This is a genomic window from Aeromonas sp. FDAARGOS 1410 (assembly GCF_019048745.1).
Lineage (GTDB): Bacteria > Pseudomonadota > Gammaproteobacteria > Enterobacterales > Aeromonadaceae > Aeromonas > Aeromonas jandaei.
This window is the reverse complement of the sequence record NZ_CP077401.1, coordinates 4,109,699-4,155,000: the sequence shown is the minus strand read 5'-3', so window position 1 is coordinate 4,155,000 and position 45,302 is coordinate 4,109,699. Positions and strand designations below refer to the sequence as shown.

Genomic DNA, 45,302 nt, shown 5'->3' with positions numbered 1-45,302 from the left:
TACTCACAGATTTCCGAATGGGGAAACCCACCCAAGATAACTTGGGTATCGTTACATGAATACATAGTGTAACGAGGCGAACCGGGAGAACTGAAACATCTAAGTACCCCGAGGAAAAGAAATCAACCGAGATTCCCTCAGTAGCGGCGAGCGAACGGGGATTAGCCCTTAAGCATCTTGGAAGTTAGTGGAACGGTCCTGGAAAGGCCGGCGATACAGGGTGATAGCCCCGTACACGAAAACAACCTTGATGTGAAATCGAGTAGGGCGGGACACGTGACATCCTGTCTGAATATGGGGGGACCATCCTCCAAGGCTAAATACTCCTGACTGACCGATAGTGAACCAGTACCGTGAGGGAAAGGCGAAAAGAACCCCTGTGAGGGGAGTGAAATAGAACCTGAAACCGTGTACGTACAAGCAGTGGGAGCCCTTCGGGGTGACTGCGTACCTTTTGTATAATGGGTCAGCGACTTACATTTTGTAGCGAGGTTAACCGTATAGGGGAGCCGTAGGGAAACCGAGTCTTAACTGGGCGTCTAGTTGCAAGGTGTAGACCCGAAACCGGGTGATCTAGCCATGGGCAGGTTGAAGGTTGAGTAACATCAACTGGAGGACCGAACCCACTAACGTTGCAAAGTTAGGGGATGACCTGTGGCTGGGGGTGAAAGGCCAATCAAACTCGGAGATAGCTGGTTCTCCCCGAAAGCTATTTAGGTAGCGCCTCGGACGAATACTACTGGGGGTAGAGCACTGTTTGGGCTAGGGGGTCATCCCGACTTACCAACCCCATGCAAACTCCGAATACCAGTAAGTACTATCCGGGAGACACACGGCGGGTGCTAACGTCCGTCGTGAAGAGGGAAACAACCCAGACCGCCGGCTAAGGTCCCAAAGTTCTGGTTAAGTGGGAAACGATGTGGGAAGGCTCAGACAGCTAGGATGTTGGCTTAGAAGCAGCCATCATTTAAAGAAAGCGTAATAGCTCACTAGTCGAGTCGGCCTGCGCGGAAGATGTAACGGGGCTCAAACCAGGCACCGAAGCCGCGGATTTGCACTTAGTGCAAGTGGTAGGGGAGCGTTCTGTAAGTCTGCGAAGGTGTATCGAGAGGTATGCTGGAGATATCAGAAGTGCGAATGCTGACGTAAGTAACGATAAAGGGGGTGAAAAGCCTCCTCGCCGGAAGACCAAGGGTTCCTGTCCAACGTTAATCGGGGCAGGGTGAGTCGACCCCTAAGGTGAGGCCGAAAGGCGTAATCGATGGGAAGCAGGTTAATATTCCTGCACGACTTGTAATTGCGATGGGGGGACGGAGAAGGCTAGGTGGGCCAGGCGACGGTTGTCCTGGTGAAAGTGCGTAGGCGGTACCTTTAGGTAAATCCGGAGGTGCAACGCTGAGACACGAGACGAACGCACTACGGTGCGGAAGCCATTGATGCCCTGCTTCCAGGAAAAGCCTCTAAGCTTCAGATTACAAGTCATCGTACCCCAAACCGACACAGGTGGTCGGGTAGAGAATACCAAGGCGCTTGAGAGAACTCGGGTGAAGGAACTAGGCAAAATAGTACCGTAACTTCGGGAGAAGGTACGCTCTTGTTGGTGAAGTCCCTTGCGGATGGAGCTGGCGGGAGTCGCAGTGACCAGATGGCTGGGACTGTTTATCAAAAACACAGCACTCTGCAAACACGAAAGTGGACGTATAGGGTGTGACACCTGCCCGGTGCCGGAAGGTTAATTGATGGGGTTAGCGCAAGCGAAGCTCTTGATCGAAGCCCCGGTAAACGGCGGCCGTAACTATAACGGTCCTAAGGTAGCGAAATTCCTTGTCGGGTAAGTTCCGACCTGCACGAATGGTGTAACCATGGCCATGCTGTCTCCACCCGAGACTCAGTGAAATCGAATTCGCCGTGAAGATGCGGTGTACCCGCGGCTAGACGGAAAGACCCCGTGAACCTTTACTACAGCTTGGCACTGAACATTGAACCTACATGTGTAGGATAGGTGGGAGGCTTTGAAGGCGTGACGCCAGTTGCGCTGGAGCCGTCCTTGAAATACCACCCTTGTATGTTTGATGTTCTAACGCAGGCCCATGAATCTGGGCCGCGGACAGTGCCTGGTGGGTAGTTTGACTGGGGCGGTCTCCTCCCAAAGAGTAACGGAGGAGCACGAAGGTTGGCTAATCCTGGTCGGACATCAGGAGGTTAGTGCAATGGCATAAGCCAGCTTAACTGCGAGACGGACAGGTCGAGCAGGTACGAAAGTAGGTCATAGTGATCCGGTGGTTCTGAATGGAAGGGCCATCGCTCAACGGATAAAAGGTACTCCGGGGATAACAGGCTGATACCGCCCAAGAGTTCATATCGACGGCGGTGTTTGGCACCTCGATGTCGGCTCATCACATCCTGGGGCTGAAGTCGGTCCCAAGGGTATGGCTGTTCGCCATTTAAAGTGGTACGCGAGCTGGGTTCAGAACGTCGTGAGACAGTTCGGTCCCTATCTGCCGTGGGCGTTGGATGATTGAAGGGAGTTGCTCCTAGTACGAGAGGACCGGAGTGAACGAACCTCTGGTGTTCGGGTTGTCACGCCAGTGGCACTGCCCGGTAGCTAAGTTCGGAATCGATAACCGCTGAAAGCATCTAAGCGGGAAGCGAGCCCTGAGATGAGTCATCCCTGACCCCTTGAGGGTCCTAAAGGGCCGTTGGAGACCACAACGTTGATAGGTGGGGTGTGTAAGCGCGGCGACGTGTTGAGCTAACCCATACTAATTACCCGTGAGGCTTAACCATACAACACCCAAGAAGTGTTCTAAGGCTTGTAGCAAATACGAACGAATTACTTACGTCAGCTTTCTCAGATTGAAGATTTTTGCCTGGCGGCAATAGCGCCGTGGAACCACCTGATCCCATGCCGAACTCAGAAGTGAAACGCGGTAGCGCCGATGGTAGTGTGGCATTCGCCATGCGAGAGTAGGACACTGCCAGGCACCCAATTTCAGAACCCCGCTCATCGAGCGGGGTTTTTTATTGCCTGAAAATCAGCAAATCGCCTGATAATTGCTCCGTTTTATTCCTCTCCCTTTGAATTCCTCGTCTTCCCCGTCGGTTTTACTCATAAAAAACGATCGCAACAGCTTAAAATGGCGCTTTATTTCGTCGGAGATAGCCCATGTTTTGTCCAAAATGCGGCGGTCAAACCCTGCAGAGCGTCAGCCCCAAAGAGTTTTGCTGTGGCTGCGGTTTTCATTTTTTCCAGAATGTGGCGACGGCTGTGATGGTGGCGCTTTGCTGGCAGGATGAGGTGCTGGTTGCGGTAAGAGCAGGCAATCCGGGCAAGGGGTTGCTGGATCTGCCAGGCGGATTTGTCGATCCCGGCGAGTCGCTGGAGGGGGCGCTGGTGCGCGAGTTACAGGAGGAGCTGGGACTCGATGTCAGCGCTCAACCTTTTACCTATCTCGGTTCCTTCCCCAATATTTACCCCTACGATGGCATCACCTATCACACCTGTGACACCTTTTTCGCTATCAAGCTGAGTGAAAAACCGGTCATCCAGCCGGCTGACGATGTGGCCGCCTGTCAGTGGTTGAAGATTAGCGATATCCCCTTGTCCCGCTTTGCTTTCGAGTCGACGCGTACCGCGATGGCGCGGTTGCAGCAATCCCCTTTGCAAGCCTGATCCCTGCTGATGACGATGGGGATTGGCAGCGACCATCCCTGTCTCATCCTTGTCCGCTTTTGTCCCGCAGACGCCATTCGTCAGACGGTGAGTGGTATAGTCTGCAGTGGATCCGGATTCAAGGAGCATATCGTGAAGAAGATAGTTCTCATCTTGCTCGGCATCGCCGTGGCGGCCTTGCTGGCCATAGTGACGTTGATAAGCCTTATCGACCCCAATCAATTCAAACCCCAACTGGCTGAACAGGTGCGCAAGAGCATGGGCCGGGAACTGGTGATGGCGGGGGAGATTGACTGGCGTTTCTGGCCGAGTCTCGGCCTCTCGCTGGAAAAGGTCGCCCTACGCAATCCGGCCGGTTTTGCCGAGCCGGATCTGGTTCGTTTCGAACAGGGCGAGGCCTCGGTGGCCCTGTTGCCGCTGCTCTCACATCGTCTGGAGATTGGCAAGGTGATCCTGAGTGGCGCCCATCTCTTTATCCAGACCAAGGCGGATGGCAGCTCCAATCTGAGCGGACTGATCAAAGATGCCACTGCTGATGCAAGCGAACCGGTCGTCCCCGCCCCCCCTGCGCCAACCGCTGATAGCAAGCCCTGGCAGATCAGCTTGCAGGGTGTCGCGCTCTCCCAAGCCAGTGCGCTGGTACAGGATGATCGCAGCGGCACCTCACTGCGACTGGATCGACTCGATCTCGATATGGGGCAGCTGGCCACCGGTCAGTGGGTACCCGTGACGCTGGCCGCCAAGGGGAGTGCCGACAAGCTCGCTTTCGATGTTAAAGGGCAGACCCAGATCAAGCTGGCGCAGGAGGTGATGGCGAGTGAACTGAAAGATCTGAGCCTCAGCGGCAGCCTGAGTGACCCGTCCCTGCGACTCGACAGTTTCTCTATCAAGGGAGACCGACTGGCTCTGGGTGAGTGGAGTAACCTCACGTTGGTGCTGAAAGGAGCCAAGGGTGAGGGGCAGCAAGCTTCACTGGCTGGCTCGTTGGAAGGCACGCTCAAGGGACGGCTCGATAAAGAGATGAAGCTGGCCGAGCTCTCCGATGTGCTGCTGACGGCAGCGCTGGAAGGTGATGCGCTGCCACGCCCACAGATGAAGCTGAAACTGGCCGGGTTTGCCCGTGCCGAGCTCGACAAGCAGTTGATTACCCTGAGCAAGCTGGTGATGAGTGCCGATGAGGCACTGCTGAGTGGTGATGGAACCGTGCAGCTTGGCGCTGTTCCCGCAATCAGCTTCGATCTCAAGGGGGAGAAGCTGGATCTCGACAAATGGCTCGCCAAATCGCCACCTAACACACCTGCGCAGGCGAAAGAGGACAAACCGGCGACCGGTGTTGCCAACACTGCTGCAAATGGCAATAAAGCGGCAACCGGCAAGAGCGAAGCTCTCTCCGCGGTTGAACCGGATCTGGGCGCGCTCAAAGGGGTGGATCTGGATGGTCGGCTGCAACTCGGCAGCCTGCGTCTGAAAGGGCTGGATCTCGGTGCTGTCGATCTTCAGGTGGCTCTGGCCAAAGGGCTGCTGACGCTCAAACAGTTCAGCGCGACCGTGGCAGGTGGTCAGGTAAACGCGAACGGGGTACTCGACGCGCGCCAGCAACCCGCCACCTACAAGGTGCACAAACAGGTGGCCGGGGTGAACATTCGTCCCTTGTTGCAGACTCTGGCCCAGAGTGATCTGCTGGAGGGCAAGGGCGATCTCGATGTGCAGGTGCAGGGGCGTGGTCTCTCCGCGCTGGCACTGCGCAACGGGATGCAGGGCAAGGTCACCTTGAAGCTGAGCGACGGTGCCCTGCACGGCATCAATCTGCCGGAGATGATCCGCGAGGCACGGGCCACCCTCACCGGCAAGGGGGCCGAGCAGGTGAAGGAGGAGCGCAAGACCGACTTCAGCGCCCTGACCGCCAGCTTCCAGATTGCCGATGGCGTCGCCCGCAGCAACGACATCCAGCTCTTTGCCCCGGCCTTGCGGGTCAAGGGGGAGGGGCAGACTGCGCTGGTGCCGGAGAGCCTCGACTTCCTGTTCCTCACCTCCATCGTCGAGAGCAGCAAGGGGCAGGGGGGCAAGGATGTGGACGAGCTGAAGGAGATCACCATTCCGGTGCGGATCGGCGGCCACTGGCAAGCCCCCAGCTATCAGCTCGATGTGAAGGCACTGCTCAGCAACAACAAGCTGCTGGAGGATAAGGCGCGCAAGGAGGCCGAACGGGGCCTCAAGAAGCTGCTGGGTGACAAGGCCGACAACGAGGCCGTCAAAGGGGTGGCCGACCAGCTGCTCAAGGGGCTGTTCAAATAGATGACGGTTCATATGGGCTTTAGCGGTTGACCGGATGTCAGCGCCATTGAAAAATGGCGCTGACATTTTTTATGGCGCAGTGACCTGCTGTGCCTTGATCCGGAGTCATCTCGAGTTGAACCCATGCGCCTGATCCTGCTGCTCTGCTCCCTGATCTGCTACGGCATGGCTTCTCCCGTGCTGGCCGGGCCATTGGCGGATCGCCTGGCGGGCGAGCTGGTCAGGCAGGTTCCCGAACAGGCGCTGCCTCTTGATGAGGTGCAGCGGCTCGACCGGCGCCTGATTGCTCCCGACTCCCTCTATCCCGCCTGGCAGCGTTATCCGCTGCGCCAGTTGCAAGCCATCTATCGCTATCAGCAGGAGTGCGGGACAGAGAAAGACTTGCCCGCCGAGTGGCTGCCACTGCTGCAGGCGCTTTGTGGCCAAGGGGCTACGCCCTCGACCCGCTGGTTTGCCGCTCACCCCATCTATCCGCTGGGGGGAAGCAGCGCTGCCCGCTGGCTGGCTCGTTATCCGACTGCGGGGCTCAACCATCTGCTCCATGTGCGGGAGCGGCGCGACCTGTTGGGGCAGCTCGGCGATGACAACCTAGACGCCCTGCTGCGGGGCGAGCGCTGGCTGCTGCAATCGGGTCAGCTCTGGCTGCTTGCCGATGGGCAGTGGCGTCGCTATGGCGCCGGGCAGTGGCAACCGCTGGCCGAACGGCTTGGCATGACGCTGGATAGCCGGGTCGATGGCCCCTGTCAGGAGCGGATAGGGGGGATCTGCATCAACGAGCGCCCCACGCTGCATTGGCAGTGGTTGGCGCTGGCCAGCACGTTTGGCTTTATCCTGTTGCTGGGGTGGGCCAGCTGGCAGCGCTGGCGCCTGCTGCGGGAGCGGCGTGTCGCATTGCAGATGCTGACCCACGAGCTGCGCACTCCCATCATGGCGCTCTCCGGCATCAGCGAGGAGCTGCGCCACGATTTCGACCGGCTGCCCCCTTCCGCCCAGCAGAGCGTGGGTCAGCTGCTGGGCAGTGTCGCCCGTCTGCATCAGCTGGCGCAGGCTAGTCGCCACTATCTGGCGGCAGAGACTCTCGAAGATGAGCGGGTTGCGGTCAGTCTCACCGAGTGGCTCACCCTGGCTTGCGAGCGGCATAGTGCCACCTTCTGTCTTGAGCGGGAGATGACTCTGGCGCTCCCCTTCTACTGGCTCGATCTCGCCCTCGACAACCTGCTGCGTAACGCCAGCCAGCATGGCCGCGCGCCGGTTCGGATCTGTGCCAGCTGGCAGGCGGGGCGTTTGATCCTTGCGGTCAGCGATGGCGGCGAGCTGCCAAATTACCGGCTCGCCACCCTGCTACGCCGCGGTGCCCGTGCCGATGGTCTGGGGCTGGGGCTTGCCATCGTGCGCCATCTGCTGCGCCGTCTTGGCGGGCGCCTCACCCTTTCCGGCCCGCCCACCACCTTCACCCTGACGCTGCCCTGCCAACTCTGGAGCGACCCCGAATCATGAAAACCATCCTGCTTGTTGAAGACGAGGCGCTGCTGGCGGAGAACCTGCAACGCTATCTGACCCGTGAAGGGTATCGCTGCCTCTGGTGCGACACCCTGGCAGCGGCGGAGCAGCAGTGGCTGGCGGCGGATCTGGTGCTGCTGGATCGCACCATGCCGGAGGGGGATGCCCTCGACTGGCTGCCCCAGTGGCTGGCGTGCAAGGCACTGCCGGTGATCGTGTTGACCGCCCGGGTGGAGGTGAGCGACCGGGTGGCCGGGCTCGATGCAGGGGCGCGCGACTACCTGACCAAGCCCTTCTCCCATGACGAGCTGCTGGCGCGGATCCGGGCCCAGCTGCGCCAGTTGGGGGATGGTACTCAGGCGGTGGGCGGCTTGCAGCTTCATCCCGCCCGGATGCAGGCGAGCTGGCAGGATGCGGAGGTGAGTTTTACCCCCACCGAGTTTGCCCTGCTCACCCTGCTGGTGCGGATGGCGGGGCGGGTGCTGAGCCGGGAGGAGATCCTCAATCGGGTGTGGGGCTATCAGGCGTTCCCCTCCACCCGCACCGTCGATACCCATATTCTGCAACTGCGCCAGAAGCTGCCCGGGCTGGTCATCGAGACGGTGCGCGGCATCGGCTACCGGCTGGAGGTGCCAGCGTGAAGCGTGCAACGCGGGCTGGACTGCTGTTGGCTCTAAGCGTCGGCCTTCTGAATGCAGGCAGTGTGATTGCAACCGATCGCCTCCTGGAAACCGAACGCGCCGACCCGCTGCAACCGGCTACCTTGGCGCTGTTGCAGGGGGATAACCGGCACGCCTGGCAATCTTTGCAGCAGGCGTGGCCTGCGCTTAACAGCGATGCCGAGCGCCGCAACTGGCAGGGGATGCTGGCTGTGCTGAGTGCCCAGCACTGCGGCAAGGATTTCCCGCTCACTCTGCCTGATGGGGTGAGCGAGCTGCGCCTTGAGCTGATCCAGCGCGATGCGCCGCTGCTGCGGGACTATCGGGTGCAGTTGACCGGGGAGGGGGCCATCGCCGCCGCGGAACTTATCGATCCCGCTGGCCGCAATCGGTTGGCAGGTGCCCAGTGGGAGGCGGAAGGGAGCAAGGGGGTCAGGGTCGTGGGGGCCGATCTGCCTACGCCTATGCCAGCCGGACTCTATCAGCTACGGCTGGCGGTGGCTGGCAAGGAGTGGCAGGTAGTGCTGCCGCTGCCTGCGGTGCAGGATCTGGATTGGCTCTCCCGCTCGCCGCAGACGGTGGCCAATCCCCCCGCCAATCCCGCTTCGTGCACTCCGCTCTGGCTCGATCAGGCTGTGCTGGCCCGCCCGCAATATTCCCTGCTCTGGTGGAACCGCCTGCCTCTCTATGGCAAGGTGGGTTGGCCTGCCACCACGCCCGACAGTTGGCGCACCCTCTCGCTGGTGCAGACCAGCCAGCGCGGTCAGCTGGTGTTGCAGCTGAGTCACAGTCAGGCGGGGCCGGTGGAGTGATGCCGGGGGATTGAGTCGTTGCAGGCAGCGATGGATGGGCTGCCTCAGTCACAGATTGTTTCGCTGGTGCAATGACTGTTACTTTTTGCTGATGTTATTTGCAACAATTGGCCAGGGGATGGCGGTGGCTATCAAACAGGAAATGGCAGAGCAGCCTCTCCGTTTTGGCTCTGGGCTTAATCCTGACATTGCCCTGACAATCTGAGCCTGCCGATCTGCTGCAATGGCGGCTCCCGTTTTTATCAGGAATCACCGACCATGACTTCTTTCCCCGTGCTGGCGAGCCGACTCCACCTGCTGCTGTTGATGCCGCTGCTCTCCCTGCCTGCCGAGGCGCTGACTCTGGCCAACGATCAGTGGCGTATCGAGCTGGATCCCGCCACTCTGGCGGCCGAGGCTATCCTACCCTCGGGCCAGCACCTTGCCATCTCTTCCCCCGGTCCGCGCCAACCGGTCACCACGCTGCAGCAGGAGGGGGAGCGTGCCAGCTGGCTGACCCGTGCCGATGGCGAGGTGCGAGCCTCTGCCCGTCTCGAGGGCAACCGTCTGATCCTCACCCTGAACCGTGCAAGTGCTGGCGAGCTGGTGTGGCCGCGGGTGCCGGCAGGGGCACAGGCGTTGATGCTGCCGATCCACGAGGGCTTTCGCATTCCCGCTACTCATCCCGCGTGGCGCAAGGCGCTGGCGCAAGAGTATCAGGGGATCAATACCACCGAAAATCTCACCCTGCCGCTGGTCGGGCTGGATCACGGCGATCAGCAGCTGGCGATCCTCTTTGCCAACCCCTTCAACAACCGGCTCACCTTTGCGCCCAAGCAAGATGGTATTGCCCTGACGGCGACCCATAGCGTCAATCGCCTCAATCTGACCGCCCCCTATGAGGTGGCGGTGTCGCTGCAACCGGGCAACGACTGGCTGGCGGCGGCCAAGGCCTATCGCAGCTGGCTGCAGGAGCGGGGCGAGCTGGTCTCGCTCGAGAGCAAGCTGGCGGCAGTAAAGGATGGCAAGCGGCTGATTGGTGCCTCTCACCTCTATCTCTGGGGCGAGCGACTGCTGGTGCCTCAGGATGTGAAGAGCTGGCCCGCGCTGCGCCGCCTGATCCCCGCCGACTGGCTCAAGGGGGAGAGTAAGAGTGCTCTGCAAGCGCCCGATCTTGAGCGCAACCGCTATCTGCAAAATCTGGTGCTGACCGGAGTTGAGCAGGCGCTGGCGCTGCGCCATCCGGGTCAGCAACCGGCCGATTTCACTGCCCGGCGAGTGCTGGCGACTAAACAACTGGGGGCTGCGCTCAACGAGCCACAGAGCTGGGGTGATGGCAGCTCAGCCAAGATGATCGCTGCTCTCAAGCAGTCTGGACTACCCAAACTCTGGCTGGGTCTGCCCCAGTGGACCGCCGGTTTTGCTGCGCCAGAGGGGATTGAACTTGCCAAACAGGCGGGCTATCTCATCGCCCCTTACGACTCTTACGATACCGCGCTGCCGGAGGGGAATAGCCAACAGAGCTGGCTCACCGCCCAGATGGGGCAGGATATCTACCTGCGCTGCGGCATCATGCAGGAGAACGGTCGGCGCAAGAGCGGCTTTCAAAATAGCGGCGTCTACACCAATCAGGCCTGTGTGCGCCCGGTGATGGAACAGCGCGTACCCTGGTTGCAGCAGGCGAGCCACTACAACAGCTGGTTCCTCGATGTGGCTGCGACCGGCATGGTGTTTGACGACTTCGACCCGGCCAAGCCGACCAGCCAGGCGCAGGATGCGCAAAACCGGATGGCCGGGATGGCGTGGATTGCCAGGAGTCAGGGGGTGCTGGTGGGCTCCGAGGAGGGCGGCGCGGTTGCCAACCGCACCGCGGCCTTTGCCCACGGCCCCCAGACCAGCGGCTTTGGCTGGCAGGATCCCGATATGCGCCGCAACAAGCGCTCTCCCTACTATCTGGGAGCCTGGTATCCCGACTATCAGCCCGCGTTCTTCTTTCGCCAGAGCCATCTAAAACCTGAGTATCAGGGGCTCTACTTCGATCCGGCGCTGCGGTTGCCGCTGTTCCAGAGCGTCTTTCACGACAGCATAGTGACCACCCATCACTGGACGATGGACAGCCTCAAATTCAGGGAGAGCCGTCAGGTGACCGAACTATTGCAGCAGCTCTACAACGTGCCGCCGCTGCTCAACCTCAGTCTGGATAGTGCCAGCGTGCGCATTCCCTATCTCAAGGGGCTCGATGCCTTCTTCCGCCCGCTGCATGAGCGGCTCTACAACCAGTCCCTCACCGGTTTTCGCTGGCTCGATAAAAGAGGCGTGGTGCAGCAGAGCGAGTTTGCCGATGGCACTCGACTGATTGCCAACTTCGGCCCGGCCACCGAGCTGGCAGGGATCAAACTGGCCGCTCAAAGCGTGCTGGCGCTGCTGCCCGATGGCAGCCAGCAGCAGTTTGTCTCGCAACCGGATGGCGCCCGCTAATCTGGCGTTCTGGCTTTTATTTCATCAGAGGATGATGTGGCAGAACTTTTCATGTATAGATGAACGTTCTGTAAAATATATGAGAGGCAGTTCTGATGATTGAGAGTGAAGTGATTAGAGAGGTAAACCATCCGGCGTGGCCGCTGGTCTGGCAGATCTATGGCGAGAGTTTTCCCCGCTACGAGCAGCGCCAGTCACAGCATCAGCCACAGAAGATGCGGGATCCTCGCTATCACTGCCAAATCTTTTATCAGGACGGCCTGTTGCTCGGTTTCATCTTCTGGTGGGCGTGTGACGAGCAGATCTATATCGAACATCTGGCCATCAATCCGGCGCTGCGCGGCCGCAACTACGGCAGCCGCCTGCTGGCCGAATTTTGCGAGCGGGCAGGCAAAACCGTCATTCTCGAGATCGATCCGCCAGAGGACGAGATTGCCATTCGCCGTCTGCGCTTCTATCAGGGGCTGGGCTTTTGTCTCAACGATTATGCCCATCTCCACCCACCCTATCATCCTGACTATCAAGGTCATGCGCTGCGGGTGTTGAGCTATCCGGGGCTTCTTGAGGAAGAGGCCTATCAGCGTTTCAACAGCATGCTGGTGGAGACGGTGATGGATCAGGCTGAGCAGCCGCAAGAATGCTGATTTTCCGATAAGAGAGGGGCCCGCCTGAAGCAATTCAGGCGGGCCCTTTTTCATTGCCGCTGGCGGGAATTACTCCCCCAGCAGGGTTTGCCAGACGGCGAGCACATGGCTGCGCTCACTCTGCAGCTGATCGTCGCTCACCTTGCGGGAGATCTCCGAGAGGTTGAGGCGATGGCCTAGGTTGCGGATCTCCAGATAGGCTTGCTTCAGCCCCTCCGCCTGCTCCAGGGTCAGCACCCCCGCCATCACGCACTCGTCGAAGATGCGCACGTTATCGGACCAGCGGGTGAGGGCATCGGGCTCGCCGCAGGCGTGGGCCAGCACCAGATACTGGGCGATAAACTCGATATCCACCATGCCGCCGGGTGACTGCTTGAGGTCGAACTCGCCGGCGCCGGCCTTGAGCAGGTGATCCCGCATCTTGTGGCGCATCTCGCGCACCTCGCGGGCCAGGGTCGGCAGGTCGCGTTCCCTGGCCAGCACATCGCGGCGGATGCGGCCAAACTCGGCAACGATGGCGTCATCGCCATAGATGGGGCGGGCCCGCACCAGCGCCTGATGCTCCCAGGTCCACGCTTCGTTTTGCTGATACTGCTCGTAGGCCGACAGCGACGAGACCAGCAGGCCGGAGTCGCCGGAGGGGCGCAGCCGCATGTCGATCTCGTAGAGGATGCCGGACGGGGTGCGGGTGCTGAACAGGTGCAGGATCCGCTGGGCGAGGCGCAGGTAGAACTGGCGGCTGTCGATGGGTTTGCGCCCGTCGGTGTAGCTGTTGGGGTCGCCGCCGTGCAGGAACACCAGATCGAGATCCGAGCCGTAACCGAGCTCGATGCCACCCAGCTTGCCGTAGGCCACTACCGCAAAGCCACGCTGACCGCTCAGCGCCACCTCGGGCGGTACCCCGTAGCGCTCGCTCATCTGGGCCCAGGCCTGATTGACCACCTCCTCGGTGATCGCCTCCGCCAGCCAGGTGAGGTGGTCGCTCACCTTCATCAGCGGCAGGGCGCCGGCGATGTCGGCCGCCACGATGCGCAGCAGCTGCACCTGCTTGAACTGACGCAGCGCCTCCATCTGCTGCTCCACGTCCTCTTCGGGGATGCGCAGCAGGAACTGGCGCAGCTGGGGCTTGTACTGATCGAGCGGGGTGGGGTGGTAGAGGTGCTGAGGATCGAGCAGCTCGTCAAGAAGGATGGGGTAGCGGGCCAGCTGTTCGCTCACCAGATGGCTGGCATCGCACAGCCGTACCAGCTGGCGCAGGGCGCCCGGATTTTCCGCCAACAGCTGCAGATAGGCGCTGCGGGTGAAGATGCGGGTCAGCAACTCGCATACCCGCTCGAACAGGCGGGCGGGTTGCTCGCTGGCCACCACCAGCCGCAGCAGCTCCGGCATCAGCCAGTCCAGCGCGATGCGCCCCTGCGGCCCCACCTGACGGCGTTTGTACTCCTCCTTGAAACGCAGCAGAGCGGCGCAGAGCGGGGCGGGCTCGGCCACTCCCTGCGCGCTCAGCAGTTTTTCCAGCTCGGCGGCATCGAGCTCGGTGCGCCAGAGATCGAGCCAGAGCTGCTCGAGATGGGCGGGAGCCTCCTTCTCTTCCCCCACCACGGCGGCGAACTCCTGATGGACGGCGGCCATCTCCTCATCGAGATGAGCCATAAAGGCACCCCAGTCGGCAAAACCGAGAGCGGCGATCAGCCGCTGGCGATCCCGCTCCTCGGTGGGCAGGGTCTGAGTCTGCTGATCGCCGATCTCCTGCAATATGTTCTCGACCCGACGCAGAAAGCGATAAGCCGCCAGCAGGCGATCGCAATGGGCGGATTCGAGGGCGCCACATTGGGCGATGGCGGCCAGCGCTTCGGGCAGGTGGCGCACCCGCAGCGCCGGTTCACGACCGCCGCGAATAAGTTGCAGCGCCTGGGCGATAAACTCCACTTCACGAATGCCGCCAGCCCCCAGCTTGATGTTGCCCTCCAGCCCCTTGCGGCGCACCTCGGCGGCGATCATCGCCTTCATCTGGCGCAGGCCGTCGATGACGCCAAAGTCGATATAGCGGCGAAACACGAAGGGGCGCAGCATCTCGGCCAGTTCCACTGCGTGCTCGCACTGGGGCCCCAGTACCCGCGCCTTGACCATGGCGTAGCGCTCCCAGTTGCGGCCGTGGTGCTGGTAGTAATCTTCCATGGCGGCAAACGAGATGGCGAGCGGCCCCGCATCGCCAAAGGGGCGCAGCCGCATGTCGACCCGGAACACCTGACCATCCTGGGTGGGCTGGTGGAGGGCGTTGATGATGCGCTGACCCAGCTTGATAAAGAACTGCTGGTTGGCGAGCTCGCGCCGCCCGCCAACCGTGTAGCCGTTTTCGGGGAAGGTGAAGATAAGGTCAATATCCGAGGAGAAGTTGAGCTCGCCACCGCCGAGCTTGCCCATGCCGAGGATCAGCAGCGGTTGCGGGTTGCCATTGCCATCCATCGGGGTGCCCAGCTCGCCGCACTGTTTGGCGTAGAGCCAGTCGCGGGCAGAGCAGATGAGGGCATCAGCCAGTTTGGTCAGGTGGATAAAGCTCTCTTCTACAGTCGCGTGGCCCAGCAGCTCGCGCCAGGCGATCACCAGCATGCGGCTGCGGCGGAACTGGCGCAGGATGCGCTTGAGCGCCTCTTCATCGCTTACCTCGGCGAGCAGGGCTGTGAGGTCACTCTGGTAGGCGGGCCAGCGCTCAGAGCGCTCCAGATCTCCGGAGGCGAGCAGCTCGGTCAGCAACTCCGGCTGTTTGAAGAGAGAGTCGGCGACAAAATCGGAGAGGCCGAGCAGGGTCAGCAGGGTCTGGCGCACCGGCTCGGGCTGGTTGCCATAGTCTGGGGCCAGTTCAGTCAGCCGTTGCCACTGGCGCTGGGCCAGCTCCTGCAGCAGGGGGGAGAAGGCGGAGAAAGAGGGAGAGTGCTGGGCCACGGTTGCCGTCCTTGTGATTAACGAAACTGCCGGATAAAAATCTGGCTGCCAATCTAGCACTGTCAGGTCCCCGCGTCACAGTGCAGGGGCGAGAAGCATGATCCGGCGGGAATTATCGGCAGCCAGTCATTCAGGTGCGCTGGTAGATGGCGGGATCGTAGATCTCCATCAGGCTGCCCGGGTTGGCCGGTGGAGCAAAGCCGAAACCGGCGTAGAGGCCGTGGGCATCAGAGGTGGCGAGGGAGAGGCGGCGCAACCCCTGCAACTCGGGATGGTCGACAATGGCGGCCACCAGCGCCTTGCTGTAGCCCCGGCCGCGATACTCAGGCAGCACGAAGACATCGGCCAGATAGCCAAAGGTAGCCTTGTCGGTGATGACCCGGGCGAAGGCAACCTGCTGACCATCGACATAGCCGCCAACGCAGAGGGAGTGGTTGATGGCCCGCACCACAGTGCTGTGGGGAATACCGCGACACCAGTAGGCTTCTTCAGACAAGAAGCGGTGGATAAGCGGCAGATCGAGCCGCCCCTTGTCGTCACTGATCTCGATGGGTGAGTGCGTCGTGCTCTGCTGCATGTTGGCTCCTTGCCGTGGGTCAGAAATGAGAAAGGCCCCTCGCGGGGCCTTCCAGTCTAACCGGATTGGAGCGGGAAAGTCAGGCGAGCTTGAAGGACTGGATCTGGCCATCCAGCTCCTGGCTGTGCTGCTCCACCAGTACCGAGGCCTCCTGCAGTTCGCGCAGCACCACCACGGAGCCTTCTGCGATCTGCTTGACCTGCTCCAGATTGCCGCGCATCTCCTCGGCTACCGAGCTCTGCTGATCGGAAGCGGCGGCGATGTGGCGGTTCATGTCGGCCACGCCCTGTACCCGCTCCACTATGGTGGCGAGCTGATCGCCCGCCTGGGTCACCTGGGCAACCCCCTTGTCGGCCTGTTGCACGCTCTGGGCCATCAGCTCGCCAGCCTGACGGGCATTGCCCTGCAACTGCTCGATCATCTTCTGGATCTCGACAGTGGCGGCCTGGGCGCGGTTGGCCAGCTCGCGCACCTCGGAGGCCACCACGGCAAAGCCGCGACCCGCTTCACCGGCGCGGGCGGCCTCGATGGCGGCGTTGAGCGCCAGCAGGTTGGTCTGCTCCGAGATGCCGCGAATGGTGTCGACTACCGAGCCGATTCGCTCGACCCCGTGCTCCACCTCGTTGACCACGTTGGCGGAGCGCTGGATGTTGCCGGAGAGGGTGTCGATGGTGTTGACGGTCTCGGCGACGCAGCGGCTCCCCTCTTCGGCCAGCTGGCTGGTCTCGGCAGTGGCCCGGGAGGCCTGATCGGCGTGAGAAGCCACTTCGCGAATGGCGCCGACCATCTGGCTCATGGCGCTGGCCAGCTGCTCAATCTGGGCGAACTCTTCGCTGATCGCCTCATTGGCCTCCTCCATGCAGAGGGTCACCTGGGAGGCGATGTCGTTGAGCTCCTTGCAGGCGGCGCGCTGGCTGCCAAAGACCGCTTTCAGATTCTCCTGCGAGTGGGAGACCGCCTTGGCGATGTCACCGAACTCGTCGCGGGAGCGGAGCAGTACCTTGTGGCTGAGGTCCCGCTTGGCGAAACGCTCCAGCAGATCGACCAGATAGTGTACCTGCTTGACCATCAGGCGGGAGCCGGTCATCAGCAGGATCACGAACAGCAGCCCCATGATGGTGGTCTCCATCAGGCCGCTCCAGAGCAGGCGGTCGGCAATGGCGTTGGCTTTCTCCGGATCCAGCCCCTCGGTGAGCAGGGTGGCCTCCAGATTGTTGGCATCAAACCAGAGTTTGGTCAGTAGCAAAATGGTACTGATCACCATCAGCAACACCACTTTCGGCACCAGCCGAATGTTGCTCATCCGCTTCTCCAGCAGGTTCAACTGCATCGTAAAATCTCCTTTGAAAATCGCTTTTTCCTTTGCCCTCAAGGCTATCGGCATTATCTTCTCTTTTATTAATTTGCACTGTGTTTAAAGTTGGAAAATGTATGCGGCATCACTTAACTCACTTGCGGGCGATGGATTTGCTGATGGCATTTCTGTCGATAGTCTCGGTGTTACTGGTAACAGCCCGCTGGTGGGGCCATCAGACACTGACCCCCCAGACCCTGCAGCTCTTCTATGACCTCGACAGCCTGATCTGCTACTTCTTCATCGCCCACTTTGCCTATGGCTGGCTCAGGGCGCCCGATCGCAAAGCATTCTTCAAGGCCAACTGGATCTATCTGCCGGGCAGTCTGCCGATGGTGGAGCAGTTGCGCTGGGCCCGTCTGCTCCAGCTGTGGCGGGTCTATCAGTTGTTCAAGGAGCACCCGGATCTCTGGGCCATGTTCCGCCGCGAGCGCAACGAGACCACCCTCTCCGGCATCCTGTTCCTCTTCTTCCTGCTGCTGGGGGTGGGCTCCGGCGTTATGTACTGGATTGAGTCGGGCCAGCCCGGCAGCCAGATTGAGACTCCCTACGATGCGTTCTGGTGGACGCTGGTGACCCTCTCCACCGTGGGCTATGGCGATCTGGTACCCAAAACCGAGGAGGGGCGCTTTGTCGCCAGCCTGTTGATCCTGTTCGGGGTTGGCCTGTTTGGTGCCATCAGCGGTTTCATGGCCAGCATCTTTTTGCAGCCGGCCAAGGAGAGCGAGACCGAGAAGTGGCGCCACCATTACAACAACCAGCAGGAGCAGCTGCTGCGCGAGTTGCGGGCGTTGCGCGACGAGGTGCGCGAGCTCAAGAAGAAGTAAGGTTGTCGCACGGGAGCGCAAGTTGCGAGCCAGCTCCCAGCTATCGGTTGTGACAGAGCGGGGGAGGTGCTTTTTCTTTGCTTGTCCTTTAACCTGCTGGCGGCTTAACATTCAACCTCTTGTCCAAACCTGAAAAAGAGAATCGATCAACCATGCGCGCCCTTCTCGGGATTCTTATCTGCTTGTGTGCCCAACAGGCACTGGCCGATACCCGTTATGTTTCAGACAACATCTTTACCTTTATCCACAATGGTCCGGGTACCCAGTACCGGATCCTCGGTAGCGTCAAGGCTGGTGAACCGCTGGAGGTGAAGGCGGTGAACGGCGAGGCCGGTTTCACTCAGGTGGTGGACGGTCGCGGCCGTGATGGATGGATCAAAAGCAGCGAACTGCAGAGCCAGATCAGCCTGCGCGAGCAGCTGCCGCAGGTAGAAAAGGAGCGTGACGAGCTCAAGGCCCGCCTGCAAAACCTCAACGGCGACAACGAGAAACGCTTCGCCGAGAAGGATGGCCAGATCGCTGCCCAGAGCAAGGAGATTGCCGCCCTCAAGGCCCAGCTGGCCAGCCAGGGTGAAGAGATGAACAATCTCAAAGAGCAGAACGATGCCCTGACCCAGAGTTACGACAACCAGGAGCACGACATGCAGATGGACTGGTTCATCCGTGGTGGTGCCATGGTAGGTGCCGGTATCCTGCTTGGCATTCTGTTGCCCATGTTGCCCCGCCGTCGCAGCCGTGGCGATCGCTGGATGAACTGATAGCCTCTGGCTGAATGAATTGATGAGAAGGGTCTCCGTGGCGGCCCTTCTTTTTTTGGCGCATTGGGGACATCCGCTATTGGGCGGGATGCGTGGCTGCTTTGCGACAGGGTGGAGGCAGATCGTATACAAAATGAAGTCAGATGACCCTCATGTTTACTGCAGGCTGGCTTCAAACGGGAGTTAATGGGGTGAATTAGCGATTTTTGTTAAAGAGTGGCAACAAATTCATTTCATATAGGGGGGGATATTGTATACATTGTCGGCGTTTCGGCGGCGCGACCGCCTTTGTCGATATCAGCCTTAGGGCGTACAGGAAGACCCCATATGTTCAAAGCTACTCAAGTGCTTGCCGCTGACTATATCCCCTCTGATCTGGCCGCCCTGCGCGAAGCCATCACCCAGAACTACGTGGTGGATGAAAATGCCTATCTGGCCGAACTGTCGGCCATGCTGCCGGGGGATGGCGCCTCGCTGGAGCAGGTGACCCAGCGTGCCCGTACTCTGGTGACCAAGGTGCGCAAGGAGAGCGGCTCCGGTGACGGTATCGACGCCTTCCTGCAGGAGTACAGCCTGGATACCCAGGAGGGGATCATCCTGATGTGTCTGGCCGAGGCGCTGCTGCGCATTCCCGATGCCGAGACCGCCGACGCCCTGATCAAGGACAAGCTCTCCGGCGCCAACTGGTCATCCCATTTCCGCAAGAGTGATTCCACCCTGGTTAACGCCTCCACCTGGGGGCTGATGCTGACCGGCAAGATCATCAAGCTGGACAAGAAGCTCGACGGCAACCCGGCCAACCTGCTGGGGCGCATGGTCAACAAGCTGGGGGAGCCGGTGGTGCGCTCCGCCATGTACGCCGCCATGAAGATCATGGGCAAGCAGTTCGTGCTGGGGCGCGATATGAAAGAGGCGCTCAAGGCGAGCCGCAAATCCCGCGAGCTGGGTTACACCCACACCTACGACATGCTGGGTGAGTCGGCGCTGACCATGCAGGATGCCGACAAGTATCTGACCGATTATCGCAACGCCATCGAGGCGGTGGGCAACGAGCGCATCAGCGACGGCGGCCCGGCTCCCTCTATCTCCATCAAACTGTCGGCGCTCCATCCGCGCTATGACGTAGCCAACCGCGAGCGGGTGCTCGGCGAGATGTGCGAGCGGCTGGTGGGGCTGGTGCGTCTGGCCCGCGACAAGGATGTGGCCATCAGCATCGATGCCGAAGAGATGGACCGCCTCGAGCTCTCTCTCGATCTGTTCGAGCAGCTCTACCGCTCCGACGCCAACCGTGGCTGGGGCAAGCTCGGCATGGTGGTGCAGGCCTACTCCAAGCGTGCGCTGCCGGTACTCTGCTGGCTGACCGCGCTGGCCCGCGAGCAGGGTGACCTCATTCCGGTGCGACTGGTAAAAGGCGCCTACTGGGACAGCGAACTGAAATATGCCCAGCAGGCGGGCCTGCCCGGCTACCCGCTCTTTACCCGCAAGGCGGGTACCGACATCTCCTACCTCGCCTGCGCCCGCTACCTGCTGAGCGAGCCGACTCGCGGCTTTATCGCTCCCCAGTTCGCCACCCACAACGCCAATACCGTGGTCAGCATTCTGGAGATGGCCGGTGATCGCCAGTTCGAATTCCAGCGCCTGCACGGCATGGGCGAGGAGCTGCACAACGCCGTGCTGAGCGACAATCCCGGTCTGCACTGCCGCATCTACGCGCCGGTCGGCGCCCACAAGGACTTGCTGCCCTATCTGGTGCGCCGCCTGCTGGAGAACGGGGCCAACACCTCCTTCGTTCACAAGCTGGTGGATCCCAACACCCCGGTGGATTCGCTGGCCGAGCACCCGTTGCGCACCCTCAAGCGCTACTCCGGCTTTGCCAACGACCGCATTCCGCAGCCGGTGAACCTGTTCAGCGACCGCAAGAACTCCAGCGGCGTCAACATGAACATCCTCTCCATCCAGCGCCCCTTCTTCGCCCGCTTGAAAGAGCTGGAGAGCAAGCAGTGGCTGGCGGGCCCCATCGTCGATGGCGAGACCCTCAAGCGCAGCGAGGCACGCACCGTGCTGAGCCCGCAGGATGTGAGCCTCACCGTCGGCAAGATCCACTGGGCCGACGAGCAGGCGGTGGAACAGGCGCTGGCATCTGCCCACGCAGCCTTCCCGCGCTGGCGTGAAACCCCGGTGAGCGAGCGTGCTGCCGCGCTGGAGAAGCTGGCGGATCTGCTGGAAGCGAACCGCGAGCAATTCGTCTCCCTCTGTACCCGCGAGGCGGGCAAGCTGCTGCAAGATGGCATCGACGAGGTGCGTGAGGCGGTGGATTTCTGCCGCTACTACGCGGTGCAGGCCCGCAGCCTGATGGGGCAGGCGACCCTGCTGCCCGGTTACACCGGCGAGCAGAACGAGCTGTTCCTGCAGGGGCGCGGCGTCTTTGTCTGCATCAGTCCGTGGAACTTCCCGCTGGCGATCTTCCTCGGCCAAATAGCAGCTGCGCTGGCCACCGGCAACACCGTCATCGCTAAACCGGCGGAGCAGACCGGTCTTATCGCCCATCTGGCGGTGACGCTGGCCCATCAGGCCGGTATTCCGGGCGACGTGCTGCAGCTGCTGCCCGGTGATGGTGCCACCGTCGGTGCCAAGTTAACGGCGGATCCGCGCATCGGCGGCGTCTGCTTCACCGGCTCCACCGAGACCGCCAAGCTGATCAACATCACCCTGGCCCAGCGCGATGGCGCAATTTTGCCGCTTATCGCCGAGACTGGTGGCCAAAACGCCATGATCGTCGACTCCACCGCCCTGCCGGAGCAGGTGGTGCGCGACGTGGTGAGCGCCGCCTTCCAGAGCGCCGGTCAGCGCTGCTCGGCCCTGCGGGTGCTCTACCTGCAGGAGGAGATCGCCGAGCGGGTGCTGGAGATCCTCACCGGCGCCATGCAGGAGCTGAAAGTGGGCAACCCGGCTGAGCACAACACCGACGTCGGCCCGGTGATCGATGCCGATGCCAAGGCCGGTCTCGATGCTCACCTCGCCTACATGGTGCCGCGCGCTCGCCTGATTGCGCAGGCGCCGATGCCGGCCGCGACCATGGAAGGGCACTTTGTCCAGCCGACCGCGCTGGAGATCGGCTCCATCCGCGAGCTGGCCAAGGAGCAGTTCGGCCCCATCCTGCACGTGGTGCGATACGCCACTCGGGATCTGGACAAGGTGATCAGCGATATCAACGGCACCGGCTACGGTCTGACGCTCGGGATCCACAGCCGCAACGAATCCCACGCCGAGGAGCTGGCGAGCCGCATCAACGTCGGCAACGTCTACATCAACCGCAACCAGATCGGCGCCATGGTCGGGGTGCAGCCGTTCGGCGGGCAGGGGCTCTCCGGCACCGGTCCCAAGGCGGGTGGCCCTCACTACCTGAGCCGTTTCGTTACCGAGAAGACCCGCACCATCAACACCACGGCGGTGGGTGGCAACGCCTCCCTGCTGGCGATGGGCGATGCCTGATCGGCGCAGCGAGAGAGCGATTGACAGCAGGCCGCCTTCGGGCGGCCTCTTTGTTGGTGTGCTCCTCTTGCTCGCCGGTTTTGGCCTCGGCGGGACGAAGATCGGAGGCGATTTTGTTGTGGCGGCGGGTCGTCAGTGGCGCTTGCCAGTCGTAAGATGGGGCCCATTCGCGCTATTTTGCCCCTGCTGCAGCCTGCTGTGACCGTGGCGTTGTTTAATCTGACTTAACGAGAGTGTTTATCCGATGTCATTAACTGAACAAGCCCGCTGGTTTGTCGTGGCGGGTGACCATCAAATCCTGCTCGATGAGGCGGGTCAGGTGCCGAGTGGCGAGAAGGCGTGCCTGCCCGCAGCGCTGGTCGGTGCCCGTTTCGAGCGTTTTGATGAGTGGCAGGGGCTGCCCTGCTATCTGCTGGATCTGGGGGCTGAGGCCGACACGACTATGATGGCCCCCCTGCGCCAGTTGATGGTGGCGGGGGATGAAGAGGGCTTTCGTCTCGCGGGCCGCGCCTGGCAGCTCGTTACTTTCCGCCGCACTCACCGTTTCTGCGGCGAGTGCGGCGCCCCCATGACCCCGAAGATGGGGGAGTGGGCGCAGGTCTGCCAGCAGGGGCACAGCGTCTATCCGCGCATCTCCCCCTGCATTATCGTGGCGGTGCGCAAGGGGCCGGAGATCCTGCTGGCGGCCCATCGCCGTCACTATCAGGCGGACGATCCCATGTATACCGTGCTGGCCGGCTTCGTGGAGGCGGGGGAGAATCTCGAGCAGTGCGTGGCACGGGAGGTGTTCGAGGAGAGCGGCGTCCGGGTGCGCAATGTGCGCTATGTGGCGAGCCAGCCCTGGCCCTTCCCCCACAGCCTGATGATGGGCTTTACCGCCGACTACGAGAGCGGCGAGATCAAGGTGCAGGATGACGAACTGGTGGCCGCCGCTTTCTTTGTCGCCGACCGGCTGCCGCGTTTGCCGCCTCACGGCACCATCGCCCGGCGGCTGATCGAGTTGTCACTGGCTGGCGAGGGGTAACGACGCTTATCTTTTCGCCAACTTTTTTGCACTTCTTTTTAAAAACGGGGCGCTCTGGTTTGCGCCCCTTCACATCTTTGCAACCGATCACCCATTTGCCACGTTTTGGGCAGTCCGCTTGACTGGGCAAAGTGGTATTATGGCCGCCATTTTATGCGTGATATGAATTCAGGAACTGGGATGAAAGAGCTGAAGAACGATCGATACCTGCGCGCTTTGCTGCGTCAGGATGTAGACATGACGCCGGTATGGATGATGCGCCAGGCAGGGCGCTATCTGCCGGAATACAAGGCGACTCGCGCCCAGGCGGGGGATTTCATGTCCCTGTGCCGCAATGCCGAGCTGGCCTGTGAAGTCACCCTGCAGCCGCTGCGTCGCTACCCGCTCGATGCCGCCATCCTCTTCTCCGACATCCTGACCGTGCCCGATGCCATGGGGCTGGGTCTCTACTTCGAGCAGGGTGAAGGCCCGCGCTTCGAGCGCCCGATCACCTCCATGGCCGACGTGCAGGCGCTGCCGATCCCGGATCCGGAAGATGAGCTGGGCTACGTGATGAACGCGGTGCGCACCATCCGCCGCGAGCTGAAGGGCGAAGTGCCGCTGATCGGTTTCTCCGGCAGCCCATGGACCCTGGCCACCTACATGGTGGAGGGGGGCAGCTCCAAGGCGTTCACCAAGATCAAGCAGATGATGTACGCAGAGCCGCAAACCCTGCACCTGCTGCTCGACAAGCTGGCCGACAGCGTTATTGCCTACCTCAACGCCCAGATCAAGGCGGGTGCGCAGGCGGTCATGGTGTTCGACACCTGGGGCGGCGTGCTCACACCGCGCGATTACCGCGACTTCTCCCTGCAGTACATGCACAAGATTGTCGATGGCCTGATCCGCGAGCACGACGGTCGCCGCGTGCCGGTCACCCTGTTTACCAAGAACGGTGGTCAGTGGTTGGAGCAGATTGCCGCCACCGGTTGCGATGCGCTGGGTCTGGACTGGACCACCGACATCGCCGACGCCAAGCGTCGGGTCGGCGACAAGGTGGCGCTGCAGGGCAACATGGATCCCTCCATGCTCTACGCCACCCCGGCTCGCATCCGTGAAGAGGTCGCCTCCATTCTGGCCGGTTTCGGTCACGGCAATGGCCACGTCTTCAACCTCGGCCACGGCATCCATCAGGATGTGAACCCGGAACACGCTGGCGTGTTCGTCAACGCGGTACACGAGCTCTCTGCCCAGTACCACGGTCGCTAAGGCCGGGGCGAGCGAAGAAGAGTTTGTTTGATATCCGGGGCCGTCAGGCCCCGTTTTACATTAAAAAATGGCGCTGCGACGACGAGAGCGTGGCGGCCGTGCAGGAGGCAAGATGAGCAGCAAGTCACTGGATTGGGGTATCGATCTTGGCGGTACCAAGTGCGAATGCGTGGTACTGGAAGGGGACGAGGTGCTGCTGCGCCATCGCATTCCCACCGAGCGTGCCGGCGGTTATGAGCACATGATCGGCCAGATCGCCAAGCTGGTAGCAGAGTGCGCCGAGAAGATTGGCCAGCGCCCGGCCGTCATCGGCATGGGCACGCCGGGGGCGCGGGATCCGCAGACCGGCCTGATGAAGAACTGCAACACCACCGAGCTCAATGGCAAGCCGTTCAAGGAAGATCTGGAGCGCCGGCTCGGCGTGCCGGTACTGATTGCCAACGATGCCAACTGCTTCGCGCTGGCAGAAACTCATCTCGGTGCGGTGCGCCAGCACCATCCCGATGCGAAAGTGGTGTTCGGCATCATCATGGGCACCGGGGTCGGCTCCGGCATCGTCATCAACGGCCGCATTCTCAACGGTCATCACGGCATCGCCGGTGAGTGGGGCCACAACGTGCTCTCTCCCGACGGCCCCGAGTGCTACTGTGGCAAGCACGGCTGCGTCGAGACCCTGATCAGCGGTCCGGCGCTGGAGGCCTGGTACGAGGCCAAGGCCAAGCGTCGCCTCTCGCTGGCGCAAATCGCGGCTGCCACCGCCCACGATCATGTGGCCAGGCTCACCATTGACCGTCTGCATCTGCTGTTTGGTCAGGCGCTGGCCAATGTGGTCAATATTCTCGACCCGGATGTTATTGTCATCGGCGGTGGGGTGGGCAACGTGCAGAGCCTCTACAGCGTGGGACGGCAGACTATTTTGCCCTTCCTCTTTAATCCCCGTTTCAGTGCCCCCATTATTGCTCCAGCCTTGGGCGACAGTGCCGGGGTGTTCGGGGCGGCCCTGCTGGCCCGCGGTGAATTCAAGGATGCCCTGCTGTCGTGAGCCGGGCCCAGGCAGCCGGTCGGCTGCTCTTTTCTCTAGCCCATGCGCTAGCAAATCTGTGGTAAGGAACTGGCTGCCAGATGATCAAGATTGCCATCAACGGTTACGGACGGATCGGCCGCAATGTACTGCGAGCCCTCTACGAGAGCGGGCGCGACAAGACCATCAAGATTGTCGCCATCAACGAGCTGGCGGCTCCCGAAGCCATGGTGCACCTGACCCGCTTCGATACCAGCCACGGTCGTTTTCACTATCCGGTGCAGCTGGCTGGCAACAGCATGCTGGTGGGGGAGGATCTTATCTCCCTGTTTGCCGAGCGGGATCCGTCGAACTTGCCGTGGCGGGCGCTGGGGGTGGATGTGGTGCTCGACTGCACCGGGGTATTTGGCTCGCGGGCCGATGCCGAGCTGCATCTGGCAGCGGGGGCGGGCAAGGTATTGTTCTCCCATCCGGCCGAAGCGGATGTGGACGCCACCATCGTCTACGGGGTCAATCATCAGGTGCTGACAGGGCGCGAGCGGATCGTCTCCAACGCCTCCTGTACCACCAACTGCGTGGTGCCGGTGATTGAAACATTGCATCGAGAATTCGAGATAAATTGTGGTACTATTACGACAATTCATTCGGCCATGCACGATCAGCAAGTCATCGATGCCTACCACAGTGACTTGCGCCGAACCCGCGCTGCCAGCCAGTCCATCATTCCGGTGGATACCAAGCTGGCAAAGGGGCTGGAGCGTATCCTGCCCCACTTCGCCGGCAAGTTCGAGGCGATCGCGGTGCGGGTGCCGACCATCAATGTAACAGCGATGGATCTGAGTATTACTGTTCGTAAAAAAGTGACAGTTAGTGACGTAAATCAAGCCCTGCAACGGGCATCCAGAGGTACATTACACGGTATTCTGGATTACACGGAAGAACCGCTGGTCTCCGTAGACTTCAATCATGATGCGCACTCATGCATCATTGATGGTACCCAGACCCGAGTGAGCGATGCCAACCTCGTCAAGATGTTGATGTGGTGCGATAACGAATGGGGCTTCGCAAACCGGATGCTGGATACCACCCGGGCCATGATGGTTGCAGGCTGAGCCTGCCCCGGGCGAAAGGTTACTGTTTTTAACATTACCTGGAAAATATAGAGGACTGAATATGTCTGTTATCAAGATGACTGACCTGGATCTGGCGGGCAAACGCGTTCTGATCCGTGCTGACCTGAACGTGCCGGTAAAAGACGGCAAGGTCACCTCCGATGCACGTATCGTCGCTACCCTGCCGACCATCAAGCTGGCTCTGGAAAAGGGCGCCAAGCTGATGATCACCTCCCACCTGGGTCGTCCGACCGAAGGCGAGTACAACGAAGAGTTCTCTCTGCTGCCGGTTGTCAACTATCTGAAAGACGCTCTGTCCTGCCCGGTTCGCCTGGCCAAGGATTACCTGGATGGCGTAGAAGTCGCTGCCGGTGAGCTGGTTGTGCTGGAAAACTGCCGCTTCAACAAAGGCGAGAAGAAGAACACCGAAGAGCTGGCCAAAAAATACGCCGCCCTGTGTGACGTCTTTGTAATGGACGCGTTCGGTACTGCTCACCGCGCCGAAGGCTCCACCTACGGTGTGGCTCAGTTCGCTCCGGTCGCTTGTGCCGGCCCGCTGCTGGCTGGTGAACTGGAAGCGCTGGGCAAAGCCATGCTGAAGCCCGAGCGCCCGATGGTTGCCATCGTTGGCGGCTCCAAGGTCTCCACCAAGCTGACCGTTCTGGAATCCCTCTCCAAAATCGCTGACCAGCTGGTTGTCGGTGGTGGCATCGCCAACACCTTCATCGCTGCTGCCGGTCACAACGTCGGCAAGTCCCTGTGCGAGCACGACCTGATCGACACAGCCAAGAAACTGGCTGCCGAGACCAACATTCCTGTGACCACCGACGTGGTTGTAGGTGCCGAGTTCTCCGAGTCCACTCCGGCCACCATCAAGTCTGTTAACGATGTGACCGACGGCGACATGATCTTCGACATCGGCCCGGATTCTGCCAAGGCTCTGGCTGACATCATCATGAACGCCAAGACCATCCTGTGGAACGGCCCGGTTGGTGTGTTCGAGTTCGACCAGTTCGCTGAAGGCACCAAGGTTATCGCTGAAGCCATCGCTGCTTCTCCGGCCTTCTCCATCGCTGGCGGTGGTGACACCCTGGCTGCCATCGACAAGTTCGGCATCGCTGACAAAGTCTCCTACATCTCCACTGGCGGCGGCGCCTTCCTGGAGTTCGTAGAAGGCAAGGTTCTGCCGGCCGTTGAGATTCTGGAACAGCGCGCCAAAGCCTAATTGACCCGGAACGGGGGGCAAAAGCCTCCCGTTTCGTTTATCATGTGCCCGCTGTGCCGGTTCATGATGAACCCCCCATTTTTTATTAACGGCATACGAGACAGGACGATTAAACATGTCTAAGAAAATTTTCGACTTCGTAAAACCCGGCGTGATCACTGGTGATGACGTTCAGAAAGTGTTCGCCATCGCTAAAGAGAACGGCTTCGCTCTGCCGGCCGTAAACTGCGTTGGTACCGACTCCGTGAACGCCGTACTGGAAGCTGCCGCCAAGGTTAAAGCGCCGGTTATCGTTCAGTTCTCCAACGGTGGTGCCGTGTTCACCGCTGGTAAGGGTCTGAAGCTGGAAGGTCAGAAAGCTGCCATCCTGGGTGCCATCTCCGGTGCCAAGCACGTTCACGCTGTTGCCGAAGCCTACGGCGTGCCGGTAATCCTGCACACCGACCACGCTGCCAAGAAGCTGCTGCCGTGGATCGACGGTCTGCTGGAAGCGGGCGAGAAGCACTTCGCTGAAACCGGCAAGCCGCTGTTCTCCTCCCACATGCTGGATCTGTCCGAAGAGTCTCTGGAAGAGAACATCGACATCTGCTGCGAGTACCTGACCCGCATGGCCAAGATGAACATGACTCTGGAGCTGGAACTGGGTTGCACCGGTGGCGAAGAAGACGGCGTCGACAACAGCCACATGGATCAGTCCGCTCTGTACACCCAGCCGGAAGATGTTGCTTACGCTTACGAGCGTCTGTCCAAGATCAGCCCGCGTTTCACCATCGCTGCCTCCTTCGGCAACGTACACGGTGTATACAAGCCGGGTAACGTCAAGCTGACCCCGTCCATCCTGGACGCTTCCCAGAAGTACGTTTCCGAGAAGTTCGGTATTCCGGCCAAGTCTCTGGACTTCGTATTCCACGGTGGTTCAGGTTCCACTCTGGAAGAGATCCGCGAGTCCATCTCCTACGGCGTAGTGAAGATGAACATCGACACCGACACCCAGTGGGCTACCTGGGAAGGTCTGCTGCACTTCTACAAGAAGAACGAAGCTTACCTGCAAGGTCAGCTGGGCAACCCGGAAGGTGCCGACAAGCCGAACAAGAAGTACTACGACCCGCGCGTATGGCTGCGTGAAGGTCAGACTTCCATGATCAAGCGTCTGGAACAGGCTTTCTCCGACCTGAACGCCATCGACGTACTGTAATTCGGTACAGCACCTTGATTGCATGAAAAGGCGCCCTTCGGGGCGCCTTTTGCATTTCTGTGATCCGTGGTAGCTGGTTTGCCGTGCCGTAGCTGGGTATTATCGAAACAAGTTTGCTTATTTTATTAAACAATTTGCAACAAGGCAGGATGCTGAACATGCAGGCAGGAAAGCACATCGGATATCAGGAGCACGCGGCCTCCTACTACGCCGCGACCCGCAACGATCCGCAGCAGTGGCCGGAACTCGAGGCCGAGCTGAAAGCGGATGTCTGCATCATCGGCGGCGGTTTTACCGGTCTCAACACCGCCATCAACCTGGCTGATGCAGGCTACAAGGTGGTGCTGTTGGAGGCCAACCGCATCGGCTGGGGTGCCTCCGGGCGTAACGGCGGCCAGCTTATTCGCGGTATCGGCCACGATACCAGCCAGTTCGCCCGCTGGATTGGTGAGGAAGGGGTACGCGAGCTCGACCTGATGGGGCTGGAGGCGGTGCAGCTGGTACGCGAGCGGGTCGAGCGTTTCAATATCGAGTGTGACCTCACCTGGGGTTACTGCGATCTGGCCACCCGTCAGCGCCATCTGGCCGGCTTCGAGGAGGATCTCGACCATCTGGCGAGCCTGGGCTATGAGCACGAACTCAGGCTGGTGCCGCGGGAAGATATCCATAGCGTGGTGGGGTCGGATCGCTATATCGGCGGCCTCATCGACATGGGCTCCGGCCATCTCCATCCCCTCAATCTGGCGCTCGGCGAGGCGCGCGCCGCAGCCAGCCTCGGGGTTTCCCTGTTTGAACACTCCAGAGTGACCCATATCGATTACGGCAAGCAGGTGGAGGTGACCACCGCCCACGGCCGGGTCACTGCCGACTATCTGGTGATCGGCTGCAACGCCTATCTCAATGACCTCAATCCAGAGCTGGGCGGGCGGGTGCTGCCGGCCGGCTCCTACATTCTCGCCACCGAAGTGCTGGATCGCCGCTTGCGCCAGCGCTTGCTGCCGCAAAACATGGCGGTGTGCGATCAGAACGTGGCGCTCGACTACTACCGTCTCTCCGCCGACGGTCGTCTGCTGTTCGGCGGGGCCTGCAACTACTCGGGAAGGGATCCCCGCGACATCAAGGCCTTTATGTTGCCCAAGATGCTGCGAGTCTTCCCCGAGCTGGCTGGCACCGCCATCGAGTTTCAGTGGGGCGGGATGATCGGGATTGGCGCCAACCGGCTGCCGCAGATTGGCCGCTTGAAGGCTCACCCCAACGTGCTCTATGCCCAGGCCTACTCGGGCCACGGCCTCAACGCCACCCATATGGCGGGCAAGCTGGTAGCCGAGGCGATCCGCGGCGAGAGCCGGGGTTTCGATCTCTTCGCCAGCGTGCCTCACATCACTTTCCCGGGTGGCCCGGCGTTGCGCTCTCCGCTGCTGGCGCTGGGGATGCTGTGGCACCGTTTCAAGGATATCTTCTGACCCCCATTGTCAGCCTGCGCAGTGCTGGCTGAACGCCAGCACCCTTGCCAGCCCTTGTTTATAGCGGGTTGGCACTATCGTTCCGCCTGATAGACCAAAAGATGCATTCGCGCCAATCCCTGCCGGTTGGCGCTATCTTTTAGGTGTGAGAGCGGTTATCTGCCAAGGGGCAAGGGTTGTCAGATTGCCGGAATATTTGTCGAGAAAGAGCTGAGGACGGGGGGAGGAGGGCCAAGATGGAGATAAATGTGGTCGCGTCGGGGGGGCCCAGCCCGCTGGTGCAACGGCAGGGATCTTCTATCGCGCAGCCATTGACGAAGACGATATTGTCGTCATCAGCTGGCAGTGACAGCCGGATGGTGCGCGATCTTGGCTCAGTGCTGGACAGTCTCGGACTGTCGTCAAAAGGAGAAGGGGGTGGCGGCAGCCATATGTCAATCAAGGACTCGCTGGAGGCGTTCATCAATACCATGATGGGAGCCCTGCAACAGCAGCAGGAGCAACAGCTGGCGTTGCAGCAACAACAGCGGCAAGAACAGGAACAACGAAAGATTGCGCTCGCCGACAACAGCGAGAGCCCGCTGAAACGGGATCTGGCGCGTCTGCTGGAGACGCTGGATCAACCGGGTGGGAAGGGCAAAGAGAGCAGCCAAGGGGGGCAGAACGACGCGATTGACCCCTTGCAGAGCCAGCTGACCAAGCTACTGGAGAGCAGCGGTGCGGCAGATAGCGGGATCACCCTCAAGGATGTGCTGTCTGGGTTGGCCAGCAAGTTGCCGGGTGAACCCGCAGAGCGAAAAGGGTATCGGGTCGATACCCAGGTCTGAGCTGGTCAATCACGGCAGAGCTTGCAGAGAGTAAGGGGCGGGCAGCCCTTTATTGCGCCGGTTCAGCCAGTCGCCACCCCTGTTCGCCTTTCATCATCCACACCTCTGCCTCTTGCGGCAACACCTGACCCGCTTCGAACTCGCCATATTTGCGCTCGAGCTCCATCAGTCCCATCTCCTGCTGGAAGGGACCGACACGGTCATAAATCAGATCTTCATCGTGCAGCACCTGCAGCTGATCCAGTCCCTGTTTGAAGTGGAGCTGGTAGCTCACCTTGACCAGATAGACCCCCTCCATCCGCTCCTCCTTGCCGAGGATGGTGAAATCGCTGATATCGAACAGGTTGGCATCCGTTTCGGCCAGCAACTTGGCGGTAACCTGCTGGCGGATAACATCTTCTCCGGGCCCTGCACTACAACCAAACAGCCAGAGGGCCAGCAGGGGGATGAACCACTTTTTCATCAAAACTCCGAACAGGTGCAAAAAGAGCAAAACGGGAGGGCAGATTGTGCCACGCGAACGGGCGGTGGCAAACCTCGGCTCACGGTTCCAGTGCGCGTTCCAGCACGATGGCCTCGGCCCGATAGCCGGCCAGCTCGCGACGATAGCACTCGGTGAACCCTCTGCGCTGCCAAAAAGAGAGTGCGGATTCATTGCTGGCAATGACCGACAGACGAAGCCGGGTGGCTCCCCATGAGCGCGCCAGTGAGCTGGCGTGGCGATAGAGCGCCTGACCACGACCAGCCCCTTGCCAGGGTTCCCCTACCAGCAACAGCCCCAGATAGGCGGTGGTCGGGTCGGGATAACCACGCAGCAGATCCACCACCGCGGTCAGCTCCCCCTCTTCCCAGCGACCGATGAGATGCTTGGCAGAGAGCGGCAGGTCGGGTGGGCAGGCTAGCAGCTCCTCTTCTGCGGCTTGTGCGGAGAGGGGCTCATCGCTCACTGCCGCCTGATAGGCGGGGGCCAGCTCGAGCAGACGCTGCAAGGCCGGCGCATCGCTTGGCTGCAATCGGCGCAGCTCACTTGGCATGGCTGACTCTGTCGAGGTGATCGAGGAACTCCGCCGGCCCCATAAAGCCGGTGACCCGCTGGCCTGTCAGCTCCTTGCCCTCGAGGTCGAAGAAGATGAGGGTCGGCAGCCCCAGCACGTTGAGGGTGTTGAGCAGCTCGACATCGGCATCGTCGTTGGCGGTGACATCCGCCTGCAGCAGCACCATCTGGCCGAAACGCTCGCGCACTGCGGCGTCGCTGAAGGTCTTGTATTCGAACTCCTTGCAGGCAACGCACCAGTCGGCGTAGAGGTCGAGCAGCACCGGCTTGCCGCGGGCGGCAGCCAGCTGCACCTTGAGGTCAGCCAGGGTCTTGATGCGGACAAACTGCGGGGCACTCTGGTTGGTGCCCGTCGTGACCGCGCCGGTAGCGGGCGGTTGCAGCAGATCCTTGCCCACCACCACGGCGCTGATCATCGCCAGCAGCAGCACGAAGCCGCGCAGGCTCTTGGCCACCGAGTGGGGCTGGTGCTGGTTGTGGTGATAGAGATAGCCGCATAGCAGCAGTCCCCAGCCAAGCCAGGCGAGGGTGGTGACCTGATCACTCCAGAGCCGTGACAGCAGCAGGATCGGCACCGCCAGCAGGGCAAAGCCAAACAGCTGCTTGATCACATCCATCCAGGCGCCCGCCTTGGGCAGCAGCTTGCCGCCCGAGGTGCCGAGCAGCAGCAGCGGCAGCCCCATCCCGAGCGAGAGGGCATAGAGCGCCGCAGCGCCGAGCCAGAGATCGCCGCTCTGGGCCACGTAGATCAGCGCCCCCGAGAGCGGCGCCGTGGTGCAGGGGGAGCAGACCAGCCCGGAGATCATTCCCATAATGGCGACCCCGGCCACCGAGCCGCCCTGTTGGCGGTTGGAGAGGCCGGAGAGCCGGGTTTGCAAGCTGCTCGGCAGCTGCAGGGTGTAGAGCCCGAACATGGAGAGGGCCAGCAGCACGAACATCAGCGAGAGGCCGATCAGCACATAGGGGTGTTGCAGTGCAGCCTGGAACTTCAGCCCTGCCGAGGCAACCACCAGTCCGAGCAAGGTGTAGGTCACCGCCATCCCCTGCACATAGACCATGGAGAGCAGGAAGGCGCGGCCGGTGGAGAGGCGATGGCCGGCACCGGCGATGATGCCGGTCAGAATGGGGTACATGGGGAATACGCAGGGGGTAAAGGCCAGTCCCAGCCCCAGTGCGAAGAAGGCGGCGACGCTGAGCCAGAAGCCCTGGCTGCCGAGGGCGGCGGCCAGCTGATCCTGTTGGCTGAGCGACGGGTTGGCCGCCTGCGGGTTATCCGTGCCAGACGTGGCGAGCGGGGCAACCTCGATCAGCTTGTCGGTCGGCGGGTAGCAGAGACCGTCGGTGCAGCCCTGATAGGTGAGGCGCAGGGTAGCGTGCTCCCCCACCTCTCGCAGCGGCACGGCTATGGTCACCTGTTGGTAATAGACCCGGGTCTTGCCGAAGAAGTCATCCTCATGCTCGCTCCCCTCCGGCAGCGCCGGGTCGCTGAAGGTGAGGTTGGTTCCCTTGAAGCGCAGGCTGTGGCGATAGAGGTAGTAGTCGTCAGCGATGTTGAGGGTCAGCAGCAGCTGATCACCCCGCTGTTCGCTCTCGAGGCGAAACGCCTCATCCACCTTGAGGAACGTCGGTTTGGCGTTCGCCGCAAGGCCGAGGGAACCGAGAATATCGGTGCCGCTGGCCCGGGCTGGCGCGAGTCCGGCCGTGGTCAGCGTCAGCAGCACCAGCAGGAGGGTGAACAGGCGACTGCGCATCATGGCGTCTCCTCCTTGAGCCAGGCGAGGTAGGCGGGCAGGCCGGCGCTCACCGGCAGCGCCAGCAGCTCGGGCACCTCATAGGGGTGATGGGCCAGAATACACGCCTGCAGTTCGGCAAAGAGCGGCTGACGGGATTTGATGACGAGCTGGATCTCGGTCGCCCGCTCCACTTTGCCTTGCCAGCGGTAGACGGAGGTGACCCCCGGCAGCTGATTGATGCAGGCGGCCAGCTGGCGGTTCAGCAGCTGTTCGCAGAGGAGGTCGGCACTGGTTTGGTCGGGGCAGGTGCAGAGCACCACAATGGCATCGGTCATAACGGAGAAGTTCGCCTCGATGAATAAGCAGGCGGGACACCCTTTTGCTGCAGAAATATCCCGAAAATCAGCGGCTACTATACCCCAGAGCCGGAGCAAATAGCATCTGGCGCCATTTGTGAGCGAGCGCCGAAAATTAGTGGGGGGCATGAGATAGACGCTGTCTCGGGGACAGGGCAGAATGAGCGGGATTGTTCCCTATCGACGTAAGGAAATGTATGACCCAACAGAATGAGCAGCAGAGAAACCGCATGTTGAGCCTGCTGCGCGAAGGTGAGCGCCGCATGTTGGTTCAATTGGCCGGGCTGCTGCGCACGACCGCCGATGAAATCAATGCCGAGCTGGAGAAAGAGGAGTTGATGGGAACCCTTGAGCAGCCCATCACGGTGGAGTATCTCAACGGCGTGGTGCAGCACCATCTGTTCGAGCGCAAGCACAAGGGTGACATGGCCGTGGCCCAGCAGATCCTGAGCGACTACCAGAACGAACTGGAGGCCCTGCAGGCCGCCCAGGCCCAACAGGAGAGCGAAGAGGCCGAGAGCAGCGAAGCCGCCAAGGCTCAAGCCTGATCCCCTGCCGCTGACCGACCGGTCAGCGCTCCCCGACCTCCTCTCCGGCACCATCATCAGGTTTCATGATGGTGCCCTGTTTTTACCGTCTGTTGCCGGTTTCTCTTCAACCCAGTGCATTCTGCTGCAGGTTCGGCATCGACTCGCCCGGGATCGGGAATACCTTGTCGTAAACCCAGTTGTAGACGAAGGCGTAGACCAGATAGAAGGCAACGAAGCCCAGATCCAGCACCAGCGCCTCCAGCATGCTGACGTTGAGCCACCAGGCCATGGCCGGCAGGGCCACGGTCAGGAGACCCCCTTCGAAGCCGATGGCGTGCACCACCCGCTGCCAGACATTCTTGTAGGTGTGTCCCTGATATTTGAGCAGCAGCTTGTCGACCCCGATGTTGTAGACGTAGTTCCAGAGGGTCGCCATCACCGAGAAGAAGAGCGCCAGCGGCCCCATGTGGCTGAGGTGAATGCCGGTCGCCCAGCTGGCCAGCGGGGCGGCAATGAACAGGCCAATCACTTCAAAGCCGATGGCTTGGCGGATGCGGTCGTTACGGGTACGCATAAATCACTCTCTTGAACAGTCACGTTGAAAACATGGGGGCAATCTATCGCTAAATTGCGATGGTTTCACGTTGGTATCTATCGCTAAAATAGATAGATGACAGGCCTGTCGGGGGCTAAAAAGAGGAGCCGAAGGGTGAATCCATCGCTGGAACAACTGAAAATCTTGCTGGCCGCTGCCGAGAGCGGCTCCTTCTCCGCCGCTGCCCGCAAGCTGGGCAAGGCGCAGTCGGTGGTAAGCAGCGCCATCGCCAATCTGGAGATCGATCTGGGGCTGACCCTGTTTGACCGCAGCGGTCGCTATCCGCAGTTGACGGAGGCGGGGGCGCGCATGGTGCAGGAGGCGGGGATCCTGCTAGCCCAGAGCGAGCGGTTGCAGTCCATCGCCGGCGAACTGGCGGCAGGTGTGGAGACGCGCCTGACCCTGGCCATCGACGATGACTCTCACCTACCCTGGCTCGGCACCCTGCTGGAGGAGTTCGCCACCCGCTACCCCACGGTGGAGCTGGAGCTGCTCTTCCCGCTGATGGAAGATGTGACCGAGATGCTGGTGACTGGCCGGGCCCAGCTCGGCATCAGCTACCAGAAGGTGCATCCCCAGCGGGAGATCGTCGCCCGTTCGTTGGGGGAGGTGACTATGCCACTGGTGGTGTCGCCGGATCATCCGCTGGCCCGCAAGCAGCCGCTGCGGGAGGTCGATCTGCAGGGGGCACGCCAGCTGATGGTGACCGGCAGACGGGAAGGGAGCGAGCGCCAGCGTTTTCGCATCTCGGCTCAAGTGTGGTGGGTCGAGGGGGATCTCGGGGTGCTGGAGCTGGTTAAGCGGGGCCTTGGCTGGTCCGCGATTCCGGAATTTCTACTGCATCAGCCGCTGAAGCGGGGCGAGGTGGTGGTGCTGGAGCCCGACTTTATCGCCAGCCATGCGTTGGCGCTGGAGCTGCAGTGGCATCGCGCCCGCCCGCTGGGGCAGGCGGGGCGCTGGCTGAAGGAGGCCCTGCTGGCGCGGGTGCCTCGCTAGCCGACCTTACTCGGTCAGTTCGTAGGGGAGGGGTTGCAGGGTGAGCTGGGAGCTCTCCTCCTGCTTGAGGCGAAAACGGGCGTCAGCCTCGGTATCTTTCGGCAGTACGGCGGTGAGCCATACCTGACCCTGATGTTGCCAGGCGTTGAGCACCATGCCGCTGCGACGCCAGTTGTCACCGAGCTGGATCTCCAGGGTGTCGCCCGCATTGACCGGCTCACTGGCACTGCCCGCCAGCAGGAACAGGGCGCGGTTGTTGGCGCCGCGATATTTGGCGCGAGCCACCGTCTCCTGCCCCATGTAGCAGCCCTTGTTGAAGCAGATGCCATCGAGCGCCTGCAGGTTGAGCATCTGCGGGATGAATTCGCCCTGATGCACCGCCTCCATGTGCGGCAGGCCGGCCTTGATCTCGAGACCCCACCAGAGGGATTCGTCACCCGCTGGCAGCGCGTCGGCTTGCTCACTGCTCACCAGCAGCCAGCGATCATGTTCGATCTTCACCGCCATGCCGTCAGCGACCAAACCGCTCTGCTCCAGACCAAACTGCGTGGCGACCCACGCATCTGTGCCCTTGCCAGCCAGACCGGTGGCGTGGCGTTCGTCGGCGGCAATCTCGACCTTGGAGAAGACGGCAAATTTTTTCAGCTCCGGCAGCTGGCGCTCCAGCACCGAAGGGGTGGTCAGCAGCAGCAGGCTCTCTTCAAGGCAGAGCAGGCGAAAATCGCTCCACAGCTTGCCCTTGGGATCACAGTGACCACCCAGCGTGCTCTGCCCCGGTTGCAGGGCGTTGACGTCGCAGGTGACCTGACCTTGCAGATATTTGACGCGATCCTGACCACTCAGTCGGGTGATGGCTATCTTGGTCAGGGCGAAGCGGGTCGGCTCGGCAGGAAAAACAGGGGGTTGCAGGCTCACGATGGTATTCCAGAGAGAAAGTATGTGACCTGCATGGTAAAGACGTAACTAATGTTTGTCAGCCGGAAAATCCAGCTGGTACCATCCCCGGGTCTTTGTAAGGAGAGTTCCATGTTGAGCCCAGTTGAAAAATCCCGCCTGAAGTGGGCCTGCCGCCGTGGCATGCTCGAGCTGGATGTTGTTTTTATGCCCTTTTTCGAACACGAGTTCGACTCCCTGAGCGAAGCCGATCAGCAGACCTTTATCCGCCTGCTGGAGAGCGATGATCCGGACCTGTTCCGCTGGACCATGGGGCACGCTGTGCCGGCCGATCCCGCCTTCAGCGCCATGATCAAGATGATCCTGGAGCGCAATCAGGCCCGTCACGACCGTCAGGCCTGATGCCTTGGAGCGGGTGATCATCCCTGTTCACCCCTCCCGCCATCAGCGCTACTGGCTGGTGGCCCTCGCTCTGTTGCTGCTCTGGCCGGTCAGCGCCCTCGTAACCGGCTGGCAGTGGGCGCTATTTGTTGCCGTCTGGTTGCTGGCACTTGCCCTGAGCTGGCGGGCATTGCCCCATACTCCGTTCGAGCTGGAGTGGGATGGCCAGTGGCTGCGCTGGCAGAACGTATCCTATCGGCTTGGCAACAAGAGCCGCATTCTGCCCGGCGTGCTGCGCCTTGAGCTGCATCCGGAGCAGGGGCGCCCTTGCGCGCTCTGGCTTTTCGCCGATGCGTTGGCTCCCGATCACTACCGCCTGCTGGCCCGGGCAATCAACTTTCCCGCCGACCGGCGCTGATTGTTTTCATCACTTCCCGATTTGCCTCTTTGCACAAGCAACGAGGGAGGCTCTCTGTTCGACGGTTTGTCCCGGATTGCCCTAAAAAAATTACCCCGCCGAAGCGGGGTCATTGGTATGGCAGGAGCGGGGATCAATCCCGCTCCGGGGTCAGTACGGTCGGTTTCGAGTCCGGCAGCATCTCCGGGTAATCGAGGTTGTAGTGCAGGCCGCGCGACTCCTTGCGCTGCAGGGCGCAGTTGACGATAAGCTCGGCCACCTGCAACAGGTTGCGCAGTTCCAGCAGGTTGTTGGAGACCCGGAAGTGGGCGTAGTACTCCTGCACCTCCTGCTTGAGCAGATCGATGCGGCGCTTGGCCCGGGCGAGGCGCTTGTTGGTACGCACTATGCCCACGTAGTCCCACATCATCAGCCGCAGCTCGTGCCAGTTGTGCTGAATGACCACCAGTTCGTCAGAATCCTCCACCTGGCTCTCGTCCCAGGCGGGCAGGCGCGGCGGCTCGGCGCTCATCGGCAGCTTGGCCAGAATGTCGGCCCCCGCCTGATGGGCGTAGACCACACATTCCAGCAGGGAGTTGGAGGCCATCCGGTTGGCACCGTGCAGACCGGTGTAGGTCACTTCGCCGATGGCGTAGAGGCCGGGGATGTCGGTCTGGCCATTGTTGTCAATCATCACGCCGCCACAGGTGTAGTGGGCGGCCGGGACGATGGGCATCGCCTCCTTGGTGATGTCGATGCCGACCGCGAGGCAGCGCTCATAAATGGTCGGGAAGTGCTTGATGATGAAATCGGCCGGTTTGTGGCTGATGTCCAGATACATGCAATCCGCCCCGAGTCGCTTCATCTCGTGGTCGATGGCGCGGGCGACGATATCGCGCGGCGCCAGCTCGGCACGCTCGTCAAACTCAGGCATAAAGCGGCTGCCGTCCGGGCGGCGCAGATAGGCCCCCTCGCCACGCAGCGCTTCGGTCAGCAGGAAGTTGGGATCGTCCGGGTGGAACAGGCTGGTGGGGTGGAACTGGTTGAACTCCAGATTCGCCACCCGGCAGCCGGCGCGCCATGCCATGGCGATGCCATCGCCAGAGCTCACATCGGGGTTGGAGGTGTACTGGTAGACCTTGGAGGCGCCGCCGGTGGCCAGCGCCACGAAGCGGGCGCGAACCACCTCGACCTGTTCGGCATTGCGGTTCCAGACATAGGCGCCCAGAACCTTGTTGCCTGGCAGACCGAGTTTGCGGGTGGTGATGAGGTCGACCGCGTTGAAGCGCTCCATCAGCTGGATGTTGGGGTGAGCGCGAACCTGATCAATCAGGGTGAGTTGCACCGCCTTGCCGGTGGCATCCGCCGCGTGGAAGATACGGCGATGGCTGTGACCCCCTTCGCGGGTCAGGTGGTACTGGGATTCACCGTCGGCGTTCTCCTCCTGATCGAAGGGAACCCCCTGCTGGATGAGCCACTGGATTGACTCGCGGGCGTGGCGGGCGGTGAACTCGACCACGGCCGGGTCACACAACCCGGCCCCGGCGTTGAGCGTGTCGCTCACGTGGGATTCGATGCTGTCGGTCTCGTCGAACACGGCAGCGATGCCTCCTTGCGCATAGAAAGTGGCCCCTTCACTGATGGGCCCCTTGCTCAGAACCAGGACTTTGGCCTGGTCTGCCAATCGCAATGCGAGAGTCAGACCAGCGGCACCGCTGCCAATGATCAGTACGTCGCAAAGGTATTCAACACTTGCTTTCATAAGTATCATTGGCCTGGATTAAGAACTGGCACCATGGTAGCCCAAGCGGGGGCGAGGATGCAGCCTGCATCACATTTTTTTAAACAGATTCGAACTTTCTCTGATTCTCCCTGTCTGAACTTGTGCGCTTAGGAAGGGCCGGAAAAGAAGAACGATAACCTGATGGGGGTTTTACGGCTCTGATGAGCGACCAGAATCTACTGGACGAACAGCTGGTTGAACGGGTCCAGCGCGGCGACAAAGCAGCTTTCAACCTGTTGGTAAAAAAATACCAGCATAAGGTGGTCAACCTGATTGCCCGGTATGTCAACAACCCCGGCGACGTGCCCGATGTGGCGCAAGAGGCGTTTATCAAAGCCTACCGGGCATTGCCGACATTCCGTGGCGAGAGTGCTTTTTACACCTGGTTGTACCGAATTGCCGTGAATACGGCGAAGAACTATCTGACCTCCCAGGGGCGCAGGCCCCCGAGCAGTGATGTGGAGGCTGACGAAGCGGAGTCTTATGGCGGCGGTGAAGCCTTGCAAGAGGTCTCAACCCCGGAAAACCTGGCGCTGACTGACGAGATCAAACGCACCGTGTTTTCAGCCATTGAGGCATTGCCGGAAGACCTGAGGACAGCGATCACCCTTCGCGAACTGGAAGGGCTGAGCTATGAAGAGATTGCCGAAATCATGGATTGCCCAGTGGGTACGGTCAGATCCCGTATCTTCCGGGCGAGGGAAGCAATCGACAAAAAGCTGCAACCTCTGATCGAGAATTAACTGGGGAAAGACGGGTTAACTTATGGCAAACAAAGAGCAAATCTCTGCCCTGATGGATGGTGAGCTGAGTGACGCAGAGGTACTGAACGAGCTGGAGATGGACTCTGGCTTGCAAGATACCTGGGGTCGTTACCACCTGATTGGCGATGCCATGCGGGGTGACCTGCCGGTCAATCTGCAACTGGATCTCAGTGACAGCATCATGGCTGCGCTGGAGGATGAGCCGACCATACTGGCACCCAAGCCGGTCGAGGCCGCTCCGGTGGCGCAACCGGTCGTTGCACCGGTCAAGACAGATTCCAATGTGGTACCCCTGTTTCGTCGGGTTGGCCAGCAGCTGGGGCAATATGCCATCGCTGCGTCTGTGGCCGCCGCCGTCATCTTCGGGGTGCAGCAGTATCAGGGTCAGGACGGCGTGCCGAACAACCCTGTGCTCAATACCATCCCCATCGGTGGTAGTGCTGCGCCAGTGAGCGTCCACTATCCGCAAGAGGGCAACCGCGTTCGGCCACAACAGGGAATGACCGAACAGCAGATGCAGGAGCAGCGCGAACGCATCAACGCCTTCCTGCGTGATCACCAGTTACAGCAGCGCCTGTTGCAAGACAGACAGATCCAACAATAACGAGTTGTCAGGGATACAAACGTGCGCCAGTCCAGCCGTATTTTGCTGGCCTCTCTCCTGCTAATCAGTGCCAAGGCCTCGGCCGACGACAAGTCGGCCGAGGCCTTGTTGCAGCAGATGCAGAGTGCCGTGCATCAACAGAATTTCGAGTTGTCCATGGTCAAGGCCCGTCAGGGGCGTCTTGAACCGATCCGCATCAGCCACGCCGTGATCAATGGCAAAGAAGTGGCTCATCTCAGCTACCTCGACGGCAAGGCGATCGAGTATCTGCAGCGCGAAAACGAGTTTACCTTCTTTGAAAACAGCCATGACCCCTACACCCTGAAGGATGCCCGCTTCCCAGGTATCTGGTCGAGCCTGGTCAGCATGCCGCTCTCCCGGGTATTGCAGAGCTATGATCCCGTACTGGCCGGCCGCAGCCGCGTCGCGGGTGTGGTGGCTCAGGTGGTGAGGCTGGTGCCCAAGGAGGCCGACAAGTACGGCTTCATGCTCTGGGTTGACGAGCAGAGCCATCTGCTGCTGCGTGTCGACATGGTGGAGCGGGAAGGCAATCTGGTCGAGCAGCTGCTTGGGGTTGATCTGGAGCTGCAGAACAAACCTGCCCCGTGGCTGGTGACCCTGGCCAACAGCAAGTTGCCCCCGGCGCTGGCGCTGGAAGATGCCTATCCGGCACCGCAGCAGCAGCTGAACTGGCAGGTGACCTGGTTGCCCGATGGCTTCAAGGTGTTGTCGCAGGACAGGCACCAGCTGGTGACCACCAGTATGCCAGTGGATTACATGATGCTCTCCGACGGGCTGGTGGATCTCTCGGTCTACGTCTCCCGGGTCGATCCCAAGCAGGCTGTGCGCCAGCAGCTGATCCGCCAGGGCGCCACCTCGCTGGTGAGCTTCGTCAACGAGGTGGGCGTCGAGATCACCGTGGTCGGGGAAGTGCCTGCCGAAACCGCCAAACGGATTGCCGAGTCGGTGCAGCCGCTGGCTCGCAACGAGGCCGTGCAGTGAGTCCATGCTCTGGGCTCACAGTGGTGCGCTGCTTGCCGTTGGCTGTGAGTCGTGTTCAGATCCAGCCATTGCATGAGCACGAGGTGTTGCCGTGAACGAGATGAGTGAAGAGCTGGCGACCGTAGTAGCCATCGAAGGAGATCATGCCTGGGTGGAGTGCGAACGGCGCTCTGCCTGCAACGGCTGCCAGCAGCAATCCGGTTGCGGTACCGGCACTGTCGCCAAGGCGTTTCCCCTGAAAGCCCCACGATTGCGGGTTCGCCTTACTGCCGAGGTGAGCGTTGGCCAGCAGATTCGGCTCGGCATCCCGCAAGAGAGCCTGCTACGCGGGGCCGCGCTGGTCTATGTGCTGCCGCTGTTCTGCCTGCTGGCGAGTGCTCTGCTGGGGCAACTCTGGCTGGCACCGCTGCTCTCGGGGGGAGAGGGGATCACCATTCTTGCCTCTCTGCTGGGGGGGGCTGGCGGCTTTTTACTGGTTCGTTACTTTTCCGGCCGGCTCGATGAGGGGCGTTATGGCCCCCGCATGCTCGGCGTTGTAGTTCCCGTCCGTACCCTCTCCTGACCGAACAGGCGCTATTTCACTGGCGTTGGCGACTAAAGAATGGCCGTCAGCCGGGTTATCCAGTAAAATCGCGCCTCCATAACCGACCTTAAACCAATTTTGAGTGACTCTTGCTCGATGAAACACATTCGTAACTTTTCGATTATTGCGCACATCGACCACGGTAAATCGACCCTGTCGGACCGTCTGATCCAGACTTGCGGTGGCTTGTCCGACCGCGAGATGCAGGCTCAGGTGCTTGACTCCATGGATCTGGAGCGCGAGCGCGGCATTACCATCAAGGCGCAGAGTGTGACCCTGAACTACCAGGCACAAGACGGTAACACCTACCAGCTGAACTTTATCGACACCCCGGGCCACGTGGATTTCTCCTACGAGGTCTCCCGCTCTTTGGCGGCCTGTGAAGGGGCGCTGCTGGTGGTAGATGCCGGCCAGGGGGTTGAGGCACAGACTCTGGCCAACTGCTACACCGCCATGGAGATGGATCTGGAAGTGGTGCCGGTACTGAACAAGATCGACCTGCCAGCCGCAGAACCCGAGCGGGTTGCCGAGGAGATCGAAGACATCGTCGGTATCGACGCGGTCGATGCGGTGCGCTGCTCTGCCAAGACCGGCCTCGGTGTCGATCTGGTACTGGAAGAGATCGTGGCCAAGATCCCGGCACCGGAAGGTGATCCGGACGCGCCGCTGCAGGCATTGATCATCGACTCCTGGTTCGACTCCTATCTGGGCGTCGTCTCTCTGGTGCGGATAAAGAACGGTTCCCTGAAGAAGAACGACAAGATCAAGGTGATGAGCACCGGTCAGGTGTGGGGTGTCGATCGTATCGGTATCTTCACGCCCAAGCAGGTGGACACCGACGGGCTGGGTTGCGGCGAGGTAGGTTGGGTTGTCTGCGGTATCAAGGACATCCACGGCGCGCCGGTGGGCGATACCCTGACTCAGGCCAAAAACGGTGCCGACAAGGCGCTGGCCGGTTTCAAGAAGGTGAAACCGCAGGTGTATGCGGGTCTGTTCCCCATCTCCAGCGATGACTACGAGTCGTTCCGTGACGCCCTCGACAAGCTCTCCCTGAACGATGCCTCCCTGTTCTTCGAACCGGAGAGCTCCACAGCGCTGGGCTTCGGCTTCCGTTGCGGCTTCCTCGGTATGCTGCACATGGAGATCATTCAGGAGCGTCTGGAGCGTGAATACGATCTGGATCTGATCACCACGGCGCCGACCGTAGTGTACGAGATCGAGCTGACCGACGGCTCCACCATCCACATCGACAGCCCGGCCCAGATGCCTGCCATCACCAGCATCAAGGAGATGCGCGAGCCGATCGCCGAGTGTCACATCCTGCTGCCGCAGGAGTACATGGGCAACGTGATCACCCTCTGTATCGAGAAGCGTGGCGTGCAGACCAACATGGTCTATCACGGCAAGCAGGTGGCGCTGACCTATGAAATCCCGATGGCGGAAGTGGTGCTCGACTTCTTCGACCGCCTGAAGTCAACCAGCCGCGGCTACGCCTCGCTGGACTACGGCTTCAAGCGTTTCGAAACCTCCGACATGGTGCGTCTGGACATCATGATCAACGGCGAGCGGGTCGACGCGCTCGCCATCATCACCCACAAGGACAACGCCCAGTATCGCGGTCGTCAGGTGGTGGAGAAGATGCGCGAGCTGATCCCGCGTCAGATGTTTGATATCGCGATTCAGGCTGCCATCGGCAACCAGATCATCGCGCGCAGCACCGTCAAGGCACTGCGCAAGGACGTAACTGCCAAGTGTTACGGTGGTGACGTGAGTCGTAAGAAGAAGCTGCTGAACAAGCAGAAAGAAGGTAAGAAGCGGATGAAGTCCCTCGGCCGTGTCGACGTGCCGCAGGAAGCCTTCCTCGCGATTCTCCACGTCGGAAAGGATTAATAGATGGCAAGCACGTTTTCCCTGATCCTGGTGGTGGTCTGTGCGATCACCGGTGTTATCTGGTGTCTGGACAAGATGATCTGGTCCAAACAGCGAGCCGCCAAAATTGCCGTGGCCCGTGCCCATGGCGGCGCTCATCTGGATGACAAAACCCTGGCCAAGGTGGCCCCCGTCCCGGTCTGGATTGAACAGACCGCCGGGGTCTTCCCGGTCATCACCTTTGTGCTGATCCTGCGTTCGTTCATCTTTGAACCGTTCCAGATCCCGTCAGGCTCCATGATGCCCACTCTGCTGGTGGGCGATTTCATCCTGGTGGAGAAGTTTGCCTATGGTCTGCGGGACCCGGTGACCAACACCAAGTTCCTCGAGACCGGTGAGCCCAAGCGCGGCGATGTGGTGGTGTTCAAATACCCGCTCGAACCGCGGGTGGACTACATCAAGCGGGTGGTCGGCATGCCGGGGGATCGGGTTATCTATCGCAACAAGGAGCTGATGATCCGGCCCAAGTGCGAGGAGCAGGAGGGGAAAACGTGCCCGGGCTTCCAGAAGCTCGATGTCAAGTTTGAACAAAGAGGCGAATTTACCCAGATGGGGATCCCCCTTGACCGCTATACCGAGCAGCTGGGCGATGTCT

Annotated in this window: 38 protein-coding genes and 2 rRNA genes (2 of these 40 running past the window's edge); 30 read left to right on the top strand and 10 right to left on the bottom strand. The window is 61.0% G+C overall.

Translation table 11 applies throughout. From position 1 onward, the window contains the following. The 9 genes from I6L40_RS19260 to I6L40_RS19220 form a co-directional block, all read left to right on the top strand. Positions 1–2,787: ribosomal RNA gene (locus I6L40_RS19260) — 23S ribosomal RNA — on the top strand; it begins 102 nt to the left of the window's first position. An 82-nt stretch (positions 2,788–2,869) separates the two neighbouring features. Beyond that, positions 2,870–2,984: ribosomal RNA gene (gene rrf, locus I6L40_RS19255) — 5S ribosomal RNA — on the top strand. Between the two features lie 182 nt (positions 2,985–3,166). Continuing rightward, complete coding sequence (locus tag I6L40_RS19250; RefSeq protein ID WP_071914822.1) at positions 3,167–3,673, top strand: NUDIX domain-containing protein; 507 nt, start codon at positions 3,167–3,169, stop codon at positions 3,671–3,673. Between the two features lie 132 nt (positions 3,674–3,805). Beyond that, a complete protein-coding gene (locus I6L40_RS19245; RefSeq protein WP_216994723.1) occupies positions 3,806–5,968 on the top strand; it encodes an AsmA family protein in 2,163 nt (720 codons plus the stop codon). A 123-nt stretch (positions 5,969–6,091) separates the two neighbouring features. Then, on the top strand, positions 6,092–7,465 hold the full coding sequence (locus I6L40_RS19240; protein WP_071914817.1) for a DUF3404 domain-containing protein: 1,374 nt from the start codon (positions 6,092–6,094) through the stop codon (positions 7,463–7,465). Next, on the top strand, positions 7,462–8,109 hold the full coding sequence (locus tag I6L40_RS19235) for a response regulator transcription factor (RefSeq protein ID WP_071914815.1): 648 nt from the start codon (positions 7,462–7,464) through the stop codon (positions 8,107–8,109). The genes I6L40_RS19240 and I6L40_RS19235 overlap by 4 nt, the downstream gene beginning before the upstream one ends. A 62-nt stretch (positions 8,110–8,171) precedes the next feature. After that, positions 8,172–8,939, top strand: a complete 768-nt coding sequence (locus tag I6L40_RS19230) for a DUF2861 family protein (protein WP_239693845.1) — start codon at positions 8,172–8,174, stop codon at positions 8,937–8,939. 258 nt (positions 8,940–9,197) lie between these two features. Continuing rightward, positions 9,198–11,396: a glycoside hydrolase gene (locus I6L40_RS19225; protein WP_071914810.1), complete on the top strand. Its 2,199-nt coding sequence runs from the start codon at positions 9,198–9,200 to the stop codon at positions 11,394–11,396. Between the two features lie 95 nt (positions 11,397–11,491). Next, positions 11,492–12,040: a GNAT family N-acetyltransferase gene (locus tag I6L40_RS19220; RefSeq protein ID WP_071914808.1), complete on the top strand. Its 549-nt coding sequence runs from the start codon at positions 11,492–11,494 to the stop codon at positions 12,038–12,040. A 69-nt stretch (positions 12,041–12,109) separates the two neighbouring features. On the opposite strand, the gene glnE is transcribed toward I6L40_RS19220, so the two are convergent. The 3 genes from glnE to I6L40_RS19205 all read right to left on the bottom strand — a co-directional run bounded on the left by glnE (position 12,110) and on the right by I6L40_RS19205 (position 16,890). Continuing rightward, complete coding sequence (gene glnE / locus I6L40_RS19215) at positions 12,110–14,983, bottom strand: bifunctional [glutamate--ammonia ligase]-adenylyl-L-tyrosine phosphorylase/[glutamate--ammonia-ligase] adenylyltransferase (RefSeq protein WP_216994722.1); 2,874 nt, start codon at positions 14,981–14,983, stop codon at positions 12,110–12,112. A 130-nt stretch (positions 14,984–15,113) separates the two neighbouring features. Further along, positions 15,114–15,560, bottom strand: a complete 447-nt coding sequence (locus I6L40_RS19210; protein ID WP_041210647.1) for a GNAT family N-acetyltransferase — start codon at positions 15,558–15,560, stop codon at positions 15,114–15,116. Between the two features lie 79 nt (positions 15,561–15,639). Further along, positions 15,640–16,890, bottom strand: coding sequence for a methyl-accepting chemotaxis protein (locus I6L40_RS19205; protein WP_201910682.1), 1,251 nt, complete (start codon positions 16,888–16,890; stop codon positions 15,640–15,642). Positions 16,891–16,922: 32 nt separating this feature from the next. On the opposite strand from I6L40_RS19205, the gene I6L40_RS19200 reads away from it, so the two are divergent. The 11 genes from I6L40_RS19200 to I6L40_RS19150 all read left to right on the top strand — a co-directional run bounded on the left by I6L40_RS19200 (position 16,923) and on the right by I6L40_RS19150 (position 31,106). Then, a complete protein-coding gene (locus tag I6L40_RS19200) occupies positions 16,923–17,741 on the top strand; it encodes a potassium channel family protein (RefSeq protein ID WP_043849864.1) in 819 nt (272 codons plus the stop codon). A gap of 152 nt (positions 17,742–17,893) precedes the next feature. Continuing rightward, entirely contained in the window at positions 17,894–18,499 is a 606-nt protein-coding gene (locus I6L40_RS19195; protein ID WP_042029683.1) for a TIGR04211 family SH3 domain-containing protein, read from the top strand. A gap of 327 nt (positions 18,500–18,826) precedes the next feature. Then, entirely contained in the window at positions 18,827–21,991 is a 3,165-nt protein-coding gene (putA, locus tag I6L40_RS19190; RefSeq protein WP_216994721.1) for a bifunctional proline dehydrogenase/L-glutamate gamma-semialdehyde dehydrogenase PutA, read from the top strand. 244 nt (positions 21,992–22,235) lie between these two features. Then, positions 22,236–23,015: an NAD(+) diphosphatase gene (nudC, locus tag I6L40_RS19185; RefSeq protein ID WP_216994720.1), complete on the top strand. Its 780-nt coding sequence runs from the start codon at positions 22,236–22,238 to the stop codon at positions 23,013–23,015. Positions 23,016–23,195: 180 nt separating this feature from the next. Continuing rightward, the gene (gene hemE / locus I6L40_RS19180) at positions 23,196–24,263 is read left to right on the top strand and encodes a uroporphyrinogen decarboxylase (RefSeq protein ID WP_005335440.1); all 1,068 of its coding nucleotides are present in this window, start codon (positions 23,196–23,198) and stop codon (positions 24,261–24,263) included. Between the two features lie 112 nt (positions 24,264–24,375). After that, complete coding sequence (locus I6L40_RS19175; protein ID WP_071914796.1) at positions 24,376–25,305, top strand: ROK family protein; 930 nt, start codon at positions 24,376–24,378, stop codon at positions 25,303–25,305. Positions 25,306–25,385: 80 nt separating this feature from the next. After that, positions 25,386–26,396 carry an erythrose-4-phosphate dehydrogenase gene (gene epd, locus I6L40_RS19170; RefSeq protein WP_042029692.1) on the top strand — a complete coding sequence of 337 codons (1,011 nt, stop codon included), beginning with the start codon at positions 25,386–25,388 and terminating at the stop codon, positions 26,394–26,396. Positions 26,397–26,457: 61 nt separating this feature from the next. Then, the gene (locus tag I6L40_RS19165) at positions 26,458–27,621 is read left to right on the top strand and encodes a phosphoglycerate kinase (RefSeq protein ID WP_041210638.1); all 1,164 of its coding nucleotides are present in this window, start codon (positions 26,458–26,460) and stop codon (positions 27,619–27,621) included. Between the two features lie 115 nt (positions 27,622–27,736). Then, positions 27,737–28,816, top strand: a complete 1,080-nt coding sequence (gene fbaA / locus I6L40_RS19160; RefSeq protein WP_042029694.1) for a class II fructose-bisphosphate aldolase — start codon at positions 27,737–27,739, stop codon at positions 28,814–28,816. A gap of 158 nt (positions 28,817–28,974) precedes the next feature. Further along, complete coding sequence (locus I6L40_RS19155; protein ID WP_143241860.1) at positions 28,975–30,279, top strand: FAD-binding oxidoreductase; 1,305 nt, start codon at positions 28,975–28,977, stop codon at positions 30,277–30,279. Positions 30,280–30,710: 431 nt separating this feature from the next. Next, positions 30,711–31,106, top strand: coding sequence for a hypothetical protein (locus I6L40_RS19150; RefSeq protein WP_254204060.1), 396 nt, complete (start codon positions 30,711–30,713; stop codon positions 31,104–31,106). A 49-nt stretch (positions 31,107–31,155) separates the two neighbouring features. On the opposite strand, the gene I6L40_RS19145 is transcribed toward I6L40_RS19150, so the two are convergent. The 4 genes from I6L40_RS19145 to cutA form a co-directional block, all read right to left on the bottom strand. Beyond that, positions 31,156–31,569, bottom strand: coding sequence for a hypothetical protein (locus I6L40_RS19145; protein WP_042029699.1), 414 nt, complete (start codon positions 31,567–31,569; stop codon positions 31,156–31,158). Between the two features lie 79 nt (positions 31,570–31,648). Further along, a complete protein-coding gene (locus I6L40_RS19140) occupies positions 31,649–32,140 on the bottom strand; it encodes an N-acetyltransferase (protein ID WP_216994718.1) in 492 nt (163 codons plus the stop codon). After that, on the bottom strand, positions 32,130–33,914 hold the full coding sequence (locus I6L40_RS19135; protein WP_216994717.1) for a protein-disulfide reductase DsbD: 1,785 nt from the start codon (positions 33,912–33,914) through the stop codon (positions 32,130–32,132). Before I6L40_RS19135 ends, I6L40_RS19140 begins: the two co-directional genes overlap by 11 nt. Continuing rightward, entirely contained in the window at positions 33,911–34,228 is a 318-nt protein-coding gene (gene cutA / locus I6L40_RS19130) for a divalent-cation tolerance protein CutA (RefSeq protein WP_124243104.1), read from the bottom strand. Before cutA ends, I6L40_RS19135 begins: the two co-directional genes overlap by 4 nt. A 218-nt stretch (positions 34,229–34,446) precedes the next feature. On the opposite strand from cutA, the gene I6L40_RS19125 reads away from it, so the two are divergent. Beyond that, a complete protein-coding gene (locus I6L40_RS19125; RefSeq protein ID WP_041210630.1) occupies positions 34,447–34,797 on the top strand; it encodes a hypothetical protein in 351 nt (116 codons plus the stop codon). A 106-nt stretch (positions 34,798–34,903) separates the two neighbouring features. Here I6L40_RS19125 and I6L40_RS19120 read toward each other — a convergent pair whose 3' ends face one another. Beyond that, a complete protein-coding gene (locus I6L40_RS19120; RefSeq protein ID WP_041210629.1) occupies positions 34,904–35,353 on the bottom strand; it encodes a PACE efflux transporter in 450 nt (149 codons plus the stop codon). 135 nt (positions 35,354–35,488) lie between these two features. Between I6L40_RS19120 and I6L40_RS19115 the strand changes: the two genes are divergently transcribed. Next, positions 35,489–36,370, top strand: a complete 882-nt coding sequence (locus I6L40_RS19115; RefSeq protein ID WP_216994716.1) for a LysR family transcriptional regulator — start codon at positions 35,489–35,491, stop codon at positions 36,368–36,370. A gap of 6 nt (positions 36,371–36,376) precedes the next feature. Here I6L40_RS19115 and ygfZ read toward each other — a convergent pair whose 3' ends face one another. Then, the gene (ygfZ, locus tag I6L40_RS19110; RefSeq protein WP_216994715.1) at positions 36,377–37,285 is read right to left on the bottom strand and encodes a tRNA-modifying protein YgfZ; all 909 of its coding nucleotides are present in this window, start codon (positions 37,283–37,285) and stop codon (positions 36,377–36,379) included. A 111-nt stretch (positions 37,286–37,396) separates the two neighbouring features. Here ygfZ and I6L40_RS19105 point away from each other — a divergent pair, with 111 nt between their 5' ends. Next, a complete protein-coding gene (locus I6L40_RS19105; RefSeq protein ID WP_033112786.1) occupies positions 37,397–37,666 on the top strand; it encodes a succinate dehydrogenase assembly factor 2 in 270 nt (89 codons plus the stop codon). Between the two features lie 19 nt (positions 37,667–37,685). Next, a complete protein-coding gene (locus I6L40_RS19100) occupies positions 37,686–38,063 on the top strand; it encodes a protein YgfX (RefSeq protein WP_071914823.1) in 378 nt (125 codons plus the stop codon). A 133-nt stretch (positions 38,064–38,196) separates the two neighbouring features. On the opposite strand, the gene nadB is transcribed toward I6L40_RS19100, so the two are convergent. Then, entirely contained in the window at positions 38,197–39,804 is a 1,608-nt protein-coding gene (nadB, locus tag I6L40_RS19095; protein WP_042029710.1) for an L-aspartate oxidase, read from the bottom strand. A gap of 182 nt (positions 39,805–39,986) precedes the next feature. Between nadB and rpoE the strand changes: the two genes are divergently transcribed. The 6 genes from rpoE to lepB all read left to right on the top strand — a co-directional run. Then, positions 39,987–40,568, top strand: coding sequence for an RNA polymerase sigma factor RpoE (gene rpoE, locus I6L40_RS19090; RefSeq protein WP_033112788.1), 582 nt, complete (start codon positions 39,987–39,989; stop codon positions 40,566–40,568). A 22-nt stretch (positions 40,569–40,590) separates the two neighbouring features. Beyond that, positions 40,591–41,193, top strand: coding sequence for an RseA family anti-sigma factor (locus tag I6L40_RS19085; protein ID WP_033112789.1), 603 nt, complete (start codon positions 40,591–40,593; stop codon positions 41,191–41,193). Positions 41,194–41,214: 21 nt separating this feature from the next. Next, entirely contained in the window at positions 41,215–42,195 is a 981-nt protein-coding gene (locus I6L40_RS19080; protein WP_041210625.1) for a MucB/RseB C-terminal domain-containing protein, read from the top strand. A gap of 100 nt (positions 42,196–42,295) precedes the next feature. Further along, entirely contained in the window at positions 42,296–42,757 is a 462-nt protein-coding gene (locus tag I6L40_RS19075) for a SoxR reducing system RseC family protein (protein WP_033112791.1), read from the top strand. 117 nt (positions 42,758–42,874) lie between these two features. Beyond that, positions 42,875–44,668: a translation elongation factor 4 gene (lepA, locus tag I6L40_RS19070; protein ID WP_033112792.1), complete on the top strand. Its 1,794-nt coding sequence runs from the start codon at positions 42,875–42,877 to the stop codon at positions 44,666–44,668. A 3-nt stretch (positions 44,669–44,671) separates the two neighbouring features. Further along, a protein-coding gene (lepB, locus tag I6L40_RS19065; protein WP_033112793.1) for a signal peptidase I crosses the window boundary here: on the top strand, positions 44,672–45,302 show its 5' portion. The gene runs 293 nt beyond the window's last position; 631 of the gene's 924 nt are visible here — the first part of the coding sequence; it begins with the start codon at positions 44,672–44,674; its stop codon lies beyond the right edge, outside the window.

What these genes read in the sequence shown, in the direction of transcription:
- I6L40_RS19140 (WP_216994718.1), bottom strand. Translation starts at nt 32,140, where the DNA reads ATGCCAAGTGAGCTGCGCCGATTGCAGCCAAGCGATGCGCCGGCCTTG.
- I6L40_RS19165 (WP_041210638.1), top strand. Translation starts at nt 26,458, where the DNA reads ATGTCTGTTATCAAGATGACTGACCTGGATCTGGCGGGCAAACGCGTT.
- I6L40_RS19220 (WP_071914808.1), top strand. Translation starts at nt 11,492, where the DNA reads ATGATTGAGAGTGAAGTGATTAGAGAGGTAAACCATCCGGCGTGGCCG.
- nudC (WP_216994720.1), top strand. Translation starts at nt 22,236, where the DNA reads ATGTCATTAACTGAACAAGCCCGCTGGTTTGTCGTGGCGGGTGACCAT.
- I6L40_RS19225 (WP_071914810.1), top strand. Translation starts at nt 9,198, where the DNA reads ATGACTTCTTTCCCCGTGCTGGCGAGCCGACTCCACCTGCTGCTGTTG.
- epd (WP_042029692.1), top strand. Translation starts at nt 25,386, where the DNA reads ATGATCAAGATTGCCATCAACGGTTACGGACGGATCGGCCGCAATGTA.
- I6L40_RS19205 (WP_201910682.1), bottom strand. Translation starts at nt 16,890, where the DNA reads ATGCAGTTGAACCTGCTGGAGAAGCGGATGAGCAACATTCGGCTGGTG.
- fbaA (WP_042029694.1), top strand. Translation starts at nt 27,737, where the DNA reads ATGTCTAAGAAAATTTTCGACTTCGTAAAACCCGGCGTGATCACTGGT.
- I6L40_RS19235 (WP_071914815.1), top strand. Translation starts at nt 7,462, where the DNA reads ATGAAAACCATCCTGCTTGTTGAAGACGAGGCGCTGCTGGCGGAGAAC.
- I6L40_RS19155 (WP_143241860.1), top strand. Translation starts at nt 28,975, where the DNA reads ATGCAGGCAGGAAAGCACATCGGATATCAGGAGCACGCGGCCTCCTAC.
- I6L40_RS19120 (WP_041210629.1), bottom strand. Translation starts at nt 35,353, where the DNA reads ATGCGTACCCGTAACGACCGCATCCGCCAAGCCATCGGCTTTGAAGTG.
- rpoE (WP_033112788.1), top strand. Translation starts at nt 39,987, where the DNA reads ATGAGCGACCAGAATCTACTGGACGAACAGCTGGTTGAACGGGTCCAG.
- I6L40_RS19210 (WP_041210647.1), bottom strand. Translation starts at nt 15,560, where the DNA reads ATGCAGCAGAGCACGACGCACTCACCCATCGAGATCAGTGACGACAAG.
- I6L40_RS19145 (WP_042029699.1), bottom strand. Translation starts at nt 31,569, where the DNA reads ATGAAAAAGTGGTTCATCCCCCTGCTGGCCCTCTGGCTGTTTGGTTGT.
- putA (WP_216994721.1), top strand. Translation starts at nt 18,827, where the DNA reads ATGTTCAAAGCTACTCAAGTGCTTGCCGCTGACTATATCCCCTCTGAT.
- nadB (WP_042029710.1), bottom strand. Translation starts at nt 39,804, where the DNA reads ATGAAAGCAAGTGTTGAATACCTTTGCGACGTACTGATCATTGGCAGC.
- I6L40_RS19195 (WP_042029683.1), top strand. Translation starts at nt 17,894, where the DNA reads ATGCGCGCCCTTCTCGGGATTCTTATCTGCTTGTGTGCCCAACAGGCA.
- I6L40_RS19105 (WP_033112786.1), top strand. Translation starts at nt 37,397, where the DNA reads ATGTTGAGCCCAGTTGAAAAATCCCGCCTGAAGTGGGCCTGCCGCCGT.
- I6L40_RS19175 (WP_071914796.1), top strand. Translation starts at nt 24,376, where the DNA reads ATGAGCAGCAAGTCACTGGATTGGGGTATCGATCTTGGCGGTACCAAG.
- I6L40_RS19075 (WP_033112791.1), top strand. Translation starts at nt 42,296, where the DNA reads ATGAGTGAAGAGCTGGCGACCGTAGTAGCCATCGAAGGAGATCATGCC.
- hemE (WP_005335440.1), top strand. Translation starts at nt 23,196, where the DNA reads ATGAAAGAGCTGAAGAACGATCGATACCTGCGCGCTTTGCTGCGTCAG.
- I6L40_RS19240 (WP_071914817.1), top strand. Translation starts at nt 6,092, where the DNA reads ATGCGCCTGATCCTGCTGCTCTGCTCCCTGATCTGCTACGGCATGGCT.
- lepA (WP_033112792.1), top strand. Translation starts at nt 42,875, where the DNA reads ATGAAACACATTCGTAACTTTTCGATTATTGCGCACATCGACCACGGT.
- I6L40_RS19135 (WP_216994717.1), bottom strand. Translation starts at nt 33,914, where the DNA reads ATGATGCGCAGTCGCCTGTTCACCCTCCTGCTGGTGCTGCTGACGCTG.
- cutA (WP_124243104.1), bottom strand. Translation starts at nt 34,228, where the DNA reads ATGACCGATGCCATTGTGGTGCTCTGCACCTGCCCCGACCAAACCAGT.
- I6L40_RS19125 (WP_041210630.1), top strand. Translation starts at nt 34,447, where the DNA reads ATGACCCAACAGAATGAGCAGCAGAGAAACCGCATGTTGAGCCTGCTG.
- I6L40_RS19250 (WP_071914822.1), top strand. Translation starts at nt 3,167, where the DNA reads ATGTTTTGTCCAAAATGCGGCGGTCAAACCCTGCAGAGCGTCAGCCCC.
- I6L40_RS19150 (WP_254204060.1), top strand. Translation starts at nt 30,711, where the DNA reads ATGTCAATCAAGGACTCGCTGGAGGCGTTCATCAATACCATGATGGGA.
- I6L40_RS19085 (WP_033112789.1), top strand. Translation starts at nt 40,591, where the DNA reads ATGGCAAACAAAGAGCAAATCTCTGCCCTGATGGATGGTGAGCTGAGT.